Below are 56,985 nucleotides of genomic sequence, written 5' to 3'. Positions count from 1 at the left end.
TTCCCCGTCGCCCTCCAAGGACGACGAGTCCGAGGCGGCCTGAAGCACTCCCGCTGAGACAGGGGCCCGGAAAGTACCGGGTCTCGTGAAGTGAGAAAGAGCCCGGGCTCCGGGGAAGGAGACGCGAAATGTCCCTTCCCGGCCCGGGCTCGTTACATTTGCGGGGTGCCTACTTCCGGGAACCCCTGCATCCTCGCCATCGACCTCGGGACCTCGGCCGTGAAGCTGGCGGCCGTCACCCTCCGCGGCTCCATCGTCGGCGGAGAGGTAGAGCCCCAGGCGGTCCAGCTGCTGCCCGACGGGGGCGCCGAGCAGGACCCCGAGGCATGGTGGTCCGCCATCGTCCGCGCCACCCGCCGCCTGCTCGGCAAGGGAGTCGTCTCCGCGGACGACATCGTCGGCATCAACATCAGCTCCCAGTGGTCCGGCACCGTCGCCGTGGACGAGCGCGGCAAGCCCCTGCATCCCGCCATCATCTGGATGGACTCGCGTGGCGCTCCCCACGTGCGTCGCGCCGCCCACGGCTTCATGCCCGTCGAGGGCTTCGGCCTCGCCCGCCTGCTTACCTGGGTGCGGTTGACCGGCGGCGCGCCTACCCTCTCGGGGAAGGACCCGTTCGGCCACATCCTCTATCTGAAGAGCGAGCACCCCCAGCTCTACCGCGACACCTACAAGTTCCTGGAGCCCAAGGACTGGCTCAACCTGCGGTTGAGCGGCCGCTTCGCCTCCTCCTTCGACACCATCACCCTGCACTGGGTCACCGACAACCGGGACCTCCAGCGCATCCACTACGCCGAGCAGCTGCTCCAGCTCGCGGGCCTGCCGCGCGAGAAGCTGCCCGACCTGGTGCCCGCCGCCAGCGTGCTCGGCCCGCTGCAACCCGAGGCCGCCCGCGCCCTGGGATTGAGCGAGAAGGTCCAGGTCATCACCGGCGCTCCGGACATCCTCGCCGCCGCCGTGGGCTCGGGGGCGGTGCGCGATTTCGAGCCCCACCTGTGCGTCGGCACGTCCTCGTGGATCGCCGCCCACCTGCCCTTCAAGAAGACGGACGTCTTCCACCAGATGGGCACCCTGCCCTCGGCGCTCCCGGGCCGCTACATCCTCACCAACGAGCAGGAGTCCGCCGGCCTCTGTCTGTCCTTCCTCAAGGACAACATCCTCTTCGGCCACGAGGAGCTCGCCCGCCACGGCAACACTGGAGACCCGGGCCAGGCCCCGGCGGACCTCTACCAGGTGCTCGAGAAGGCGGCCGCGAGTGTCCCCGCGGGCAGCGACCAGCTCATCTTCATGCCCTGGCTCAACGGCGAGCGCAGCCCCGTGGATGACCAGTACCTGCGCGGCGGCTTCTTCAACCAGTCCCTCAAGACGACGCGCGGACACATGGTGCGCGCCGTGCTCGAGGGCGTGGCCTACAACTCGCGCTGGCTCTTCACCTACGTGGAGAAGTTCGTTGGCCGCAGGCTGGACTCGCTCCGCATCATTGGCGGCGGAGCGCGCTCCCGGCTGTGGTGTCAGATCATGGCCGACGTGCTGGACCGGCGCATCCAACAGGTGGACGAGCCCGTGCTCGCCAACGCGCGCGGCGCGGCCTTCCAGGCGGCCCTGGCGCTCGGACACCTCACGGTGGACGAGATTCCCTCGCTCGTTCCCGTGGCGAACACCTTCGAGCCCAACCCCCAGAATCGCGGGCTCTATGACGAGCTCTTCGGCGAATTCGTGAACCTCTACAAGTCCAACAAGGCCATCTTCGCGCGGCTCAACCGCGCCCGGAGCGCCTGAGTCGAACACGGGAGCACTGCAACCCATGGATCTACCCGAGCTCGGAACGAACCTCCTCAACCGCGTCCCTCCCCGCCTGCTGTCGGCGGCGGAGCGGTACCTCAAGAACATCCCCCTGCTGCGAGACCGGCTGGAGAAGGAGACGGACTCGATGCTGGCCGACCTGGAGGGCGGACTGAAGCCCTACCGCGGCCAGACGCCCACCTTCGAAGCGCTGCCCGCCAAGGGCCTCTCGCACGAGGAGGTGCTCGAGCAGATGGAGGAGATGCGCGCGAAGGAGGAGGACCGCTGGAAGGACGGCTACGTGTCGGGCGCCGTGTACCACGGGGACTCCAGCCACATCGACTTCCTCAACCGCGTGTATGCGATCAACTCGCAGGCCAACCCGCTGCACGCGGACCTGTGGCCGAGCGCCACCAAGTTCGAGGCCGAGGTGGTGGCCATGACGGCCCACATGCTCGGCGCCGCCGAGGCCAACGCGGGCCGGGCGCCGGACGAGCACATCTGCGGCGCGCTCTCCTCCGGTGGCACCGAGAGCATCATGCTCGCGATGAAGACGTACCGGGATTGGGCTCGCGACACGAAGGGCATCACCCATCCCGAGATGGTGGCGCCCTCGAGCGCGCACCCGGCCTTCGACAAGGCCGCGCACTACTTCGGCATCAAGATGGTGCGCGTGCCGGTGGGGCCGGACTACCGCGCGGACGTGAAGGCCACGCGCAAGGCCATCACCCGCAACACCATCGTGCTCATCGGCTCGGCGCCGGGGTTCCCGCATGGGGTGATCGATCCCATCGAGGAGCTGTCGGAGCTGGCGCGCAAGCGGGGCATCGGCTTCCACACCGACGCGTGCCTGGGCGGCTTCGTGCTGCCGTGGGCGCGCAAGCTGGGCTACCCGGTGCCGGAGTTCGACTTCCGGCTGCCCGGGGTGACGACCATGTCCGCGGACACGCACAAGTTCGGCTACGCGGCCAAGGGCACGTCCGTGGTGCTGTACCGGGGCACCGCGCTGCGCTCGTACCAGTACTTCACCGCCACCGAGTGGCCCGGCGGCATCTACTTCTCCCCCACCTTCTCCGGCAGCCGGCCCGGGGCGCTCATCGCGGCCGCCTGGGCCTCGCTCGTGGCCACCGGTGAGGAGGGCTACCTGGACGCCACCCGCCGCATCCTGGAGACGGCGGACACCCTCAAGCGGGGCATCCGCGCCATCCCGGGCCTGCACGTGCTCGGAGAGCCGCTCTTCGTCATCGCCTTCGGCTCGGACGACGTGAACATCTACAAGGTGATGGAGCACATGGGCGAGAAGGGCTGGAGCCTCAACGGGCTGCACAAGCCGGCCGCGGTGCACCTGTGCGTCACCCAGCGGCACACGCAGCCCGGCGTGGCCGAGCGCTTCCTCGAGGACCTGAAGGCCGGCGTCGAGCACGTGCGCGCCCACCCGGAGGAGAAGGGCACCATGGCGCCCGTCTACGGCATGGCGGGCACCGTGCCCTTCCGCGGGCTCTTGAGCGATCTGCTCAAGAAGTACATGGACCTCATCTACAAGGTCTGATCGCTCGCGGAGCCGCCGGACGCGGCGGCTCGGTGACCCGGGCGGCGAGTGCGGCTCCGCCCCAGGTGTCACAGAAGTGTCACGAGCGCGTGAACCGCGGGCACCTACAGTCCGCGCATGCCGCACATCCTGATCGTCGATGACGAGCCGGACCTGGCGGGGCTGTTGGCGTACAACCTCGGGCGGGCCGGCTTCACCACCACCCAGGCGCATACGGGAGCGGAAGCCCTGGCGCGGGTGCACGAGGCCCTCCCGGACCTGGTCCTGTTGGATCTGATGTTGCCCGACATGGATGGAGCGGAGCTGTACCGCCAGCTCCGGGCCGGCCCGGCCACGCGCCCCCTGCGCGTCCTGGTGATCTCCGCCCGTCCGGATGCCCACGCCCGCCTCCCGGGGGCGGAGGTCATCCTCAAGCCCTTCAAGGTTCAGGAGGTGGTGGCGCGTGTCACAGCGCTGCTACGAACTCCCTGAAGCTCCCACTCATCTTTCATGCTGGTACTTATGCGCAGGTGTTGTAGTCACGCCCTCGCAACGGATGGGTGACTGGACGCGTCGAGTCCGGCCCAGGAGAAGCGCGATGCTCGAGAAGCTGATGCCCAAGTCGGATGAGTTCTTCGACGACTTCGATGCCCAGTGTGCTGTCACGGTGGAAGGCGCCCGCATGCTGCACACCCTGCTGAGCGACTTCCGGGACGTGGGCGCCCGGGTGCAGGCCCTGAAGGACATTGAGCACAAGGGCGACGAGGTGACGCACACCGCCTTCAACCGGCTGCACAAGCAGTTCATCACCCCGTTCGACCGGGCGCAGATCCACACGCTGCTGGGGCGCATCGACGACGTGCTGGACCTGACCAACGCCGCGGCGGCGCGGATCCACTACTACGAGATCCAGACGACCCTGCCGGACGCCACCGAGCTGGCGCGGCTGCTGGTGCTCAGCGCCGAGAAGGTGCAGGAGGTGGTGGCGGCGCTGCGGCTCATCAAGAAGCCCGAGCAGATCCTCGCCGGCTGCAAGGAGATCAAGCGGCTGGAGACGCAGGCGGACGAGGTGCTGCGCGCGGGCCTGGGCCGGCTCTTCAAGAGCGGCGCGGACCCGCTGACGATCATCAAGTGGAAGGAGATCTACGACCTCATCGAGACGGCCACGGACAAGTGTCAGGGAGTGGCGAACGTCATCGAAGGCGTGGTCCTGGAGCACTCGTAATGCTGCTCACGGCGGTTGTCCTCATCGTCGCGGTCGCGCTCGTCTTCGACTTCATCAACGGCTTTCACGACGCGGCCAATTCCATCGCCACGGTGGTGTCCACGCGGGTGCTGTCGCCGAACCTGGCGGTGGCGTGGGCGGCCTTCTTCAACTTCATCGCGGCGTTTGGCGGCGGGGTGAAGGTGGCCAACACCATGGGCAAGGGCATCATCGACTTCGAGATGCTGCGGGCGGCGGGCCCGCAGGCGGTGCTGCTGGTCATCTTCTCCTCGCTGATGGGAGCCATCGCGTGGAACCTGCTGACGTGGTGGTGGGGCCTGCCGTCCTCGTCCTCGCACGCGCTGGCGGGAGGAATGATTGGAGCCACGCTGCCGGTGCTCGGGATGGCGGGGCTGGTGGGCTCGGGCATCGCGAAGATCGCGGCCTTCATCGTGCTCTCGCCGCTCATCGGCATGGTGCTGGGCACGGCGCTGATGGTGGCGAGCACGTGGACGGTGCACAAGCAGACGCCGCTGAAGGTGGACACGTGGTTCCGGCGGCTGCAGCTCGTGTCGTCGGCCATCTTCTCCTACAGCCACGGCACGAATGACGCGCAGAAGGTGATGGGCATCATCGCGGTGGTGCTGTTCGGCACCATCTGGAAGGACCGGCCCTTCCACATCGACTGGTGGATGATCATCTCGTGCCACGCGGCCATCGCGCTGGGCACCTTCTTCGGAGGGTGGCGCATCGTGAAGACGATGGGACACAGCCTCACGAAGCTGGCGCCCATTGGCGGCTTCGCGGCGGAGACGGGCGGAGGCGTCACCATCATCGCGCTGGCGAAGCTGGGCATCCCGGTGTCCACGACGCACACCATCACGGGCGCCATCACGGGCGTGGGCTCGACGAAGGGCTGGCGCGCGGTGAAGTGGGGCACGGCCGGCCGCATCATCTGGGCGTGGGTGTTCACCATCCCCGCCTCGGCGCTCATGGCCGTGCTCGTCTACGGACTGTCCCGGCTCGTCGTGATGGCGGTGGGGTGAGAGTGGTGTAGAAACGGGCGCCCCTCTCCCGTGCCGGGAGCAGGGCCGGAGAGGAAATCGACGATGAACCGACTCGCGCTCGTTCTGGGACTCGTGCTGCTCGCCGGCTGTGCCACCGTGAAGAGCAGCCGCGTCCGCCCCGACTACGAGACCGTGGACAAGACCCAGGTCAAGCGTCTGGCCGTGGTCACCCAGCCGCTCCCCGACGGCAAGCAGGAAGTCGGCGAGTTGTGGAGCCTCATCGCCCGCCGCTACGTCAACCAGAACCGCGACTTCATCGCCAAGGCCAACATCGCCCTCGCCGGCAACCCCGAGGACACCTCCCACAAGGGCCTGTGCGTCGAGGGCATCGAGGGCATCCTCTGGCTCTCCCCCGACGTGAAGCGCTCCACCAGCGGCGTGGAGGCCGCCGTGAAGGCCCAGCTGCTCCGCTGCCGCGACGGCCAGGAGGTCTGGGCCGCCGAGGCCGCCGGAAGCTGGCCCTCCGAGGACGAGCGCTACAAGGAACTCACCGTCCAGTACTCCAGCGAGCTCGGCTCCGAGGTCGCCCCCTACGTCGGCCCCACCTTCCGCCTCCTCAGCGCCACCCTCGACACCCTCCCCCGCCCCACCCTCAATGACGAGGACGTCGTCGAGAAGATCGAGCTCGGAGAATAACCGCCCATGGTGGACCAGAGCACCGCCCTCCTCCGGCTCGGCATCTCCTTCGGGCTCGGGTTCGCGCTCGGCTTCGAGCGCGAGCTGCGCGGGCAGGGCGCGGGGCTGCGCACGCACATCCTCGTCTGCCTCGGCTCCTGTCTCTTCACCCTCACCAGCCTCTTCGCCGAGCAGCCGCTCGGCGCCGAGACGCACCAGGAAGTCCGGGCCGACATCACCCGCATCGCCAGCCAGGTCGTCGTCGGCATCGGCTTCCTCGGCGGTGGCGCCATCCTCCGCCATGGCACCAGCGTCCGGGGCCTCACCACCGCCGCCAACCTGTGGCTCACCGCCTCCGTGGGCCTCGCCGTCGGGATGGGTGTCCCCCTGCTCGCCGTCGCCACCGTGGGGCTCGCCCTCTTCTGCCTCGTCGGCCTGCGCTTCCTCGAGCGCGCCATCCGCCGCTTCCGGAAGAAGTACGGGCTCGTCGCCGATCGCGACCTGTCCTCCCTGGAGCCCACGGAGGACACTCCGGACCCGGGCAAGCTCCTGAAGTAGGCAGACCCTCACCCCAGCCCTCTCCCAAAGGGAGAGGGGCCTCTCACGGGCTCACGGCTGCTCGCCCAGGCGCCGGTCCATCTCCGTGCGGATGAAGCGTTCGATCTCCTCCGCCGTCGTCAGCTCCATCGCCGTCTCGAGCAGCTGCTGCGCATCGGCGCGGCTGGACTCCCGGATGATGCCCTTCACCGTGGGAATCTGCCCCGCCGTCATCGACAGCTCGTCGAAGCCGAGCGCCAGCAGCACCAGCGCGTAGATGGGGTCGCCCGCCATCTCGCCGCACATGGCCACCGGGATGCCCGCGCCCTTGGCCGCCGACACGATGTTCTTCAGCGAGCGCAGCACCGACAGGTGCAGGGGCTTGTACAGGTACGCCACGTCCCGGTTCTGCCGGTCGATGGCCAGCGAGTACTGGATGAGGTCGTTCGTCCCCACCGAGAAGAAGTCCGCCTCCTGCGCCAGCCGGTCGGCGATGAGGGCCGCGCTCGGCGTCTCCACCATGATGCCCACCTGGAAGCGCTTGCCGAGCGGCACGCCCGCGCGCCCCAGCTCCGTGCGGCAGGCCTCCAGCTCGCTCCGGGCCTCGCGCAGCTCGCTCATCCCGCAGATGAGCGGGAACATCATCCGCATGTTCCCGTGCACGCTCGCCCGCAGCAGCGCGCGCAGCTGCACCCGGAACAGCTCCCGGTTGGCCAGGCAGTAGCGGATGGCCCGCAGCCCCATGGCCGGGTTGGGCTCCTTCTCGTGCTTCGTCTTCCCCGGCACCTTGTCCCCGCCCAGGTCCAGCGTGCGGATGGTGACGGGCCGGCCGCCCATCGCCTCCAGCACCTGCCGGTAGGCCCGGTACTGCTCCTCCTCCGTCGGCGGGCTCTTGCGGTCCAGGAACATGAACTCGGTGCGGTACAGGCCAATGCCCTCCGCCCCGTGCGCCAGCAGGGAGGAGATCTCCTCCGGGAACTCGATGTTGCCCACCAGCCGGATGCGGTAGCCATCCGTGCTCTGCGCCGGCAGGTCCTTGGCCTCCAGTGCCCGGGCCTCCATCTCCGCGTGGCGGCGCATCGTCTCGTGGAAGAGCGCCAGCTGTTCCTCCGTGGGGTTGACGAGGATGAGGCCGCGCGAGCCATCCAGCGCCACCAGGTCTCCCGGAGAGATCTGCTCGCTGGCCCTTCCCGCCCCCACCACCGCGGGCGTCGAGCGGGCGCGCGCCACAATCGCCGTGTGGCTCGTCTGGCCGCCCAGGTCCGTGACGAAGCCCGCCACCCTCCCGCTGCGCGCCATCATCGCCGTGTCCGCGGGCGACAGGTCGTGCGCCACCACCACCGCGTGGTCCGGCAGCGACACCTCCTCGTCCACCACCTGCCCCATCAGGTTGCGCACCACCCGGTCCGCCACGTACTCCACGTCCGAGCGCCGCTCCCGGAAGTACTCGTCCGGGATGTTGTCGAAGAGGTGCTTGAGCTTGCGCGCCACCCGCCGCACCGCCCACTCCGCGTTGATGCGGTCCTCGACAATCAGCCGGTTCACCTCGTCCACGAACATCGGGTCGTGGAGCATCAACCGGTGCGCCTCGATGATGAGGCCGTGCTCGGGACCCTCGGAGCGCGTTATCTGCTCCTTGAGCTCGGAGAGCTGGCGGTCGGACAGCTCCAGGGCCGTCTTCATGCGCATGCGCTCGGGGTCGACCTCGGCCTCGGCCAGCCGCAGCTTGGGGGTGCGCACCCGCTTGCGGTCCAGGATGTAGGCGTGGCCCACCGCCACGCCCGGAGAGGCGCCGATGCCCTTCAGACTCAACGTGGGGGTGGCCTGGCTGCTCACGGTCCCTTCTTCGTCTGCGGCGGCTCGCCGCGCGTGTGGCTTCACTGCGACTCGCCGAACCTGTTGGCGATGAGCTTCTGGATGTCCTGGAGACACGCCTCGGCGTCGTCTCCCTTGCACGTCACCGTCACTTCCATGCCCTGCGCCGCCGCCAGCATCAGCACGCCCATGATGGACTTGGCGTTGGCTTTCTGGCCCTCGCACAGGAGCGTCACCTCGCTCTTGTAGCGGTTGGCCACCTGGACCAGCTGCGCCGCCGCCCGGGCATGCAACCCCAGGGCGTTGATGATCTCGAATGTCCCTTCGGCCACGCTCGACATTGCCAGTCCCTGTTCTCCTCTTCTTCTACAAAAAAGCCCCCGCCACACAGGCCAGCCCGGCGGCGAGGTAGAGCACCACGTAGTTCGGAACCCGCCGGGCGACCAGCAGGTAGGACACCACCCCCAGGGCCAGGCAGCCCGCGGACAGCAGGGGCGCGAAGCGGCCCCCCGCGTTGGCCCCGAAGGTGACGGCCAGCCAGGCCGCCAGTCCGCCCGCGCACGCCGCCGCCACCGCCCGCAGCTTCGCTCCCCGGGTGGGGAGATTGGCCCTCGCCACCGCCTCCACCAGCCTGTCCCCCAACGACAATCCCAGCAAGTACAACCGGGCCCGGAGCGTCAGGTGGACGAGGTTGTAGAGGACGAGGAAGAGCACCGCCGCCCACGCCGCCAGGATGGGCACCAGCGCCGCGCACACCGCCCCGGTGGCCGGTTTGAGTGACAGCCAGAAGAAGCCATCCCCCAGCGCCGCCAGCGGGCCCATGAGGGCCGCCTTGAAGGCCACCACCCGGTCCGGCGGCTCCTCGCCCCGGGCGATGCGCTGCTCGTGGTAGAGCACGCCGCCCACGATGGCCGCCGCCACGTACGGGTGGGTGTTGAAGAAGACGAGGTGCCGGCGCACCGCCTCCTCGAGGGCCTGCTTCTCCGGGTAGAGCCGCTCCAGCGCCGGGTAGATGGCGTAGGCCAGCCCCAGGTTCTGCATGCCCTGGGGGTTCCACGAGGCCTGCAGGAAGAGCGAGCGCAGGAAGACGCGCAGCAGCACTCCGCGGGTGAGGGGCGGGCTGACGGCGCTCACGGGCCCCCCCGGAGCAGGACGAGGAGCACGGCCAGGGTGACGAGGCCGGCGCCCAGGCCCGCGAAGAGGGGCGCCCGCCGGGCATGGCTGCCCCGCGCGGCGATGGAGGCCGCCACCGAGGCCATGGCCGGGTAGGCCCACGCCAGGCCCCGCAGCAGCGGCAGCGGCAGCCGCTCCAGCAAGGGCCCGAGGAAGAAGCCCGCCAGCGCGCACGCGGCGGTAATGGCCCCGAAGAGGGCGAAGTGCGGCCACATGCCCCAGAGGTTCTGCTGCATGGCCCGGGTGAGCTGGCCGGCCTCGGCCGAGGCCATGGCCTTGCGCGCCAGGCGCGACGAGTAGCGCTCCAACACCCGGTCCACCAAGAGGCCCACCCGCGCCAGCCCGATGAAGAGGAGGATGGCGATGGACCAGAGGGCCGGCGTGGAGCCCGCGCCGGTGGCGGCGGCCATGGTGGCCGCGGCGGCGGAGGTGCCGGTGGCCGACAGCGTGTCGTTGTCCGGCAGCGAGGCGCCCAGGTTGGCCGTGCCCAGGTGGAAGAGCTCCAGCAGCATGCCGATGAAGAGCCCCGAGGGCACGTCGTTGAGCAGCAGCCCCATGGCGGTGGCCGCCACCAGCGGGCGGGAGAACATGGCCTGCAGGAAGGCCTTGCGCTCCACCGCGACGAGGCCGCCCCAGACGCCGGCGAGCGCGACCTGGGTCCAGCCCACGCTCACGGCCTCATCCCGCCTTTCCCCACCGCTCTTTGAGGTCCGCCAGCTCCACCGGCTTCTCCGCCGGCACCGCCCGCGCCTCCACCTTCACGCCCTCCTCCGCCAGCCGCTGCAGCGCCTGCAGCTCCGACTCGGCGAGGAAGACGGAGGGCGACACCTGCCGCCGGCCCGTCCCAAAGTGCACGTTGCCCAGGTTGAGCTGCTCCACCTTCAGCCCGTGCGCCAGGGCGAAGGGCACCGCCGCCACGTCCCGCAGCAGCACCAGCGTCTTGATGGAGTCCTTGGAGATGCCGGCGAAGTCCACCTGCGCCAGCGGGAAGATCTGCACCTCGATGGCGCTCTGTACCGCCAGGGCCATGGCGGCGCGCACCAACGGGCTGCTGGCCGCCTCGTCGTCAGCGACGACGACGCGCGAGACCTTCAAATGCGGGAGCCAGGCCTCGACGACCTGTCCATGAATGAGGCGGTTGTCGACGCGGACCAGGGAGATCACAGCAGTCTCGAATCGCCCACCCTCGGGGGGCCGTCAAGTTCGCGGCACGGCCGGTTGCGCCTGACGCTGCTGGGCCTCGCGCAACAGGGCTGAAGCACAGGTGATGTTGCGCTGTCCGTAGGACGCCAGCTGGCTGGCCATCTCCGCCAGCGGCAGGTCCTCGGAGCGCAGGGAGTTGGCCTTGAGGAGCATGGGGAGGTTCACGCCCGCGAGCACCTCCAGCTTGCCCGACTGGCAGCGCTCCGAGCACATCATCAGCGACTCCTTGCACGGAGTGCCGCCGAAAAGGTCGGCCATGACGATGACGCCATCGCCCTGGTCCAACTCGGCCACCGCCTGCCGCATCTTCGCCCGGAGATCCTCGACGGAGGTTCCAGGCTCGATGTTGCAGGTCGCCACCGCGGGCAGCTTGCCCACGATCTGCTCAGCGGTCGCTACCAGCTCGTCCGCCAGACGTCCGTGCGATGCCACTACGAGGCCGACCATGATCACCTCTCACCAGCCCCCCCAGGGCTGGACCTGACTACGCCTGAATGGTGCGATGCGCAACCCCCACCGAAAGTTTCCGTTGGCACCCAAGCCACCACCCCACTCCCGCCCACCTTCCCTTCCTGAAGGAAGGTAAGTCAGCTTCCGGTCCCCCGCCCGCAATTTCACCGTCTTTCGGACGAGCCCCTGTCGGCTGCCAGACGAGGAGGCAGGGACGCCCCCCCTCTAGAGGGAGATGCGTGGGAGGGCGTGTGAGCGCGCAGGGGGGCAACGCTCACCCGGCCCTCACCTGGCGGGAGAGGGAGGAGTCAGCCGGCGGGGAACCACCAGCTCAGCTTGAGGGCAAAGGTGTGCCCACCGGGTGAAGTGAGCGCATCACCGAGGAACCGGGGAGACAGCGGGTCGGTCCGGGCCGAGGGGGTGGAGCGGTCCTGCTGCCACACGAGGAAGAGCGTGCTGCCGAGCCGCCACTCCCAGCGCAGCACCACGTTGCTGCGGAAGGAGCGCAGGTTGAAGTCGGGGTCGTCCAGGCGGAGCGAGGCGTCGCCGTCCACCAGCTCCACGCCCCCGTCGGCCGAGCGCGAGAAGGAGCCGTAGCGGCGCAGGGTGCCCCCGGCCCGCTCCAGCTCGCCGAAGCCGCTGAAGGAGCCACTGGAGGCGAAGGGCTCGGCGTAGGCCTCGATGCTCAGGTCCGGGGAGAGGAAGAGGTTGGCGCGCAGCCGCAGCGCCACCTCGCGGCGCTGCACGGAGCCGAAGACGTAGCGCTTGCCGAACGTCCCGGGGCCGCCTCCCTCCAGCGTGTCCACGTACTGCATGCCGTCGGTGTAGAGGAAGACGGCGGGCTCGAGGCCCAGGCGCAGGCGCCGGTGGGGCTGCAGGGTGAGCCCGGCCGACACGAAGCCGCCGTGGCTGCCCTGCTCGAAGGACCAGAGCGCGCCGGTCACGTTCCAACGCGTGGTGTCATTGAAGCTGTTCTCGAGGGAGATCTCCCCGTCCACGCCCTGCGCCGTCCGCATGAGCGGCCCGCCCCGGGTGAGCGAGTCCGACAAGGCCCGCGGCAGGTACGTCACCCGGAACTCGCCCGCCCAGAAGTTGGGGAAGGTGGCCGCGCCGGTCAGCACCAGCTCGCTGGACTGGCGCGTGAGGCCATAGTTCCAGTTGGAGGCGGCGGCCAGGCCCAGCTGCCAGTTGCGCAGCAGGCGGCCCGGGTTCGTCTCGCGGTACGTCAGGCCCAGGCGGGCGTCGAGGTCGTCCGCGGTGTTGAGCCGGCCCACGTCATTGAGCTCGAAGCCCGGGGAGAGCGCGTTGGCGCTGGCGTTCCACAGCCAGTGCTCACCGCTCACCCGCTCCACCTTGGCGCCGAGCGTGTAGCCGGACAGCGCGGTGGCCTCGGGGTCCACGCGCACGTAGGACTGGTCCGGCCGCTGGAAGAAGCGGGCGCTGGACTCCTGGAGCCGGGTGATGGCGGCGGCGTCTCCGCGCACCAGGCTGCCGCCCGCGTAGCCGGAGACGAAGTACTCGCTGCCCACGCGCAGCCGGAAGTCCGCGCCTCCCGAGTACGCCTCGCGGGTCAGCAGCCACGTGAGGCCCTGCCCCCGGCCGATGTGCCGGTACATCGTGGTGGCGGTGGCCCCCACCACCGAGCCGCCGGGGCCCAGCTCCTGCTGCGCGCGCAGCACGCCGAAGCCGGTGCGCGAGTCCAGCTTCACCCGGTCCTGCACCCCGGAGGAGAAGTCATAGGTGTCCGCGAAGGCGTCGCCGGTGAAGGCCCCCAGGGCGCCCAGCGACAGGCCCGAGGACAGCCGCCCGGTGAGCTTCGCCGCGCCCCAGATGGTGCTGGCGCGGGGGGACTCGACGAAGTCCGCGGACGCGGAGAGCCGCGGCGAGCCTCCCACGCGGCGCGAGTAGAAGTAGGCGGGCCCGTAGCCGCTGCTGTTGTTGAGGAGCTGGCTGCCCTCGGTGAAGAAGGGGCGGCGCTCCTGGAGGAAGATCTCGAAGGCGGTGAGGTTCACCTGGGCCGGGTCCGCGTCCACCTGCCCGAAGTCCGGGTTCACCGTGGCGTCCAGGGTGAGGTTGGGCCCGAGGCCAATCTTCGCGTCCAGGCCCGCGCGGCCCGAGTACGGGGCGCGGCTCTCGAAGGGCGTGCCGACGCGCGGGTTGGCCCCCGAGAAGGCCTGGAGGTCCCCGGCGAGGTAGGGCACCACCTCGATGCGGCGCGAGGGCGCCACGCCGCGGATGCCGGTGAGCTCGCCGAAGTGGGAGGACCAGCCGGTGACGTCGCGCGGCACCACCACCCAGAAGGTGTCCTCGTTGCGGCGGGGCATGTAGCGGTTGATGTTGAGGCCCCACACCTGCTGCTCGGCGGCGTTGAAGCGCAGCTGCGAGAAGGGGATGCGCAGCTCTGCCACCCAGCCCTCGGACGTCTGCGTGGTGCGGGCCTCCCAGACGGGGCTGTAGGAGGAGTCGCGGACGTACTCGTGGTCCTGCGGGTGGTACCAGTCCACGCGCACCCCGGCGGCGGTGACGGCGAAGCTGTAGGCGGTGCGCCGGTCCCGGTACGTGTCCAGCGAGATGATGAGGCGCTCGGCCGAGCCGCTCTCGTCGCGCCGGGTCATCACCGTCTCGATGTCCTCGGGCTTGTCGCTGGCCATGCGCGCGCCCACGTAGAGGGCCTCGGCGTCGTAGACGAAGGCCACCTCGGTGCGCAGCGTGGACGGCTTGCCCTGCTCGGGCTCCTTCTGCGTGAAGTCGCTGGTGAAGGGGATGCGGCGCCAGATTTCGTCATCCAGCACGCCATCCACGCGCGGGCCCTGCTCCACGCGCACGGCTTCCAGGCGCCGCCCTTCCCCGGCCGTGGAGGGCTGGGCGTGGGCGGAGAGGCTTCCGAGAAGCAGGACGCTGAGTGCGGCGAGCACGAGGACGGAGCGCGACATGGCGGGGCGAAGAACCATACCCGCACTCCGGATGCGAGTCCGAACGAGATCGCCTGCCTGGGGAGCGCCCCTCGCCGGTTCGCGGGGCGAGCCGCCTCGGAACCCCCCGGAATAAAAGGGAGAGGAGCGCGCCTACTCCTTCTCGACGTCGCGGTCCCACAGCTGCACGCGCGGGTGGTCCCCCACGAGGCGCTTGCGCAGCTCCTCGGCGATGGCCACCGAGCGGTGCTTGCCCCCCGTGCACCCCAGCGCCACCGTGAGGTACGCCTTGCCCTCCTTCTGGTAGCGCGGGAAGAGGAAGCGGCAGAGGTCCACCACCTTCTCCACGAACTGCTGCGTCTCCTCGCGGTCCAGCACGTACGAGGCCACCCGGGGGTCCTTCCCCGTGAGCCCCTTGAGCTCCGGGACGAAGTACGGGTTGGGCAGGAAGCGCACGTCGAACACCAGGTCCGCCTGCGGCGGCACCCCGTGCCGGAAGCCGAAGGACATGACAGACAGCGACGGCCCGCTCGCCGGCTCCGGGTTGAAGCGCGCCTGCACCATGCGCTTCAGGTCGTGCACGTTGAGCACCGACGAGTCGATGACCTGATCGGCCAGCTCGCGCAGATCCTTGAGGGCCTCGCGCTCGGCTTGAATCCCCTCGGACACGCTGCCCGTGGGCGCCAGCGGGTGGCGGCGGCGCGTCTCGCTGAAGCGGCGGATGAGGCTCTCGTCACTGGCGTCCAGGAAGAGCACCTCCACGTGGTGCCCCGCCCGGCGCACCTCGTCGAGCACCCGCGGCGCCTCGTGCAGGAAGATGCCCTCGCGCGCGTCCACCACCAGCGCGAGGTGCTCGAACTGCCCGCCTCCGGCCAGCTCCGTCAGCTTGGGCAGGAGCAACACCGGCAGGTTGTCGATGCAGAAGAAGCCGACATCCTCCAGCGCGCGGATGGCGGTGGACTTGCCCGAGCCAGACATGCCCGAGATGATGACGACGTGCTTGGCCGGGGCCGTGTTCACTCGACTTCCTCACCCATGGAGCGGCGCATCGCCCCTTCGGCGATGGCGCGGTTGAGCCGCTCGGCGAACTCCCTCGCCGAGTGGTGACCCTGCTGCTTGAGCAACTGGTTGCGCGCGGCCACCTCGATGATGGTGGTCATGTTGCGGCCGGGGCGCACCGGCACCACCGACAAAGGGATGTCCACGCCCACGATGTTCATGAACCGGTCCTCCACGCCCAGCCGGTCGTACTCCTGCTGCGGATCCCACTCGTGCAGTTCGATGACGAGCTCGATCTTCTTGCGCTCGCGCACCGAGGCCACGCCGAACAGGTCCTTGATGTTGATGATGCCCAGGCCGCGGATCTCCATGTGGTGGCGGATGACGGGGTTGCCCGCGCCGTACACCACGCCGGGCCGCCGCCGCGTCACGTCCACGATGTCGTCCGCCACCAGCCGGTGGCCCCGCATCACCAGGTCCAGGGCGATCTCACTCTTGCCGATGCCACTCTTGCCCAGCAGCAGGATGCCCACGCCGAACACGTCCATCAACACGCCGTGCAGGCTGCTGGCCTCGGTGAGGGCCTCCTCCAGGAAGGCCTGCACCTGCTGGATGAACTGGCTGGAGAGCAGCGGGGTGCGCATCAGCGTCAGCCCGGCCTTCTCGCACGCCTCCAGCAGGGCCGGGGGCGGGGCGATGTCCTTCGTCACCACCACGCAGGCCAGCTCCTCCTGGAAGAGCGAGTCCAGCACCTCGCGCTGCCGCTCCTCGGGGAGCGTGCGCAGGTAGGACACCTCGGTGTTGCCGAACACCTGTACCCGGTGAGGGTGGAGGTGCTCGGTGAAGCCCGTGAGCGCCAGCCCCGGCTTCTGGATGCGCGAGGAGTTGATACGGCGTTGCACCCCGCGCTCGCCCGCTACCAGGGTGAGCCGGAGATCGTACTCGCGATCCTCGAGGAGTTGTGAGACCCGGATTGAGTTCATCGGCAAGGGTGGAATATCACCCCCGCCGGACTTTTTGCGTGGTGATCCCTCATGTCCGCCTCCCCTCCCTCCCCCGAAACGCCCGCCGAGCGGCTCCTCGCCCGGGCCGTCCTCGTCCTGCTCCTCGGGGTGGGAGCCACACTCCGAGTGTGGTTGGCGCTCACGGATGACGGCGTGGCGTGGCCGGATGAGATCTACCAGAGCCTGGAGCCGGCCCACCGGCTCGTCTTCGGCTACGGGATGCAGGCGTGGGAGTTCCTCGAGGGGGCCCGGAACTGGACCCTGCCCGGGCTGGTGGCCGCCCTGTTCAAGCTGTCGGCGCTGGTGGGCCTGGAGGAGCCGCGGGGGTACCTGGGCCTGACGAGGGCCTTCTTCGGGCTGGTGGGAGCCGCCACGGCCTGGGGGAGTTGGAGGCTGGCCCGGGCATACGGGGCCTCGCCGCTGGCGGCCAGCGCGGGGGCCTCGCTCTTCGCGGTGGCGGCCGTGCCGCTCTACTTCGCCCCCCGGGCCATGAGCGAGAACGCCTCCGCGCTGCCGGTGGTGCTAGGACTGGGACTGGCGCTCGCACCGGGGGCCTCGCGCCGGGCGGGGATGGTGGGGGCCTCGCTGCTGGGGCTCGCCGTGCTGCTGCGCCTGCAGAATGGCGTCTTCTGCGTGGGCCTGCTGGCGGTGCTGGCGGCACGGCGCGACTGGCGGGCCGTCCGCGACGCGCTGGCCGTGCTCGCCGGGTGGGCCTTCCTCTTCGGACTGCTCGACAAGCTCACCTGGGGCCGCTGGTTCCACTCGGCCCTGGTGTACCTGGACTTCAACGTCGTGAAGAACGGGGCCGCCACCTTCGGCGTCGAGCCCTTCAGCTTCTACAACCGCGTCCTGTTCCGGGCCATGGGCGGCGTCACGCTGGTGACGGTGGGGCTGGCGCTGCTCGCGGCGCGGAGGGCCCCGGGCCTGCTCGGAGTGGCCGCCGCCTTCTACCTGCTCCACGCGCTGCAGCCCCACAAGGAGCTGCGCTTCCTGCTGCCCGTGCTGCCCCTGTTCGCCGCGCTCGCCGGCGTGGGGTTGGACGCGGTGCTGCGCCGCCTGCCGCCCTCCCCCGTCCGGATCGCCCTGCCGCTGGCGGTGGTGGCGGTGGCGAGCCTCTCCGGCCTCCGCATGGGAGGGCTCACCTTCCGGGACCTCGGGCAGTACCCGGGGCCCAAGTCCCTGCAGAACGCCTGGGATGACTTCGGCCCCGTCAACCGCCTGCTCATCACCGCCGGCAAGCTCCCGGACGTGTGCGGCCTGAAGGTGGAGCGGCTCCACCTGGCCTGGACGGGCGGCTACAGCTACTTCCACCGCGACGTGCCCCTCTACGCGGACCATGGCCCGGGGCACGAGTCCCGCCTCTACAGCCACGTGCTCACCGTGGGCACCATGCCCGATGGCGAGGTGGTGGCCTCCGAGGGCCCCTTCGTGCTGATGCGCCTGCCGCACGGCCGCTGCACGCCGGATCCGGCCTGGTCCTCGCGCCTTCCGTGAGCCAACGTTTTCCCACCGGGAGCATTTCCCACCGGGCACGCCGCTGCTAAGCCGGGCCGCCTATGTCCGACTGCATCTTCTGCAAGATTCGCGACGGTCACATTCCCGCGAGGCTCGTCCACCGGGATGACCACTGCCTGGCCATCGAGGACATCAACCCCCAGGCCCCCACGCACCTGCTCGTCATCCCGCTCGAGCACATCCCCACGATGAATGATGTCACCGTGGAGCATCGCGAGCTGGTGGGCCACCTGCACCTCACCGCCGCGAAGCTGGCGCGCCAGCGGGGCCTCGCCGACAGCGGCTACCGGCTCGTCCTCAATACGCGCCGCGACGCCGGCCAGACGGTGTTCCACATCCACCTGCACCTGCTCGGTGGACGCCCCATGGAGTGGCCTCCGGGGTAGTGGCGCCGGGCTCGGGTGTCACCGCGGGACTCACATGTCCGGCTCGCACGTCCAGGGGTATTTCTCGGAGTAGCGGTGACACTTGTAATGAGAGCCGCAGGCGTTAGGGACGGCCGGGTCACAGGATTTCCTGCATGCCCCGATGCTGCAGACGAAGCCCTCGGGACAAGACGCGGGGTTCGCCTCGTCACAGGAGAGGATGCACGTCCCCCAGGCTTCGTGCGGGTGGCTGAAGGTGTTCCACATGGAGCACTTCTGCTCCTCGGGACAAGGCGTCTCCTGGCAGTTGTGGCCATGCACCTGCGCACACACCGACACGCCCTTCTCCATGTTGGGCTGGATGCAGACCTGTCCTTCGGGACACGATCGGCCCTCACACGTGGGCAGGCAGGAAGGACCATCGAGGCCCTCGCGGCAGAAGAAACCCTCGGGGCAACTCCCGGGCGCTTCCACCCGGCACGGCCGACCGCACCGGCGCTCCTGGCACAGCAGGCCCCGTTCACAGGCCGCTTCACGCAGGGACGACATGTCCGAGCAGGGCTCGCCCTCCTTGCGCACCCCCACCAGTGTGCACTGGCGGAGCCGGGGCCCCCCCTTCACCGTCTCCAACGTGCGGCACACCATGTCCTCCGCACATTGCTGGTCCGTCATGCACCGGCTGTCGGTGCAGTACCTCCATTTCGAGCGCGCATTGAAAAAACAGGCCAGCGGTGGGTCGCAATCCTTGCGGCCCGAGCAGGGGCGCTCATAGGACATCAGGCTCTGGCGCTCTCCGGGCGAGAGCATGGGAACGAGCGTCGCCGCAGGAACCGGCCGCAGACCTCCCAGCATGGCCGTATGGAGGGCCCAGGCCAGCGGTAGGAGCAGGAGAAGGCCCAGCAGTGAGGCCATGAGGGGGCGCCAACGCATCACGGGTTGGTCCTGGACTGACACTCATGAGGGCACCCTTTGCTCTCCCACAACTCAGGGGGAACTTCACATTTCTCCAACCACTCCTCCTCGCTCAAGGGGCAGTCGTGCCGGTGCATCTCCTCCGCGAGGTCCTTCGCCATCGCCCGATCGATGGTGCCGCCCTTCCCGCCAGGTCTCCGGGCACGCCGTCCCCACAGCCATCACCACCGTGAACGCGAACACCCGTCGCCAGCGCATGTGTCCTTCTCCTCGAAGAGGCAACACCCTGGTGTGTCCCGGCATCATATACCCCGCCCATCCCCACCTCACGACGAGGAAGCTCCGGCGCCAGGACTCCGTGGCCCGGTCTGCTCACAGGTCCGGCTCGCACGTCCAGGGCTCTTTCTCGGAGTAGCGGTGACACTTGTAATGGGGTCCGCAGGCATCGGGAACGGCCGGGTCACAGGACTTCCTGCAGTAACTCATCTGGCAGACGAAGCCCTCGGGGCAGGAAGCCGTGTCCTCCTCAACACACGGGATGAGACACGTGCCCCAGGCTTCGCGCGGGTGGTCGAAGGAGCTCTGGACGAAACACTCCTGACCTTCAGGACAGGGCGTCCGCTGGCAGCTCTGCCCATGCACCTGCGCACACACCGATACGCCCTCATCGAATCGGACGCAGTCCTGCCCCTCGGGACACGCGCGGCCCTCACACGTGGGTAGACAAGAAGGACCATCGAGGCCATCGCGACAGAAGAAGCCCACCGGACAGCTCCCGGGCTCTTCCACCCGGCACGGCCGTCCGCAGTGGTCCGCCTGACACAAGAGCCCCCGTTCACATGCCGCTTCGCGCGAAGTCATCATGTCCGCGCAGGGCTCGCCCTCCTTGCGCACCCCCACCAGCGTGCACTGACGAAGTCGGGGTCCGCCCTTCACCGTCTCCACCGTGCGGCACACCATGTCCTCCGTGCAATGCTGGTCCGTCATGCACCGGCTATCGGTGCAGTACATCCACATCGAGCGTGGGTTGAAGAAGCAGGCGAGCGGTGGCTCACAATCCTTGCGGCCCTTGCAGGGACGCTCGTAGCTCAGCAGGCTCTGGCGCTCTCCTGGAGAGAGCATCGGGACGGCCTTTGCTTCGGGTGCCGGACGCAATCCTCTCAGCATGGCCGTATGGAGGGCCCAGGCCAGCGGCAGAAGCAGGATGAGGCCCAGCAGCGGTGCCAGGAGCGCACGCCAACGCATCACGGCTCGGCCCTGAACTGACATGCATGGGGGCACCGTTGCTGCTCCCACTCAACGGGCTCTCGGCACTTGCGCACCCACTCCTCCTTGCTCAAGGGGCAGTCATGCTGGTGCAACTCCTCCTCGAGGTCCTTCGCCATCGCCCGGTCGATGGTGCCGCCTTCCCGCCAGGTCTCCGGGCACCCCGTCCCCACCGCCATCACCACCGTGAACGCGAACACCTGTCGCCAGCGCATGTGTCCTTCCCATGGAAGAGGCATCGGTCCCACGCGCTGGCAGCATAGCCTTTCGCTCCACCCCTAACGCGGAATCTCCGTCGCGGAGACCGCGGGCTCCACGTGCAGCTTGCGCTGCTCCCGCCGCAGGAAACGCTCGAGCCCCACGCGCGTCACCACCCCCACCTGCCCATCCCCCTGCACCGGCAGAGCGTCCACGAGCTGGATGTCCATGGCCGCGAGCGCCTCGCCCACCGTCGTATCCACTGACACCGCGGGCGCCTGGTCCGCCAGCGCCACCACCGTGGACCCGTCCCCCACCTGCCTCCAGCGCTCGCCCAGCGTGCTCGCCGTCACCACGCCCACCAACCGCCCGCCCTCGTCCTTCACCGGCAGGGCCGCCACCGGCGCCGTGAGCAGCCGCTCGCGCAACGCCGAGGCCGGCAGCTCCGGCCCCACCGGCTCCATCCACACCACCCACTCCCTCACCGGCGCGCGCCGCAGCGTGTGCGGATCCACTCCCGCCTTCCGCTCCACCAGCGTGTGGCACAGCGCCGAGGCCAATGTGCACGTCACCATCAGCGGCAGGATGATGGAGTAGTTGCCGCTCAGCTCGTACACCATCATCAACCCCGTGAGCGGCCCGCGCGTGAGCGCCGCCACCGCACCGCCCATGCCCACCATCGCGTAGGCCCCGCTCGGCGCGGTGATGCCCGGCATGGCCGCGTGCAGCACCTCCCCGAACGCGCCTCCCGCCAGCGCCCCCATCACCGTCATGGGGAAGAACGTCCCTCCCGAGCCTCCCGAGCCCAACGTCAACGCCGTGGCCACCAGCTTGAGCGCGAAGCCCGAGGCCAGCATCACCAGCGGCAGCGACCGCAGCGCCGCCTCGTTGATGGACTCGTGCCCCGTGCCCCACACCACCGGGTGCACCAGCGCCAGGCACCCCACCAGCAGTCCTCCCAGTCCCGCCCTCAGCGGCAGCGGCTGCCGTCCCAGCAAGGCACTCAGCCGTCCCCGCTTCCTCCCCTGGAAGAAGTCCTCCACCCCGTGCAGCAGCCGGATGAAGGCATACGCCAGCAGCCCCGTCACCAATCCCAACACCGCGTAGAAGACGATCTCCCAGCCACTCACCATGCTGTAGCCCACGCGCTGAATCATCGCCGCGTTGCCCATGACGCCCCGGCCCACCATGGTGGCCGTGACGCTGGCGAGGATGATGGGAGAGAAGACGCGCAGCTGGAACTCGCGCAGGATGATCTCCATCGCGAAGATGGCGCCAGCGATGGGCGCGTTGAAGGAGGCGGCAATGCCCGCGCCCGCGCCGCTCGCCAGGAGGATGGCCAGCTCGCGCCGGGTGAAGCCCAGCGTGCGCCCCACCGCCGATCCGAACGCCGCGCCTCCGAATACGATGGGCCCCTCGCGCCCCGCCGAGCCTCCCGTGCCGATGGTGATGGCGCTCGCCACCAGCTTCAGCACTCCATCCCTCCCGGACAGCCAGCCCTCGCGCTCCACCGCCCTCACCACCTCGGGCACGCCGTGGCCATGGGTCTCGGGCCGGTTGCGCAGCACGTGCCCCACCACCAGTCCGCCCACCATGGGCAGCAGTGGCACCAGCCAGGGCCGCAACTGCTGGATGCTCCGTCCCATGTCGTGCATGTGGCCCAGCACCGAGTTCACCGCCGCCAGCGCCACCAGCGGGTAGTAGAGCGACAGCGCCCCCAACACCAGCAACCCCAGCACCTGCAGCCGCCGCTTCACCTCGTCCCGGGGCCCCCCGGGCAGGATGAACCGCGCGAGCACCAGCGCGCCCATCCCCAGCGGCACGCCGGCGATGAGGTACTCGAAATGCCAGCGCGCCTCGGAGAAGGCCCGGGTCAGCGCCTCGTTCGTGCCGGACTCCGGCAGGAACGCGTTCAGCACCCGGGGGAAGCCCAGGGCCAGCCCGCTGACGAGCGCGATGAGGTTGGCGAACAGGCCCGCAGCCAGCCCGCTGTAGAGGCCCACCACCGCGCCCGCCACGGGCAACACCGAGGGCCCTGGCAAGCGGAGGCGGTTGGTGGCCGCCAACAGCTTCAACAGCTGGCGCTCCACCCCGCCGCGCACCGTCCTGCCCGATTGCGTAGAAGAGTCCATCTCCGCGACGCCCACCTTGGAGTCAACGCGCTCAGCGTCGCACGCCCCTCCACCCCCGACACCTGTTCCGGCATCCCGGTGTGGAGTCTCCGACTTCAGACAGAACGGGCAGGCGGGCGGGCCCTCCTCCCCGGTGTGCTCGCTCCCCGCTCCGTCCCTACCTTCGAGTCACAACAGGACACGCAGGTCCGTCAGGAGGGCGACGATGAAGCGCTGGATGGGATGGACGATCGTTCTGGGGCTGGGAGGGGCGCTCGCCACCGGTTGCGTCTCCCGTCAGGAGGAGAACGCGCAGCAGGCGAGCAAGCCCTACGAGCCCATCAACCAGAAGAACAAGAGCCCCTCGGCCTCGGAGGCGGAGAGCTCGGGCGGCACGGGTGGAGCGGGCGGCGCGGGAAGCACCGGCGAACGGGGCGTCGCCATGCCCGAGAACTGGAGGGATCACCCGGCCAGCATGGACCGCGAGGACCAGGGGCCCTACCTGTTCGGCGGGCCGCAGACCGTTCCCCGTGAGCGCCGGCCCGCCCCCTTCGGCGTGGGCGGTGGCCCGGACAACGCCCGGAAGCAGGCCGAGGAACAGCTCAAGACGGAATGAGGCGCTAACGCCCCTCGGCCGTCCACCGCGCACGCGGGGCGAACAGGCGCGCTCCCGAGGGCGCGCTCGCCATCTCCATGGGCACACCATAGAGGGCCTCGAGCCGCTCGCGCTGGAGCACCTCCGGCGCGGGCCCCCGGGCCAGCACGTGCCCGTCGCGCAGCAGCAACACGTGCGTGGCGAAGGCCGCCGCCAGGTTGACGTCGTGGAGCACCGCCACCGCGCCCAGGCCCGCGTCCACCCGCGCGCGCACCCGCTCCAACGCGCCCACCTGGTGCGCCACGTCCAGGAACGCCGTGGGCTCGTCCAGCAACAGCAGCCTCGGTTGCTGCACCAACCCGCGCGCCAGCAACAGCATCCGGCGCTCGCCTCCCGACATCGCCTCGCAGGAGCGCTCCGCCAGGTACGCCACCCCGAGCTCCTCCAACACCGCGCGCGCCACCGCCTCGTCGCTCGCCGAGGTGAGGCCCCACAGGCCCAGGTGCGGACTGCGGCCCATCAACACCAGCTCCAACCCGCTGAAGCCCTCGGCGGGCTCGAAGCTCTGCGGCACCCACGCCACGTTCCGGGCGAGCGCCCGCGCGTCCCACTCGCTCCGCTCGCGCTCCAACAGGCGGATGCGGCCCCGCGTCCACGGCATGGCCCCCAGCACGCTCTTCAGCAGCGTGCTCTTGCCGGTGCCATTGGGGCCGAGCACCACCCACAGCTCTCCGGCCCGCACCACGCAGTCCACGTCGCGCAGCACCGGAGCCGGCCCGTAACCGGCGCTCAGTCCCTGGATGTCGAGGAGCGTGTCCACGGCGCGTCGCGGGGGCCCCGCCTCAGGAGCCCTTCTTCCTTCTCTGGATTTCCCGCTGCAGCGCCCGCACCTTGCCGAGCAGCTCGGGGCTCTCGACGTCTCCCATGTCCATCACCTCGGACTCGAGGTCCTCGTAGCGGCTGCACAGCAGATCGAGGCTCTCGCACGCGTAGATGCGTGTGAGCGCCTTGTAGGCCGTGCGCGTGCGGACCCACTCCTTCTGCAGCATCGACTGGGTGCGCGAGGACGTGCGCTTGCGCTGGACCTGGCGCTTGCTCGCGGCGGAGGCCGTGGCGTTGGACGGAGCCGCGAGCGGGGCGAGCAGGGACTGATCCGCGGACAGCTCGCCCTCGGGAGAAGCCGTGTCGCCGGTGGGAGCCGCGCCAGGCGCGGCAGCAGGAGCAGCGCCCGGGACGGGAGCGGGCGCCACCGTGCCGGGGTTCTCCGTGTTCGCGGATGCCGTCTGCGCGGACTCGGCGGCGGTGGGGGGCTCACCAGCGGCGGGAGACTCCCCAGCGGCGGGAGCCGGAGCCTGGGCCGCCTTCTTGCCCTGGAGGATCGGACGCGCGGGCGGCGGCTCCGTTGGCGCCTCCTGGTGAGGCGCATCCAGGAAGACGGCGGCGCTCAGGCCACCGCCCACCAGCAGCAGGAGGACCACCACGGCGGCCCATCCCCACGGGAAGGGCCGTGCCGGCACGGACGTGAGGCGGGTGCTCTCCGGCCGGACCGGCGGCTCCGCTTCCTCCGCGTACCGGCTTTTCGGGGCCTCGCGCTCCTCGTGGCTCCGGACGGTGGCGGCCGACAGCCGCGGAGCGGAGGCCGTCGAGCGCGGGGACGCCACGGGAATGCCCGTCGACGTCACGCGGCGGCGGGGCCGCTTCGTCCTGCCTCCTTGAGACAGCTCCTCGTCCGAGTCGCGGGTCAGCGACTCATCGAGCACCACGCGCGGCTGCGTGTCCTGGCGATACACGTCCTGGAGGACCACGCGCGGCTGGGTGTCCTCGTGACCCGAGGGCACCTGCATGCGCGGATTCGTGTCCGCCAGGCCGATGTCCTCCTCGTTCCCGAGCGCCACTTCGCTCCCGGAGGCGGACACGCCCTCCTCGTCCTGCTGGGAGGACGCGTCCGGTTCCTGCCCGGAGACTTCCCACCCGGGCTGGGACTCCCACGCGCCCTCCCCCTGCTCGCCCGACTCGTAGGGCAAGGGAGGTGCCGGGCGGGAGTCCCGCGACGGCTCGATGGCGCTCAGGTCCTCGTCCGAGCGGAGCGGCTCGGACCACATGGGCGTGTCCTCGATGGGCACCGGCCCGAGAGGCTCCGGAGGCATCTGCTCCGCCATGGGCACGGCGTGCGGCGCGCCCGGTGCCGAGCCCGGCCCGGAGGACACCACCAGCTCGCGCGTCGGGGCCATGGAGCCGGAGACCGGCAGGGCCGGAGTGAGCGGAACACGCGGCGCGGACGGCATCGCCGCCGGCTGCGGGGCGGGACGGGAAGACGCGCCCGCGGCCCGGAGCGCACCCGAGCCCGGCTCCGGGGACAGTGCCGGAGAGGCCGCGGGAGCACGGGAAGGAACCGGAGCGGGCGCGGGACTCCGGGGCGCGACCGGGGCCGTGAGTCCCGAGATGTCCACCGTGGGCGAGCCTCCCGGTGGTGACAGCCGCTCCTTGCGCGACTCCTCGATGGCCTCCACGGCGACGGCGGGCCGGGTGGGCTCGTCCAGGGACGAGGAGGGCACGGCCGGGCGCGTCTCGCCGTCATCGCGCACGGGAGCCCCCTCGCGCGTGCGCGGCGTGGGCCGGAAGGAGAGCGGCTCGAAGGAGCCCTCCGGCGCGCCCCCGGACTCCGGCTCGGGCGGACGCGCCGCTTCCCGGAGGCTCGCCAGCAACCGCCGCTCCCCCTGGTACTCCGGGCCGAACAGCTCGTGCATGTACCGGCTGACGCGCTCCGGGCCCGAGGAGGGATCCAACTCCAGCAGGCACGCGTTCAGCTTGCCGCGCAGCTCCTCCGCCGTCTGGAAGCGCTGCGCGGGGTCCACCGCCAGCGCCTTCATCACCAGCTGCGTCACCGCGGGCGGCGCGGACGGCACCACCTCGCCCAGCGGCTGCACGGTGGGCTGGGCCACCGCCGACATCAGCTCGCCCGGGGGCAGCAGATCGAAGGGGTTCCTCCCGGAGATGAGCTCGTACAGACACAGGCCCACCGCGTACAGGTCGCTGCGGCGATCCACCGGCTGGTGCCGCGCCTGCTCCGGCGACATGTAGAGGAACTTGCCGAGGATGATGCTCGGGTTCGTCTTCGCCGCGCTCAGCCGGCTCTTGGCCAGGCCGAAGTCGATGACCTTCACCTCCCCCTCGTAGGAGATGAGGATGTTCTGCGGCGAGATGTCCCGGTGCACGAGGTTCAGCTCGCCCTCGTCATCGCCCTTCTTGCGGTGCGCGTAGGCGAGCGCGTCCAGCACCCGGCCCATCACGAACAGCACGAAGGTGAGCGGCAGCGGCTTCTGCCTGTCCCGCGCCCGCGCCGCCACCTTGCGCAGGTCCTTGCCGTCCACGTACTCGAGGGCCATGTACGCATCGCCCTCGTGCAGCCCCATGTCCAGCACCTGCGCGATGGAGCCGTGCGACAGCTTCACCAGCGTGCGCGCCTCGCCCACGAAGCGCTCGACGAACTCCGGATCCGCCGCCAGCTGCGGCAATATCTTCTTGATGACGCACAGCTTCTCGAAGCCCTGCGCGCCCTCCAGCCGTGCGAGGAAGATTTCGCCCATGCCGCCGGTGGCGAGCTGGGACAGCAGCGTGTAGCGGCCGAACGGCACGGGCCGGAACGGACGCAGTCGAGCGGTCGAGGACGACGGATTCATGCCGGACGCTGGGCGCTCATGCTCGCGAGGGGGGCGCCCATGCTCGCATTGTTCCGGGGCCGAGTGCGAGCCTCCGCCCCACCTTTTTCAGCACAGCATCCCACCTCAGCGCACACCGGGATGGGTGAGCTGGGGGATGTCCTCGTCCATGACCTCGAAGGCGGCGACCTTGTCGCGAGGGGCGCGGATGAGGCGCTCGCCGAGGGGGACGACGTCGAAGCGGGCGCCGATCACCGCGAGCGTCTTGCCGGTGATGAGCACCTGGCCGGGCATGCCGGTGGCGGCGAGCCACGAGGCGATGTTGACGCCCTCGCCCACGGCGGAGAAGGAGGGGCGGGACTCGGGGCCCACGAAGCCGGCCAGGACGCGGGCGGTGTTGATGCCGATGCGCAGCTCGCAGCGCTCCTCCACGGGGCGGCGGGCCATGTGGCGATCCCAATCCTCGCGCAGGGCGAGCGCGGCCCGCACGGCGCGCACGGCATCGTCCGGCTTGGAGGCGGAAGTGCCGAAATGGGCGCGCAGCGACTCGCCGAAGAAGGTCTCCAGGACGCCCTCGAAGCTGAAGACGAGCCCGCCCAGACGCGCGTGGAAGTCGTTGAGCAGCTCGTTGGCGCGCGCGGCGCCGAGCTTCGTGCTCAGCGCGCCGAAGCCGACGAGCTCGGCGTGGACGATGGTGAGGTTGCGCTCCTCCAACCCGGGCAGCTTGCCGCCGGTGCGCTGGGCCTCGGCCGCGCGCCGCTCGGCCACCTCGGGCCCGAGGAAGCGCTCCAGGTGGTGGCGCAGCGGAGGCGCGCCGCTGCCCGAGGCGGCGGAGAACTTCTGCACGCCGGAGGCCACCAGGTGCGCCACGGCGGTGCAGGTGTCGAGCATGATCTCCAGCTCGGTGTCGTTCTTCGCGGAGGTGTTGACGTAGAGGACGCCGGAGAAGGGGGGCTCGAGCCCGATGGGGATGCAGAGCACCCGGTCCACGCCATAGAGGATGACGCTCTCGCGGCCGGCGAAGCGGCGGTCGTCGCGCACGTCACCCACCACGAGCGCGCGGCCCTCGCCGAGGGCCTGCTCGATGATGCCATCGGAGACGGGCACCTCGCCCTTGGCGAGCTTGCCGCGGTGGCGCACGGCGGCGGGCACGAAGACGCCGGTGGGGTGGCGCAACAGCACCACGGCGGTGGTGGCGTCGATGCGCTCGAGCACCCGGTCCATGGTGGCCTCGAGGAAGGCCGTCAGGGTGGCGGAGGTGGCGAGCGCCTCGGCGGTGTGGAAGAGGAGGAGGAGCGTCTCGTAGGCGCCGCGGGGAGCCTGGGGAGCCACGGGCGCGATGGGGGCGGCGGTGGCGGGAGCGCCGTCGAAGGGGCTGGAGAAGTTGTCGAGCGCCCGCAGCAGGTCCACGTTCTTGATGTTCTTGGCGAGGATGACGGAGGGCCCCACGTCCTCGCCGTGGCCGAAGCGGCGCACCCCACCGGCGCCCAGGTCCACCATCTCGGTGGCGGCGTTCTCCACCTGGTTGGGCTGCCGCACCGAGAGTGTGTTCTCCCCCAGGGAGATGGTGTCGCCGGGGTGCAGGTCGATGCTGCCCTGCAGGGGCGTACCATTGACGCGGCTGCCGTTGCGGCTGCCGAGATCCTCGATGCGCAGGCTGTCCCCATCGGCCACGAGCCGGGCATGCCGGCGCGAGACGAGATCACCGCCGAGGACGATGTCGTTCTCATCCGCGCGGCCGAGGTGCGTGACGCCCTCGGGAAGCTCGTAGGCAGTGTCGAAGTAACCCGGGCCGTTGATGATGATCTGCCACATCGCGGCGGGGAGATTACACGACCCGGCCGATCCATTCGCCTGGAGGCGGCGATTGATACCCGGAGTCAAATCCGCCCCAGGGTGGGGTCACGCCGTCAGCGGGGCCGGTGGATCCACACCGAGTCATCCACCCGCGCCACCCGGAAGCTCTGCAAGGGACGGGTGGCGGGACCGAGCAGGACCCGGCCATCCTCGCCGAAGCGCGAGCCGTGGCAGGGGCACTCCAGGAGAGCCTGCCCGGGCACGTGGGTGACGTGGCAGTCACCATGGGTGCAGATGTGCCAGACGGCGGAGAAGCAGCCCGACGCGGTGTGGATGACCACCACGTCGAGCAGGGCCTCGGGGACGCGCACCACCGCCGAGCCCCCCAGCTTCCTCAGCGCCGGGTACTCGGTGAGCTTCACCTCCACCCAGCCCTCCTCGGGACGGCCGGGGGTGACGCCGCAGTCCTCGGCGTCGGAGAACGAGAGCACGGTGGCCTCCCGCCACTCGGGACCACAGCCGGTACAGAGCGCGGCGAGGGCACAGGTGCCGTGCAGCAGCGAGCCGAGCACGGTGCGCCGGTCCATTCCGGGGGTCTCGGGAGGCGGGGGCGTGGGCATCACTTCCACTCGCAGAGGGGAGAGCCGTTCACCACCGCGACGGCGTCCAGGTCGAAACCGCCGGAGGTGAAGCCGTAGCCATTCAGCCCGCTGTCCCGGATGCGGATGAAGCGGGCCCGGGCCACACCGAGCGTGGACAGGTCGAAGCCGTCGCCCCCCGCCACGGACGGGTCCGTGGGGCTGATGCCGTTGTCCGGCGTGGAGAACACGTGCTTCACGCCCGCGCAGCCGGGGTAGCCGTGGGCCGCATCCGCGGGGTCACAGGAGAACTCCCGCCACGTCTGGCCGTCCTCGCTCACCGCCACGAAGGCCGTCTCCGCGTAGCCGCCGAAGGGGTTCTCGAAGACGAGCAGGTCCACGCCGGGACCGTCCACCACGCCGAGGTCGGTGAGCTCGAGGACGATCTCCCCCCGCTCGCCGAGCGAGAGCACGTCCAGCGAGCCCATGCCGGAACCGCCGCCGCGGGGCGGTCCGAGCACGATGGTGGGGTAGCCGTCCTGGCCGAAGCCGGCGGAGTCGCCGGGCGTGAAGGAGACCACCTTGTCGGCGAACGGGTTGTTCTCACTCGCGCAGGCCACCGGGGCCACGGGGTCCTCCTTCTCCTCCTCGGAGGGAGCCCCGCAGCCCGCGGCGAGCAGGCACATGACGAGACAGGCGCGCCAGCGCGCCAGGGTGCCGTGCATCCTCATGGCGCTCAGCGCTGCTGCAGACGGACGAGCCGGCGGCCGCTCTTGTCCTTCACGCCGACGAGCAGATCCTCACCCATGGGAGCCATCACCACCACGTTGGTGCAGGTGTTGCTGGTGGTGAGCACCGGCGTGAGGTCACCCGCGGTCACGGTGCTGGGGGTGATGCCACCCAGCGTGAGCTCGATGCGCGAGACCTCCTTCGTGGCCGTGAAGGTACCGCGGTGCAGGGCCACGCCCTTGCCGAAGCCCGCGACGCCCTGGAGATCGTTCTTCCCGTAGATCTCGATCGCGTTGGGGTTGGTGAGCGAGAAGGCCGTCCCGCCCGTGATGGCCGGCGAGTAGACCGCGGGAGCCACGGCGGTCAGGTAGTTGAGGGTGTCCCACGGATCCGGGGTCGAGGTATCGGAGGTCGCGTATCCGAGCACGGCCACGTTGTCGCTCGTGACGGCCGAGTAGCCGCTGAAGGCACCCGAGACCGGGAAGGTCGCCAGCTTCGAGCCCTGGAAGGGCCTGGTGTCCGTCCGCAACGCGTAGATGGCGGTGTCACTCCCGGTCACGCCCTCGATGCCCACGCCGTTGATGAGGAAGGCGCCGGGGACGGCCGCGGCGGAGAAGTTGCCGGCGGCGGAGACGTAGCGGGTGTCGGCCGGAGTGACCGTGTCGTAGAGGAGAACCTTGCCGGGGAAGCCGGCCTCGCCCTTGGTGTAGCCGGTCAGCAGCCGGGTGCCGTCGTTGGCGAGGAACCCGCTCGGGAACGCGCCCATGTCCGCCTCGGGGATGATGGCCTGGAGGGGCGTCGTGCTGGAGGCGATGGCCGGCCAGGTACCGAGCGCGTAGAGGCTGTCGTCGGCGCCATTGAAGCCGTACAGCTTGAAGTCGCTGCCACTGCGCACGGCCGTCACCGCGCCGATGCCATCGGGGAGCGTCACGGACTCGGCGGCGACGAAGCCCGTCTGGAGTTGCAGCGTGCCGAGCTTCGCGTCATGCGGCAGGTCCGCGCACGTGACGCCCGCGTCGGTGCCGGCATCCGTGCCAGCATCCGTACCCGCGTCGGTGCCCGCGTCCGTCCCGGCATCATTGCCGGCATCGGTGCCCGCGTCGGCGATGTCCCGCTGCACGCAGCGGTTGTCCACGCACTCGTAGCGCTTGCCCTCGGCGGGAGCGCCCTGCTTGTTCGCGCAGTCGGTCTGGTCGACGCACTCCTCTTCGCAGCCCGTGACCAGCAACCCCAGCGACAACGCACCCATCACCACCACGAAGCGGCCGAACCGCCCCGAGCCCATCGTTCCCGTCTTCATTCGCGTCCTGCTCCTCGCCCCCTCGGGCGGAATGCCTGCGCGAGGAGCGGAAGCGGGATGCGGACCGGACACGGCCTGACGAGGACGCACACGGCGGCGCACCCGCTGCCTCCCCTCGGAGGCCTCGGTGTTGTCCGTGCCACCGGCACGGGTCCTCGGCAGGTTTTCGGACTTACGGGCAGTGTGGCCTCGCGCGGAGGACACCTCGCCTACTGGCCGTCGCTTCCCAGCCCTCGGGAGAGGACCAGTGCATCCTGACGGTTTTCGTTCCCGTTCACCGCTGCGGGGCAGTCCCGGACTCGCACCGGATTCCCTCGAGTCCCCACCGGCAGGTGGAGGAACCGAAGACGGTGGGCGGGATATGGCGGCGGGGCATCCCTTGTCAACTGCGAGTACCGCGGGCGCGATTGACAAAACCGCCTGCCCCCAATACCGCTCGCGCAGGGAGGTCCCTTGCCGCAGCGTCCGCCGCTCTTCGTCCTTCGTGCTTCTCCAACGTGGATTACCCTGCTCGTCACGTGGTCGCTCCTCGGTGACGAGGTCCGGGCGCAGGCCCCCGTCGCGCAGACCACCGTCGTGCAGGCGCCCATCGGAGGCCAGCTCCTGCTCCTTCCCAACCGGGTCGTCTGCGGCCCGGCGTCGGAGGGCTGGACGGTGGGCGAGGATTCACGCTCCGTCCGCCCGCCCCGGGCTGGCAGTGGACGCGTGGGCCAGCCGGTGACGCTCCAGGTGGCACCCGCCGCGAGCGGCTGCACGGGCCCGCAGGAGACACTCACGCTCGTGGCGACAGGCGCCTTCCCCGAGGTCGAGCCGGCGAGCGTGCTGCTGGCCGCGGACGAGGGGCGGCTCGAGCTGCGCGGGCGGGGACTGGCGGGAGCGCAGGTGTTCTGGCCGGGCCCCAATCGCGACGAGCGGATGGAGCACGAGGCCTGTCTCGACACCGGGCCCTCGGAGACTCCGCAACCGTGCGTGTTGCCGGTGCGCCGTGGTGTGCCGGCGAACGTGCCGCTCTTCCTGCTGCCAGCGGGGGCGCGCTTCGGAGAGGGCGTCCTCACGTTCAACGCCTCGGGCCGGCGGCTCGAGTCCTCGGAGCTGCAGTTGAGCCCGAGCCGCGTCCTCCTGTCCTCGGTGCTGCCGGGAGTGCCCGCCCTGGATCTCTCCACGGGAGAAGGGCGTCTGGCGCTGCCGCACCCCGAGGCCATCGCGTCCGTCGACTGTGGCCCCGCCCGCTGCGAGCTGAACGAGGGCGGAATCTCCGTGCGCGCCGTACCGGGCCTCGTCTCGAGTCTGGGCCTCCGGGTGCGCCTGGTGCCCCGGGTGTTCGTCTCGAAAGGAGAAGCACTCGAGACCACCGCCTCCGCGGTGCTGCAGCTGCTGCACTGTCCGGTGGAGCTCGTGTCGGGGCCGCCGCTGAGGAGCGCGGAGGACATGCGGGTGGTGGTGCGGGTGGACCCGCGCTGCGCGGCCGAGGCGCGCTCCTTCTACTGGCGCGCCAACGGCGAGCCCGTCGACGTGGCCCAGGTGGTCCGGGAGGAAGAGGCGGCCTTCGTGCTGCTGCGGGTGGGACGCCTGGGCGCGGACCGGCTGACCCTCACGGCCACCCGCTCCGAGGTGGACCCGACCGTGATCGCCACCACCGCGGCGGACACCGTCACGGCCCCCTACCCTCGCGCGAGCCTCCAGCTTCCCGGTTTCGGCAAGATCGACTTCATCCCCACCAACCGGGAGGCGGAGCTCTCGGTGGCGTCTCCGGGGGAGCGCACGAGGCTCGTGCCGCTGCCCGTCGAGGGGGCCTACTCGGTGCGGACCGAGCAGGGACGCTTCCGGGTGCGCGGCGATGAGAACAACAGCGGCTTCGTCCCGCTGCGCTTCGGCTACCGCTTCGAGGGGTTGCCACAGGCCCTGCGCGCGGTGGACCTCGCCGTCGTGTACGAGCGGACCCAGCGGGCGCTCCGGGAGGCCTCGGTGCCCGCGCCGCTCGGCGCGTCGGCCGAGTCCGAGGAGCCGATCATCGAGTTCCTGTGCGCCGACAAGGAGGGGAACCCCCAGCGCATCCAGCCCGGCAAGCCGGCACGCATCCCCTTCGAGGCGCGCGACAGCTGCCGGATCATCATCCACCGGGAGCGGCTGCGGCCCGAGGATGGCCTGCAGGAGATCATCCTCGAGGTGGACGTCACCACCGCCGGTGGCACCTCGCGAGAAGCCGCGCGGGTGAACGAGCGCATGGTGCTCCAGCCCGGCGGCGAGCCCCGGACGTTCTGGCTCAAGAACGTGCTGGAGCAGTTCGATCGCATCGTCGTGCGCGTCAGCCACGTGGTGGACGAGTCGCGCTACCTGCTGGCGGCTCCATCGTCCCGGGCCAGCCTGCCCTCGGTGCAGTGGTCGGCGACCGTCGAGGGCTCGCGGCTGCGCCTGTACGCCACCGCCACCATCCCCAGCGGCCTCTACCGGCTGAATCAGCCGACGGGGCAGCTCACGCTGAACTTCGGCCTGCTGTCCCGGCTCACGTTGTTGGATGAGCAGGGCAAGGAGGGGCTGTTCGGACTGGAGCTGGGGTTGATGGGCGTGGGGCTCGTGCAGACGGGAGGCCTGCTGAACGACTATCCCCCCACGCTGGCCGCCGTCGCGGGACTGGGCATCCGCGTTCCCCTGGGTGGGGGCACCGCGGGCGGACAGGCCGCCTTGAGCATCCACGTCTGGGGAGCCTACGAGTTCCGCGAGGCCTACTTCACCAGGCCCACGGATGGCACACCGGGCAAGGAAGTGGGCCGCTGGGCGCTCATCTTCGGGCCCAGCATCTCGCTGGGAAACATCGGCATGAATCTCTGAGTACCGCGGGCGGGAGTCGAACCCGCAACCTCTGCGTTCTGAATGCAGCGCCTCTACCAGGTTGGGCTACCGCGGCATGTGCTTCCACTGCTGGGACTGCGAAGAGCGGCCGGCGGGATTCGAACCCGCGTACACCTGAGTGGCGCTCAGGGGCCTCGTGCCTCTCGGCCACGGCCGCGTGTGTTGCTGGAGCGCTCCTGCAGGGAATCGAACCCTGTTCACACGGTAGACGGCCGTGCTGCGATCCAATCGCATCCAAGAGCTTGTGTTGCGTGTACCCCGTACGGGAGTCGAACCCGTCTTTCCGCATTGAGAGCGCGGTGTCCTCGCCGATAGACGAACAGGGCAGGAGAACGGGACCCGGAAAGACAAGAGGCCGGGTCCCTTTCTGGGAGCCCGGCCTCCGAGTCCCACGCCTCGTCTGGGACGAGGTCGCGGAAGCTTCAGAGTCCGGGCGATAGACCCCGCTCCAACTCCAGGCCGGGGAGGTCCAGGGCGGCATCCAGACCGGGACGCGTCAGCGCGTCGATGCCAGCGTCAGTGTCGTTGAGGTGCTTGAGGTTCATCGGGCTGTTCGTCGTCACCGTCGTCATGGTCACCGCTCCTTTCATCGAGAAAAGACGCGGCGGAAATCCGTTCCTGACAACGCCCATGCACGCGGGGACATGGCGGAGCCCGCCTGCCCCTCAGCCCGCGGTGAGCCGTCCGCTGCGGTACAGGAGCGCCAGGAACAACGGTCCGCCGAGCAGCGCGGTGACGGCGCCCACGGGAATGCCCTGGTTGAACACGGGGTAGAGCAGCCGCGCCAGCAGGTCCGCGAGCGTGAGGAACACCGCGCCCCCGATGGCCGAGAGCGGAACGAGGAGGCGCTGGTCGGGCCCGAGGATGAGCCGGAGCAGGTGGGGCACGACGAGCCCCACGAAGCCGACGAGCCCCGCGAGCGTCACGACCCCCGCCACGCTGGCGCTCGCCGCGAGGAGCAACCACCGCCGCGTCCGGGCCACGGGCACGCCGAGCGAGGCCGCGTCCTCATCCCCCAGGGTCAGCAGGTTGAGCCGCCCCGAGAGCGCGATCATCACCCCGATGGCCACGGCCTGGAGCAGCGCGGACAGGACGATGGTCCCGGGCTGCTCCGTGCCGAGGTCCCCGGCGAGCCAGGAGAGGATCGCATCCAGCCTGTCACGGCCGGCGAGGGTCTTGATGAGGGTGATGGCCGCGGCGGCGAAGGTGTTGAAGATGACGCCCGTGAGGAGCACGGCATGGGGCGCACGGCCCCCGTGCCCACGGCTGATGGCGAGCACGAGGACCATGGACGCCACGGCACCGAGAAAGGCGAACAGGGCGGGCGCGGAGAGGCGCGCCAGTCCGCCCGTGAGCCCCGGGGCCACCTCCTCCACGTGAGCCAGACCCAGGGCGAGGGCCAGGGTGGCTCCGAGCGCCGCGCCTCCCGAGACACCGAGGATGAAGGGATCCGCCAGGGGATTGCGCAGCACGCCCTGGAGCGTGGAGCCGGAGGCGGCGAGCCCCGCCCCCACGATGGACGCCAGCAGCACATGGGGCAGCCGGACGGACCAGACGACATGGCTGTCCGTGGAACCGGGGTGGAGGAAGGCCTTCAAGAGGGACGCGGGCCATTCCCCGTAGGTGACGGCCGGCATGTACGAGACGAGCAGCAGGACGAGGAACGCACCGCACAGCCCGAGCACCCGGGCGGGAGTGAACCCCTTTCTCGCGATGTGACGGTGGCCCATGCCTCGTCCTCCACGCTCAGCGCGGGGTGCCCGCATCCGGCTTCGCCGCTGGATGCAGCAGCTCGAACAGCTCATCCAGCCCGCGCCCCAGCGAGGGCCCCGGCTGTAGCAGCGCCATGGACGGTACCTCGACCCACCGGGCCTGGGAGATCAACGGGAGCGAGGCCACCTTGTCCTTGCCCACGTCCACATCCGCGGCATCCACCACCACGTCCGGCCGCGAGCCCACCGCATGCTCGAGCGAATAGGTGGCGTACGCCGAGCCCGCATGGGCGGCGACGTTGATGGCTCCCGCATCGCGCAACAGCTCGTCCGCGAAGGAGCCCGGCCCGGCGACGACGAGCGGCTCGAAGCCGTAGACGAACAGGACGCGAGGCGCCTTGAAGCCCTTGGCCCGCTCACGGATGCGGGCCCGGGTGGACTCGATGCCCTGGACGAGAGCCTCGGCCTCCTTCTGCTTCCCCAGCGCCTTGCCCACCGCACGCATCGCCGCCAGGGTGTCCGCGACGGTATGGAGCGGCAGCAGCAGGATGGGCACCCCCACCCGGGCCATCGTCTCCACCGCGCGCTGATTGCCAGGTCCCGGCTGGACGAGCACGAGGTCCGGCTCGAGGCCCACCACCCGCTCGATGGAGGGGTTCACGAACCCTCCCACGCGGGGAAGGCCGGCCACCTCCTTCGCCTCATCGAAGCTCGAGACGCCCACCAGCGTGCTCCCGGCGCCCAGGGCAATCACCGTCTCCGTGAGCGAGGGAACGAGCGTCACCACGCGCTTCACCTTCTCGGGAGGCTTGGGGCCCAGGAAGCGGGGCCCTCCCTGGGGAGGAGCCGCGTGCACGGCGGTGACGAGGCACAGCGCGGCGAGCAGGACGAAGGGAGCGAGTCGGGTCTTCATGGGGAGGCTCAAGGAATCGCGACGACATCACCGACGAGGGAGGGCCCACGGCTGCGCGGGCAGGCGAGGATGGGGGGCTCGGCACCGGGGCCCAGCCCGCGCCGCTCCACGAGCGAGTCGTCCACCACCTCGACGACGAAGACGCGGCCCGCGTTGTTGTCGCCCACGTAGGCGCGGCTGCCCACCACGGAGAAACGGCCGGCGGAGGGCAGCGGGCACGACGTCGCCTCCGGGCACCGCAGCGCGAGTGAGGCCACCACGCGGCCGTCCGTGCCGAGCAACACCAGGCCCGTGCCCTGCACGTCGATGAGGTTGAAGTTGCGGTCATAGGTCGCCGCGCCGCCGCAGCTCACGAGCAGCCGCTCGCCCACGGGAGCGAGCCAGAACGGGTTGAGGCAGCCCGTGCCGAGCTCGACGAGCTCCACCGCGCCGCTGCCGGGGTCGATGCGGGCCAGAAACCCGGGGCCTCCGACGGAGTAGTCCCGGGGATCCAGGTTGCCGAGCGCGGCATACACCCGGCCCTGGTGCACGGCGATGCCCGCGGGCGTGGGCACGGTGGTGCGGCCCGGGAAGGGCTTCAGGGCCTCGCCCGTGGGCAATTGGAAGGTGCCCGTAATGGTGGGCGCGGTGGGATCCGCCACCGAGACCCGGACCACCTTGCCGCCCGCGGATGCGTCCGTCTGCAGGTTGCCCAGCAGCGTGACGTACGCGTCCGAGCCCTCCAGCACGAAGCCATACGGGTTGGTGTTCGCGCCGAAGTTCACACTGCCCACGTCGGTGAGCGGGATGCCATCGGGGGAGCGAGGGCCGCGCCGGAGCACCTGCAGCGTGTTGCTCGTGGAGTTGAGGACGAAGACGTAGGGCTCGCGCACGAGGAGGTGGTTGGGAACCAGACCGGTGGCGTTCCAGGCGGGCAGCTCGCCGTAGTCGGAGAGCCGGGCCTGACGCAGCCGCATGGACGCATCCAGCACCAGCAGCACGTCCTGCATGCGCGCGACGGTCTGGGGACTGGTCCCCACCGCCACCGAGGGCCCCTTCACGTCCGGCCCGGCCTGGATGCCCACCACCTGCCCGGTGTTGAAGCACGCGGCGATGACGTCATAGGTGCAGGTGCCGCCCCGGCAGCTCCGCGAGTCCGCGCACACGGTGCCGCAAGCGCCGCAGTGGAAGGCATCCGTGTCCAGGTCCACGCACGAGCGGTCACAGCGCTCCGAGGACGCCAGGGTGCAGGCGGCCTTGCACTGCCCCTGCTCGCACACATGGTCCGGAGCGCAGGCCGTGCCGCCCTCGCCCGCGCAACCGCCACAGTGGGCCGGGTCCGACGTGGTGACGACGCACTCGCCTCCGCACAACGTGGCGCCCGAGCGGCACTGACAGCCCCCCTCGACACACACCTCGGTGGAGGAGCAGACCACGCCACAGGCCCCACAATGGGCCGCGGTGCCGGAAAGGTCCACGCACGTCTCACCGCAGCGGGTCTGTCCCTCGGGGCACAGAGCCCCTTCGTCCGGGCACCCCATCAGACACAGGGACAGTGTCACCAGGAGCAGCGCCGTGTATGCCCCCTCTCCCCCTGGGAGAGGGCTGGGGTGAGGGTCGTTCCTGATCATGGGATCTCCGTCCCGGAGAAAGCCCCGGACACCGACAGGTAGACAGCGCGTCCGGGGAGCGGATAGCCAACGAAGTCCTCGGCACGCGCGTCGAAGAGGTTCTTCACCTCGCACGAAACCGTGAGCTCCGGACGCGAGCCGAGGGTGCTGGACACTCCCGCATGCACGAAGGCGCGCCCCGGCAGCGACATCGAGCCATCCCGGGTGAGGGCATGGGCCGACTGCGCCACCACCTCCACGCGCCCGGTGAGCCACCGGGGTCCCCCCATCACCCGCGCCGCCAGCTTGTGCCGGGGCCGGTAGGGCAGCTCGCGCAGGTAGAAGCGCTCGTCCCGCCGCAGGTCGCTCGACACGGTGAGCGTGTAGCTGAAGGTACCGGAGAGCAGCGGATGCGGACGCCACTCGCCCTCGGCCTCGAGCCCCAGCACCCGCGCGTTGGCGAAGTTGTACGGCCGGGCCGCGCCGGGCGGATAGGCCTCGTAGGAGATGAGGTCCTCGTAGAGGCTCGCGAAGCCGCCCACCGAGGCGAAGGACTCGTCCGAGCGGTGCACCACCGCCGCGTCCGCGTACAGGGCGCTCTCGGGGCGCAGGTCCGGGTTGGGCAGCAGCGTGCCCTGGCGCACGTACAGCTCCAGGAAGGAGGGCGCGCGATGGGCCCGGCCGGCGTTGGCGCGCAGCTCGAAGTCCGCGGGCAGCTCCACGGTGACGCCCACCTTCGGAGACAGCAGCGTGTACGGGCCCGCGCGATCCACGCGCAGCGAGGGCGCGACGGTGAGCTGCCCATCCCACAGCAGCACCTCGTCCATGGCCATCACGCTCGCGCGCAGCCACGCCGGGTCTCCCCCAGCGGCCTCGTTCGTGTCCGCGGCGGTCACGGACTCACCGCCCACGCTCACCAGCGCGGACAGCGCGTGCCACCCGCCCAGCCGCACCTGTCCCTCCAGCTCCACCCCACCCAACTGCTGCACCTGCGGCTCCGGCTGGCTCCAGAGTCCTCCCGCCAGCGAGATCCGGTCCCGGCGGTAGTACGCGCGCGCGTTCGTCCGCACGCCGCCCGGCAGCGAGCCCATCACCCGCAGGCTCGCCGAGCCGCGTCCTCCCGACTGCCGCGCGTCCGTGCTCGGGTTCTGCGCGGTGCCCGCGAGGCCCCGCTCGTCGAAGGACAGCTCCCCCAACAGGTCCGCGGAGAAACCCCCGCCCAGCTCGCGCCGCAACCGCAGCAGGCCCCCTGCCCCATGCGCGTCATTGTTGGTGCGCCGCTGCTCCACGAGCGCATCACCGGGCAGCGTGGGGCTTGGATCAAAGAGGTACGGGAAGCGCCCGCTGGAGGTGCCTCCGTGGACGAGCACCAGCGCCTCGCCGCCCGCGAGCGGCCCCGAGGCCGACAGCCACCCGAGCGCCGTGTCCCAGCTCCCGTACGAGAGCTCACCCGCCACGCGCGCGTCCTTGCCGGGACGGCGGGTGATGATGTTGACGACACCGCCCAGTCCTCCCGAGCCGTAGCGTGCGCCCGCGCCACCGCGCAGCACCTCGAAGCGCTCGGCCATCGCCGCGGGCACGCGCGACAGGTCCGCGATGCCACCGGGCCCATTGAGGGGAATCCCATCGAGCAGCACCAGCGTCGCGTTGGAGGACGCGCCCCGCACCACGAGGCTCTTGCTCTGCCCGTAGCCGCCCACGTCCTGCAGCGTGACGCCCGGCGCCGTGGACAGCATCGCCGCGGTGTCCCGGGCCGCGCCGCCGAACTCGTCCACGCGGATGACGGTGAGGGCACCGCTCGGATCCCTCCGCGACGCGGAGTCCGGGGGCGCGGGGGCCTCGGCCGTCTCCACCACCTGCACGGTGGGCACGCGGAAGGGCTCGCCCTCGGGCGCATCCGGGGCCGGTGCGGCCGGAGTCTCCTGGGGAGGCGGCGCCTGCTGCGCGAGCGCGGTACCACTCGTGATGAGCGCCAGGCAGAGCCACCGCCCGGCGAGGTGCGACCGCCGCATGTCCCCGCCTTCCGCTCTCTCCGTCGAAGAGAGAAGGCCAACGCGGGCAGCTCGCGCCCACACCCCTGGGCAGGTCTCCTGGCTGTCGGACTCTGGCCGAGACGCACGCCGCGTCTCCCAGAAGGGCTCCTCCACCGAGGACCCCTGCCCTGACCTCAGGGCTGCCCGATCACAGTGGCGGGACCGCGCCGGACTCGCACCGGCTTCCCTCTTGAAGGCCCGGCATGGGCACCCAAGGGCAGGCCCTTCCTAGGGGCTCAACCCCCGCGCGTCAAGCCACCGTCGGTGACGTGCGCCGCCGCCCGGGCCCCGCGCGAGTGGCGCGCCAGCCAGTCGAGGATGAACTGATTGAAGGCCGAGAAGTCGACGAAGGTGGCCAGCACGTCCCCGAAGCGCAGCGAGGCCCGGTCGAACAGCGGCGTGGGCCGCCCGGGAATCAACAGCGTGCCGTTGTGCCACGTGCCGTTGTGGCTGCCGTCATCGGCGACGTACCAGACGCCCGTGTGCTTCTCCTCGCTGAAGGTGGCGTGCACCCGCGAGACCGTGGGGTCCTCGACGATGATGTCGTTGTCCGGTGTACGCCCCAACGTGATGCCCGGCACCGGCGTGGTGATGCCCTGTGGGCGCTTGCGCACCTCGAGCACGAGCGGCTCGGCCAGCGTGGGCCGGCGCAACGAGAGGCCCGTCAGGGTGCTTCGGGTGAAGAGGGGACGCACTCCCGCGGGAGGCGCCTCCCACACGAGCACCGGCCAGCGCACGGCGTGTCGCACCGAGTGCGGGTCATCGAGGAACTGAGAAGCGAGGGCGGAGAACTTCAGATGCACGGGACTGCCCTCCAGCACACGAGGGGGTAGTGCAGAGGGTGTGCATGGAGGGTGAGCCAGGCCAGTCCCCCCGGGGGTGGTGAGGGTGGGGAGGACAGTGGCGTTGGAGGTGCTCAGCGGGAGGAGTCGAGCAGTTCACGCACCCGCTTCGCGAGGAAGCCGCGAGAGCGGGGCCCACTGGCAGCGGCGACGAGGTGGCCCCGTGCGTCGATAAAGACGGTGGAAGGCACCTCGCGCACGGAGAGCGGTCCGAGCACCTCACCCGTGGCGAGGGCGACCTGGCCCTGGAGGTTCCACTCGGAGAGGGCGCGGCGCACGAGCGCCTCGTCCTGCTCGAGCGAGAGCAGGAGGAAGCCGACACCCTGGGGCTCGAATTCGTTCCGGACGGCTTCCAGCTCGGGAAACTCCCGAGCACAGGAGTGTCACCTGGGGACCCAGAGGTGGATGACCCAGGGCTTGCCGAGGAGCTGCTCGGAGCCGAGCAGTGGACCGCCGAGCAACCGCACCTGGAAGTCCGCGGGCAGGGGCCGGCGAGGCTTGTCGTAGGGCTCGCACGCGCCCGCGAGGAACGCGAGGGCCACGATGACGAGGAAGAACGAGCGAGGCACGGGGTGAGGATAACACGCGCCCCGGGCGGCCCCTCACCCGCCGGGCCCGTGCCCATCCCCCGTGCCGGACACCTCGCGCGGAAATGAACGCCCCCGTGGCTCACCCTCCGAGGGAAGCCCCGCTGGCACGGCAGCTGCTCTGCGCAGCGGACAACCGCGCCTGGCGAGGCGGCCTCGCTTTGCCGGGGACCGGGCCAGGGCGAAAGTGCCCGAGCACACGTCATTCATCCCGGAACCACGTTGCCGAGATGCCTAGTGCCGCCAGAATCCGCTCTGGCGTTCGCTCTCCCTTGATTTCGGTGACTCTCGGCAGAGACGAAGAGTCACGGGGGGGTTGCGCATATTGCCCAATGCACTCGCCTCCTCGGAGAATGTTGACAACGAACATATCCAGGCTTGGAGAGGCAATCACTCCATACGCGGTCGCAATGGGAATCCGTTCAGACACGGTAACATCAGCGAACCCTATATCGCCGGTTCCGCTAGCAATGAGGAGCCCTCGCGGCGTGTCTTCAAACCGGTACTCCTCTGGAGCGAGTGGCTCGCCCGCATCCTCTTCGAGCACTCGGTGGGCCTCCTGTGCTCGGACGCCTTCGACCAATGCGACATGCCGCAACGGTTGCTGCGGGGGCAAGTCCGAACGCACCTCGCTCTCTGGCAGCGGACAGCCGAGAGACGCCGCCAGGGCCTCCGGAGCGACGTCCTCCACCTCTCCCGCACCGTTTCGAAAAGACATGACCAGCCACGGATCGGTGGCCCGATTGATTGAGTACACGGGCTCATCGAATTGGAGAGACAGATCCTCGGCGATCTGCAACTCGGCGCCCACGTCGCTGGGGTCTGCACCCACAATGGCATGGTAACGACCACTGCCCGAAATGACCTCGAAGGACGGCTCGTCTTCGTCCGCATCCACCATCAAGGCGTCGAGGACGTGGCTCTCAAGCCGTGCGGGCTCGCCTGGAGTCAGGACGGCCCAGAGAGGCCACTTGCTCATGGCGCACCTCCGAACAATCTTTCTGGCAGCTTGAGTGCCGCCCGCAGCTGCTTCGTCTTCTCCAGCATGAGCGCTTCCTCGATGTGTATGAGCGTCGTGCCTCGTGCGTTTTTAACCAGGAAGGCCTCCAACTTCGCCCGGGTTGGTCCGCTCAACCCATCTGTGCTGACGAGGAATGGCGTCCCTCTAGGAGCCTTCGCTGCGTCCTTGAGTTGGTCGAGTAGGCGCTGGAGTTGGTCGCTCAGCGCCTGCTGCCCTTTGTTGAGCGTCTTCGCACGCTGCTTGGACGTCCAGGCGTCGAGCGCCGTTCGCCACCGCTTGTCGTTCCAGCCTTTGACTTCTACCCCGTGTTGACGTCGCAGGCGGTCCATCGAAGTCAACTCTCGATCGATGATGTGCCCCCCGTCCAAAGGCACCTGCCGCCCGGTCAACCGGAAGCCCGGGAAAAGCTTCTGCGCATTGCGCTCCGTCAATAGTTCAGCAGCGATGCCTCGGAGTTGCTCACGTGCCTGCAGTTGCTTCACCCAGTTCCCCGGCTCCGCCGCTGCCTGTTGAAAAAGCCGCCACGGCGTCCTCGTGTCCCTGGCCATGCCGTTGAGATCCTCCAAGGCCAACCCCGCCGAGCGCAGCCAACCCAGGTCCACGCTGCGCCTGCGCGCTTTTCTCGCCAGCTCAAGCACTGCCTCGGCTTCGAGTTCCGAGTGCCCGACAAGCCACTCGGCCTCCTTCAGAAAGGCAAGCGGCGCCTGGAGGCTCCGCGCTCCCGAGCACCTCAGCAATTCCGCCAGGGCCGGTTTCGCCGCACCGCGCGTGGAGGTGCGTAGCGAGTCCACAGCAATGAGGTATGCCTTGGCCTTATCGGCCGGCAGGGCCGCAGCGCGCCGTACCACGGCGCTGTAGGCGCTTGCCATCTCCTGGCTTTCCGACGCCAGCAGGCGCAACGCTTCCAGCGTTTTCTCCGCCTCCTCGGCTGCCAGCCCCGCGCTGCGAATGCCGCCGAGGGCCCGTGCGGCGTCCATCTCCCCACGTATGGCGAAGAAGGCCTGTTTGAAGGCCTCGGCGCCGCCTGGAAGGGAAAACCGCAGTCCGTCGGGTGTCGCAACGGCCTTGCCCTCGGCGAGCATCCGCTCCAGCGTCTTCACCAGGGCCTTGATGGACTCCACCGACTCGCGCAGTCCGGACGAGGCCGGGGCGCCAGCCGCGCTCAACGCCAGTCCTCCCCGGTGTACCAACTCGCGACCTATGCCCGAGGTGGCCAGCTTGTAGATGTCCCTGCCCGCTAGCGCCACCATGGCCAGGTCATGCACCGCGAGGAAGGCCCGTCCCTCTGGCGTGCGCGACAGCTCGTCCCGGTACGTGTCCACCACCGCCAGGGCCGCCACCAGCGAGAGCCGCCTCGCGAACAGGCGCACCGCCGCTCCGCGTGCAGCCGTCAGCGTGCCGCCTTGCGCAGCAGTGGCTGGCGCTCCTGTCAACAGCGGCGCCCGCGAGAGCGCCGACAAGGCGCCGTACACCATCCGCATCTCGATGATACGGCCAATCGCCGACCAGATGACCGAATCGTCTGGTGTGGCGGCGACCAGGGCCAGTTCCACGGCCGTCATCAAGTGCGTGCGCGGTCGTGGCCCATGAACTTCCACCCGTACCCACTCCAGCGGGTGCAGGGCTCGGCTGCGCGGCGCCTCGTCCACCGAGGACAGGTAGCGGGCCTGGAATTGCTGCCGCACCGGCTGGAAGTACAGGGCCATGCGCCTCGAGGGCCCCACCGCTTCTCCAGGCAGAGCAGGTTCGGCTCCCAGCCGCACTCCCTGCTGCACCTCCCACGCTTCCGGCGCCACCAACACCGTGGACACCAGCCCATGGGGGACGTTGAGCAGGTGCGTCGTCTCGCCGTCTCGCCCCAGGTGGAAGGTGGGCAGGGACTCGAGGAGGTCCAGCACGAGGGGAAACGAGGCGAGCGCCTTCTGGGTGAATGCCTGTCCCAGCAGCACCTTGCTGCCCGGCGCGTTACTGCCGAGCAGCGTCTCCAGCGCCCCACTCGAAGTCAGCTTGCGCTCCAGAGGGGGGAATTCCCCGTCAGGCGTGGACAGCAGCACACGCGTCAGCAGGTGCACTGCGTCCTCCCTCATGTCCGAGGTAAGCGCAGGGCCCCCGAGGAGGGTGGTGAAGACGCCCAGGCGCTCGTCCGGGGTGAGCAGGGAGAGCACGTCATGGTCGAGTGCGAGGAGAGGTTGGGGCTCCTGAGAGGTCGCCGTGGCGATGGCCGTCTGGAGAATCTCCCGACGCAGAGCCGCCAACTCGCCCGTACCGGGTAGCCCCGGCCGCCACTCTTCCGGACGGATGAGAAGCGTCCCCGGGTAGTACCAATAGGCGTTGCCCTCGGGATGCTCGAGCGGCTGGGCGGCTTCGGCGGTAGTGTTGAATTCGGCGCCGTAACCCCGCCAGCGTCCATCCTCCCCGAGGACGATGACGCGCGGGCTTCCACGAGGAGCGTTGCGCACGCGCAGTTCCGCACGCTCCAAGGACGTCTCTTCGGTGAGCAGCAGCAGGGTGCGCACCTGGACACTGGAGCCATCGGCGAAATAGAAGCGGCCCACCACGCTGCCCGGGGCGAGAACGGGAGAGCCATCCGTGACGCTGTAGCTCGCCTTGAAGCGTCTGGAGCGCAGCGCGATGGCCTTCTGCAAGGGCTCAGCAGCCTCTCCAAGGATGTGCTCGCGCTGCGACTCGTCCCTCAGAAGTTCCAGCGCCTGGAGGTAGCGATCGAAGTAGCTCTGCCCGGTCCCGTCTGGAATGTCCGAGCGTTGAGCCCAGCGCAGGCCGCGTTCCACCAGCGCGGTGGCCCCAGCCCTGTCTAGAGGGGCCGCGGAGAGCTGGGAGCGGCTCCACGCGACATCCGCCTCCCACTGCGCATCCAGCGCACGGCGCATGGTGGCGAGCAACTCCGGCACGAGCGCTGGCGGGTGGCGCACGCGCACGCAGACCTGGAGGCCATCCACAGCGCTGGACGGAGGCTCACGGGGCTCGATGTCGAAAGCACCCGCCGCTGCGGCATCCCCGAAGAGGCGCGAGGCTATTTCCTCACGCGAGGCGTACCCGGGAACCCAGAGCAGCTCGGGCCGAGCCAGGTCCGCCTGAACGGGGAAGGGGGCCTCCTGTTGCGAGAGAAGAGCTGTCGCGCCGTCTTCCCCGTCCTCCGGCGCCGTCTCAACCTGCTCGTCCTCCAGCCACTCGAGCGGGATTTCCTCCAGGGGTGGAAGGCGCCAGGTGCGCACCAGCGCGGGCTTGCCGGTGTACTTCCAGTCCCACTCATAAGTGAGTGTGAGCAGTTCTCCGGCACCCACTCCCTCTGGAACGTCAACCGCCACCTCCTGCCGCCCGCTCTCGCGGTTGATTACCCTTGGCAAATAGCCGGACGGGTAGGTGTCGAGCGGCTCCACTTGCAGCACGAGTTCCTCGTCAAGACGAAGTGTGGCGGCGGCGATGACCTCAGCGCCCGCCACCACCACCAAACGGCCCGGGTCCACCACACGCAGGGAGAGAGAGTCCCCCTGCCACTCTTCCAGACGGGGGCTGAGCGCTGCCACTTGCAGATGCGCCTTGGCAGAGAGTGTCAACCTCACGCGTCTTGAGTCGTCGGCCAACGCGCTCGTGCTGGCCGCAAGGCAGCTCGCGAGCAGGAGTGCCTGGAAGCTTCGCCCGCCCAGGCATGAGCGCACCATATTCGCAGGACCAGCAGACACGTCGCACCTCCTGTGTTTTCCAGGTCCCTGGCGGATATCCGGGCTTTCAGGAAACCACGACAGGGGTGCCTGGTCCACAGCGAGCGTTCACCGCCTCGGAGAGTCCGGGCGGTGGTCGCCAGTCAAGCGGGAGGCAGAAGAGAGGGAGCAGTTTGTCCATGCAGGTGCGCGCGCATGGCATCGGTCAGGGAATCGAGCACGTTGCGCTGCTGCTGTTTGAGTTGTGGTGACGACCGTCAGCATCCGCTCGATGTAGCGGCTGCCCTGGGGGCCGTGCGTGCCGAAACTGCCCTTGCGCTTGCAGACGGCGGGGCGCAGCGCACGCTCGGCCCGGTTGTTGGTGGGCTCCACCTGCTCGGTGACGCGCGGCTTCACCTCGGGCAGCTCTCCTTCAAGCTGGGCGATACGCGCATCTCTGGGGTCTACCTCGCTCACGCCACGGCTGGTACACCACGTCAGCCGTCACTCGATCCAGCAGGTCATCTCCCTCCTGCTCACCCCTCAACCAAGCCAGACGCGTGAATGGTTACGGAAGTCCATGGGGTACGCAGCGGCCGCTCCGGGGTCGGCCTGGTCGCGAGCGACTCAGACACCTGGCTCCCGGTGGAGGCGCGAGCTGGGACGCTTCAGCCCGGATGGGACGAAGCTCGTGACCGCCCACTTCGACGGCACGGCGTACATCTGGCCGGAGGCGCTCTGGGCGCCCCTCCCAGTCCAGCTCGCGAGTCTGGACGCGGGCCGGAGCCTGACCCCCGAGGAGTGCCAGAGGTATCTCCACACCCGGAGAGCGACCTGCTCCGCCGGGCCCGTGCCCATCCCCCGTGCCGGACACCTCGCGCGGAAATGAACGCCCCCGTGGCTCACCCTCCGAGGGAAGCCCCGCTGGCACGGCAGCTGCTCTGTGCAGCGGACAAGCGCGCCATGGAGGCGCGAAGGAGAAGGACAAAGGTGGTCGAGATGCTGACGGCGGGGAAGCGGTTGGCGGTGTTCTCCATCCGCGAGGGCAAGGGCGGGAGCATCTGGGTGCGGGCGGGGAGCGCGTTCGTGAACAAGGACGGCTCGCTCAACGTGCTGCTGGATGTGCTGCCGCTGGACGGGAAGCTGCACGTGCGCGAGGCGGGGGACAAGAAGGACACGGTGCAGGCGGGGGGGGGTGGGCGCTACGGGCTGGACGGCGGGCTGGACTCGCTGCCGGTGGGAGGCCACTCGTGAGCGCACGGGTGATGCAGGTGGCCGCGGTGCTGGGGCTGTTGTGGCTGCTGGGCTCCGGCGGCGCGCACGCCGCTCAGGCGAAGACGCGCACGCAGTACACGGGGGTGGTGAACCTCAACGAGGCGACGGTGGCGCAGTTGGATCTGCTGCCGGGCGTGGGCGGGAAGGCCGCGCAGCGCATCGTCACCTGGCGGGAGAAGCGGGCCTTCAAGCGCATCGAGGAGCTGGTGCGGGTGAAGGGCTTCGGCAAGAAGCAGTTCCTGAAGCTCAAGCCGTACCTGACGCTGCAGGGCCCCACGACGCTGAAGGTGGAGAAGGTGCCGGTGCGGGCCGACGAGGTCCGCGTCACCGGCTCCGTGGCGAAACGCTGAGCACCCGGGGAGGGAGGGTGCCCATCCCGTGGGCATCCTCTCTCCGCCGTGTGTTCCTCACCGGCCGGAGGCGCGGGGCGGCAGCGAGATGGCGTCGGCCCGCTCGGTGAGGGCCATGTCGGGCGTGAGCTGGAGGGGCTGGACGGGCGCGGAGGTCAGGGTGGTGGCCTCGCGCATGGCCTCGATGAGCTGCTGACGGCCATGGGGATAGGGGGCCTCCGCGCCGGTGAGCGACAGGAGCTGGCGCTGCAGGGCCTCGCCCGAGGGCGTGCGCTGCTCGGGGTCGTGCTGGAGCAGACCCATGATGATGGCGTCCAGCGTGGGCGAGATGCCGGGCACGGACTGGGAGGGCGGCAGCAGCTGCTGCCGGGTGGCGGCGACCATCAGCTCCGCCTCGTTCTCTCCCCGCAGGACGCGCTGGCTGGTGAGGGCCTCGTGGAGGGTGAGGCCGAGGGCGAAGAGGTCCGCCCGCCCATCCAGGGGCTTGCCGTAGGCCTGCTCCGGCGCCATGTAGCCCGCCTTGCCGCGCACCGTCTGGGCCTGGGTGAGGGCGAGCTGGTTGGCCGCGCGCGCGATGCCGAAGTCCGACACCTTCACCTCGCCGATGCGCGAGAGGAGGATGTTGGGCGGGTTGAGGTCGCGGTGCACCAGGCCCAGGGGCTCGCCCTTGGGGCCGGTGCGGCCGTGCATGTACGTCAGCGCGGCGGCGACCTCCACGCCGATATAGGCCACCGCCGCCGGAGACAGCCGCTTCCAGTACACGCGCCACAGCAGCGAGCTGAGCGGCATGCCGTCCACGAACTCCATGGCCAGGAAGACGGTGCCCTGGTGCCGTCCCAGGTCGAGCACCTGGACGATGTTGGGGTGGATGAGCAGCGAGCCCAGCTCGGCCTCGCGACGGAAGAGGCCGAGGAACTCCTCGTTGTCCGCGTACGCCGGGAGGATGCGCTTGATGGCGACCTGCTTCTCGAAGCCGCCCTCGGGGCTGTAGGTGGCGCGGAACACCTCGGCCATGCCGCCGACGCCCAGGCGCTCGTGGAGGAAGTACTTCCCCATGACGTCCTTCTCACGGATGGCGCGCAGCGCGTCCTCGGCCTTGCCCACGATGACGCTGGCCAGCGTCGCCGCCAGCGGCCCGTAGCAGAAGAGGAACACGCAGCGCAGCAGCACCATGGGGAACGTCAGGGTGCTCAGGGCCTCGGGCGGGAGCCGGGGCTGGGCCACCAGCAGGTACAGCGCCATGTACTCCAGTGCCACCAGCGCCGCCGCCGCGTAGGCCAGCTTCCGTCCCGCGCGGAGCGCACACACCACGATGAGCGCGCCCCAGGCCACCAGCGGCGGCGCGGTGAGCGCGTACACGGCGCCATGGGAGTACATGTCCATGACGAACACCGCCGCCGGAATGGAGACGGTGATGGCGCTGTCCACCCACTGCATGGCCGGGTGGAAGCCGCCGCGCCGCAACTCCCGGAGCATGAACGTGTAGTAGAGGCTCAATCCGCCCGTCAGGCCCGCGATGCCCAGCGCCAGCCGCCAGCCAATCACTCCGCCGAGCAGCACCGCGGCCACGCAGCTCAGCAGGGTCATCCCCCGCATGAAACGCGCGATGGACATCTCGCGAGGGACGACGTCCTGATCCAGGTACTCCTGCAGCAGGCGTGCGGAGTGCGATGCGCGGGGGGCGGCGGCGGCTTCCATGAAAGGCCAGTCTATCCGACTTCCTGGCCCGTCATCGACCGTGCCCCCGGAACCAGCCCGTGACTCAGCCGAACGTCACGTTCATCAGCTTCACGATGGGCTCGTCCCCATAGAAGTCGATGATGTTCACCGACGCGTACCCCTGCTCCATCCGGAACAGGTTGGCGTCCGGCATGCCCAGCGCCTCGGCCAGCAGCGTCCGGTTCACCCCGCCGTGCGACACCAGCACGAACGTCTCGCCCGCGTGCCGCGTCCGCAGCTCCCGGCCCGCCGTCAGCACCCGCTCGCGCATCTCCGGGTAGCTCTCGCCCTCCGGGAAACGCACCCGCGTCGGATGCGCCATCCACTCCGCGTACACCTCGGGATAGCGCTGCTCCGCCTCCTCGTAGCTGAGCCCCTCGAAGAGTCCGAAGTCGATCTCCCGGAACGCCGCCTCCGTGTCCACCGACATCGCCTTCAGCTCCGCCAGCGGCGCCGCGCTCTCCCGCGCCCGCTGACGCGGACTCGTGTAGATGCGCAAGAGCGGCGCCTCGGCCAGGAAGCGCGCGGCGCGCTCGGCCTGCAACCGGCCCGCGGACGACAACCCCACGTCCAGCCGCCCGTAGCACCGGCCCCGCATCTCCTCCACGGGCTGCCCGTGGCGCACCAGCACCATCCGCGTCACACCCTTCGGAAGCCGCCAGTCCATCACCCCTCCCCCAGCCCGAGCAGCACCACGAACACCAACGTCTCACATACTTCCGTGTTCGCTCCCATCGTGTCTCCCGTAATCCCCCCAATCCTTTGCATGCACCAGGCGCCCTGGATCGCCGACACCACCGTCACCCCACCGAATATCACTCCTCCCCGCCATCCGAGCACACCCACCGCCAGTGCGAGCACCAGCAGCGTCGCCCCCACCCACTCCGTCCACCCCACGTAATCCGTGATGGCCGACCCCAGCCCGCCCGAGCGGCGCGCGTACGGCAGGAACCGCCCCAACAACACCGAGGCCCACCGCCCCAGCGCCGGGGCCACCACCAGCGCCACGTCCGCCTGTCCCCGCTCGAGCAGCGACGCCAGGGCGCTCGCCTTCAGCCCCACCCCCAGCAGCAGCGCCACCGCCCCGTACGCCCCGATGAGGTGGTCGCGCATGATGCGCAGCACGTCCTCCTTCGTGTGCCCGCCTCCAAACCCATCCGCCATGTCCGCCAGGCCATCCAGGTGCAGCGCCCCCGTCAGCAGCGCCCCCAGGGCCAGCAGCAGGAAGGCGGCCACGAAGGGCGGCAGCGCCGGGTAGAAGGCATGGCGCGCGAGCACCAGCACCCCCCCGAGCAGCGCTCCCACCACGGGGAACAGCAACGTCGCGCGGCCCACGTCCGCCGCGTCGAACGTGGCCGCCCCGGGCACGGGGATGCGGCTGAGGAATGCGATGCCGGCGAACAGGCGCCTCATGGGGAGCGCGCCTCTTGCCACGTTTTCAAGCGGATGGCACCCCCGCTCGACAGCTCAGGGGCCTGCACCTACCCGCGCCGACACGTCCGTCCACGCGGCGACGGCGCCCCGCACCACGGCCACCAGCGCCGAGTCCACCCCTCCCCAGGGCACCAGCCGCCCCGCCACCAGCCCCAGCACGAACGTCAGCGCCAGCATGCGGCTCCCCCACGCCCGGCGCCTCCGGGCCTTCGCCGCCGGACCGCCCCCCTCCACCGCCCGCGCCTGCTTCAGCGCGACTCCCTCCTCGTCCAGCACGAGCACGCGGACCTTGATGCCGCCGGAGAGCAGCGTCTCCACCAGCGTCTCCAGGAAGCGCTCGTAGTGCTCCGGCGAGAGGTCCAGCTCCAGGCCGTGGTGGGACTCGTAGCGCAGGGCCACCGACTCGTAGCAGCGCAGCTGCGCCTCCTCCTTCGCGGTGTCCACCCAGCCGCAGACGATGGAGGGCGCCGACCCCTCCCGGGCCACGAGCGAGATGGATTGCCGGGCCAGGAGGCCTCCCGCCGTGCTGGGGCCCTCGGGCTCGTCCACCCGGAGGACGCGGTAGGGCGCGCGGCCGAAGAACCTCCGGGCGAACGTGTCCCGCAGCAGGTCCGCGATGAGCACCGCCTTCGTGGAGAACGCCGTGCGCAGCTCCGGCTCCTCGTCGAGCGGGGCGAGCAGCTTGCCCGTCGTGTCCTCGTCCGGCACCGGCGGCGCCGTGCGCGTGGCCCCCGTCAGCTCCAGCTCCGGGTAGTGCCAGGACGCGTCCTCACGCTCCTCCAGGGTGGAGAAGTCGAGCTTCCGCTCACTTCCGAGGTTCGTCTTCCTGCTCGCCATGCGCTGCTCCCTTCCAGTCCCTGGAGTCCGGGCGCGGCAGGATACGGTGTCAGACACACCTTTGGGTACCCGCGGGGGTTCCATCCGCTATAACGGATACACTGCTTGACAAACGGAGGGGCGGCGGGCACCTTGAGAATCGTTCAAGCCCGCCCCCCGGCCGCGAACTCGTGAAGAGCCCACCACCCCACGAGGGACGGTGGGCTTTTGAATTTCATGGGGTACCTCTGATGAAGCCGCCGTCCACCCGCAAGCTCACCGCCGCCCTGCTGTCGCTGCTGCTGTCCGCCGTGCCCGCGCTGGGTGGCTGCTCGAAGCCGGGGGCCGCGCAGGGCGAGCCCCTCACCCTGCTCAACGTCTCGTATGACCCCACGCGCGAGCTCTACACGGAGCTCAACGCCGCCTTCGCGAAGCAGTGGGAGGCGAAGAATGGGACGAAGCTCGTCATCAAGCAGTCCCACGGCGGCTCCGGCAAGCAGGCGCGCGCCGTCATCGACGGGCTGGACGCGGACGTGGTGACGCTGGCGCTCGCCTACGACATCGACATGCTCCACGACAAGGGGCAGCTCATCCCCGCGGACTGGCAGAAGCGGCTGCCGAGCAACAGCTCGCCGTACACGTCCACCATCGTGTTCGTGGTGCGCAAGGGCAACCCCAAGGCCATCCGGGACTGGGAGGACTTGCTGCGCGAGGGCGTGAGCGTCATCACCCCCAACCCGAAGACGTCGGGCGGGGCGCGCTGGAACTACCTGGCCGCGTGGGGCTACGCGCAGCGCAAAGCTGGGGGTGACGAGGCGAAGGCGCGGGAGTTCATCTCGAAGCTCTTCAAGAACGTGCCGGTGCTGGACTCGGGGGCGCGCGGGGCCACCACCACCTTCGCCGAGCGCGGGCTCGGGGACGTGCTCATCGCCTGGGAGAACGAGGCGTTCCTGCTCACCGAGGAGGTGGGCAAGGACCAGTTCGAGATCATCGTCCCCTCGGTGAGCATCCTCGCCGAGCCGCCGGTGGCGCTGGTGGACCGGAACGTGGACCGCAAGGGCACGCGCGCCGCGGCCGAGGCCTGGCTGCAGTACCTCTACACGGAGGAGGGCCAGGAGCTGGCGGCGAAGCACCACTTCCGGCCGCGCTCGCAGGCGGTGGCCGCGAAGTACGCCAGCCGCTTCCCCGCCGTGAGCCTCTTCACCCTCGACGAGGTGTCCGGCGGCTGGAAGCAGGCGCAGAAGCAGCACTTCGATGACGGCGGGGCGTTCGACCAGCTCTACGACCCCCAGGCGAAGTAGTCCGGAGCCACCATGCACAGCAGCGCACGACGCCGCGTCCTGCCGGGCTTCGGGCTGACCCTGGGGCTCAGCTGGTCGTACCTGGGCCTCATCGTCCTCCTTCCCCTGTCCGGACTCTTCCTCAAGACGTTCTCCCTCTCCTGGGCGCAGTTCTGGGACACGGTGGCCTCGCCCCGCGTGCTGGCCGCGTACCGGCTCAGCTTCGGGGCGGCCTTCCTCGCCGCGCTGCTCAACGCCGTCTTCGGCCTGCTGGTGGCCTGGGTGCTGGTGCGCTACCGCTTCCCGGGCAAGGCGCTCGTGGACGCGCTGGTGGACCTGCCCTTCGCCCTGCCCACCGCCGTGGCCGGGCTGACGCTCACCACCCTGTACTCGCGCAACGGCTGGTACGGGCAGCACCTGGAGGCGCTCGGCTTCCAGGTGGCCTTCACGCCCGTGGGCATCGTCATCGCGCTCACCTTCATCGGGCTGCCCTTCGTGGTGCGCACCGTGCAACCGGTGCTGGAGGACATCGAGGCGGATGTGGAGGAGGCCGCCGCCACGCTCGGCGCCACGCCCTGGCAGGTGTTCACCCGCGTCCTCTTCCCCAGCGTGATGCCCGCCCTGCTCAGCGGCTTCACCCTCGCCTTCGCCCGGGCCATCGGCGAGTACGGCTCCGTCGTCTTCATCTCCGGCAACATGCCCATGAAGACGGAAATCGCGCCGCTGCTCATCATCACCCGGCTCGAGCAGTACGACTACGCGGGCGCCACGGCCATCGCCGGGGTGATGCTCGCGGCGTCGTTCGCGCTGCTGCTCGCCGTCAACCTGCTGCAACGCTGGACCCAACGCCGGTTCGAAACCCGGCCGGGGACTGGATAGGACGCGCGCCCCATGCACCCCCCCTCGCACGCTCCCCGCCGCGACCGGCGCCTCGTCTCGGGGCCCGCCGCCGTGCGCTGGCTGCTCATCTCCGTGGCGCTCGCGTTCCTCGGCTTCTTCCTCGTCGTGCCGCTGGTGGCCGTCTTCACCTACGCCCTACAGAAGGGCGTGGGCGCCTACTTCGCCGCCATCCTGGAGCCCGAGGCCTGGAGCGCCATCCGCCTCACGCTGCTGGCCGCCGCCATCGCCGTGCCGCTCAACCTGGTGTTCGGCCTGGCCGCCGCGTGGCTCATCTCCCGCTTCCGCTTCCCCGGACGGGACGTGCTGCTCACGCTCATCGACCTGCCCTTCAGCGTCTCGCCCGTCATCGCGGGGCTCATCTTCGTGCTGCTCTTCGGCAGGCAGGGGTGGCTGGGGCCGTGGCTGGCCGAGCACGACATCCACATCATCTTCGCGGTGCCGGGCATCGTGCTGGCCACGGTGTTCGTGACGTTCCCCTTCGTGGTGCGCGAGGTGCTGCCCATCATGCAGGCGCAGGGGCATGACGAGGAGGAGGCGGCCCTGTCACTGGGCGCGAGCGGCTGGCGCACCTTCCTGCACGTGACGCTGCCCAAGGTGAAGTGGGGCGTGCTGTACGGCGTGCTGCTGTGCAACGCGCGGGCGATGGGCGAGTTCGGCGCCGTGTCCGTGGTGTCCGGGCACGTGCGCGGGGTGACCAACACCCTGCCGCTGCACGCGGAGATTCTCTACAACGAGTACAACCTCGCCGGTGCCTTCGCCGTGGCCTCGCTGCTCACGGTGCTCGCGCTGGTGACCCTGGCCGTCAAGAAGTACGTCGAGTGGAAGGCGGAGGCCCCATGAGCGTCATCGTCGAGCAACTCACCAAGCGCTTCACCGCCGGGGGCACGCCCGCCGTCTCGGACGTGTCCTTCCACGCTCCGTCCGCGGCCATCACCACCCTGCTGGGGCCCTCGGGCGCGGGCAAGTCCACCCTGCTGCGCCTCATCGCCGGGCTGGAGCTGCCGGACTCCGGCTCCGTGCGCATCGAGGGCGTGGAGTGTACGCACCTGCCCGTGCAGAAGCGCGGCATCGGCGTGGTCTTCCAGAGCTACGCGCTCTTCAAGCACATGACGGTGCGGCAGAACATCGCCTTCGGGTTGGAGACGCGCAAGCTGCCGCGCGGGGAGATCGAAGCGCGCGTGGACGAGATGCTGAAGCTCGTGCAGTTGGAGGAGCTGGGCAAGCGCTACCCGGGGCAGCTCTCGGGCGGACAGCGGCAGCGCGTGGCCTTCGCGCGGGCGCTCGCCATCCGGCCCAAGCTGCTGCTGCTGGACGAGCCCTTCGGCGCGCTCGACAGCCGCGTGCGCATCGAGCTGCGCGAGTGGCTCCAGTCCCTGCACGAGCAGACGGGCGTCACCACCCTGCTCGTCACGCATGACCAGGAGGAGGCGCTGGAGATTTCACAGCACGTGGTGGTGCTCTCGGACGGGCGCGTGGCCCAGGCGGGGCCGCCGGAGGAGATCTACGACCGGCCCGCGACGCCGTTCGTGGCTTCGTTCGTGGGGGGCACCAGCATCCTGCGCGGGCGCGTGCGCTCGGGCCGGGCCGAGGTGGGCACACTCGTGGTGGCGGCGCCCCAGAGCGCTCGCGAGGGCGAGGCGGTCCAGGCCTTCGTCCGGCCGCATGACATCAAGCTCGCCAGGCCCGCGAACGGGAGCAACGAGCTCACCACGAGCCGGGTGGAGCGGCTGAAGTCGGTGGGCGGCTACGTGAAGGTGCTGCTCAAGCTGCCCTCGGGAGAGACGGTCACCGTCGAGGTGCCCCGCGCCGAGTTCGAGGACCTGGGTGTCGTCGAGGGCGACCATGTGCACGCGGACGTGCGCATGGCCCAGGTGTTCCTCGGCGACTTCGCCATCTGAGCTGTTGCATCCACCCGTCACCTGCTGGCTGTCCGGATTCGTCAGAGATGCCCCCCAGAATGGAGTTCCCCATCGGAGGCGCTGATGATGTGCACGCTGTGGGTGATGCCGCTGCGCACCCAGACACAAGGGCCTGTGAATCCATGGGCGAGGCTGCTGCTCACCCTGGCCCTGCTGTGCAACGCCTGTGCGTCACTGCCGCCTCGCGGCCAGGGGACACACCTGCGCTACACGCCGCATGAGACCGCCGCCCCCTCTTGGGCACAAGGGCCAGGTGAACCACCCACGCCCGAGCCCGAGGGGACACAGCGGCTGCACCGCCGCCAGCAGGCACGGCAGGCGGTGACGGCCGTGGGCCCGGGCGATGCGGACACCCCGGCGCGGGGCAGCGCCCTGGCGGCCCACCTGGCGCTCCTGGAGGCCGTGGACGAGGTGTCCGCCTCCACCCGCCGCCTTTCCCGTGAGCTGCCCAGACTCCGGGCCAGTCACCAGGGCATCGCTCGTGCGGGCAACGGCATCTTCGTCCGCTACATCGAATATGGGGAACGTCAGCTGCGGTGGATGGACGCCGAGCTGGCCGCCGCCACGCGCCTGGCAACCGCCGCCTCCCAGGTGGAGGACCCGGACATGCAGCTGGCCCTGCTGCGCCTGGCGGGCCCCCGGCTGGAGGCCGCCATGCTCGGCTCCCTGCTGCTGGCCGTCTGGTTCGACTTCCTCCTCCTCACCGACGACGCGCTCTCCCGCCGCCTCTACAGCGTGGAGTGGTTGTACGTGGACATGGAGCGCTTCCAGA

50 protein-coding genes, 3 tRNA genes, 2 pseudogenes and 2 riboswitches (1 of these 57 only partly in view) are annotated in these 56,985 nt (G+C 70.1%); of the genes and pseudogenes, 19 read left to right on the top strand and 36 right to left on the bottom strand.

Annotation, left to right across the window (positions count from 1 at the left end):
- The 8 genes from AC16DP_RS33130 to AC16DP_RS33095 form a co-directional block, all read left to right on the top strand.
- Positions 1-43, top strand: partial view of an efflux RND transporter permease subunit gene (locus AC16DP_RS33130; RefSeq protein ID WP_329734319.1) — the end only. 2,615 nt of this gene lie to the left of the window's left edge; only the last 43 of its 2,658 coding nucleotides appear in the window; its start codon lies beyond the left edge, outside the window; the stop codon is at positions 41-43.
- A 122-nt stretch (positions 44-165) separates the two neighbouring features.
- Positions 166-1,779 (top strand): xylulokinase, encoded by a 1,614-nt coding sequence (locus AC16DP_RS33125; RefSeq protein WP_329734320.1) that lies wholly within the window; start codon positions 166-168, stop codon positions 1,777-1,779.
- A 25-nt stretch (positions 1,780-1,804) separates the two neighbouring features.
- Entirely contained in the window at positions 1,805-3,331 is a 1,527-nt protein-coding gene (locus tag AC16DP_RS33120; protein ID WP_329734321.1) for a pyridoxal phosphate-dependent decarboxylase family protein, read from the top strand.
- Positions 3,332-3,448: 117 nt separating this feature from the next.
- Positions 3,449-3,802 carry a response regulator transcription factor gene (locus AC16DP_RS33115; RefSeq protein WP_329734322.1) on the top strand — a complete coding sequence of 118 codons (354 nt, stop codon included), beginning with the start codon at positions 3,449-3,451 and terminating at the stop codon, positions 3,800-3,802.
- Between the two features lie 106 nt (positions 3,803-3,908).
- Positions 3,909-4,535, top strand: a complete 627-nt coding sequence (locus AC16DP_RS33110; protein WP_329734323.1) for a DUF47 domain-containing protein — start codon at positions 3,909-3,911, stop codon at positions 4,533-4,535.
- Entirely contained in the window at positions 4,535-5,560 is a 1,026-nt protein-coding gene (locus tag AC16DP_RS33105) for an inorganic phosphate transporter (protein WP_329734324.1), read from the top strand. Before AC16DP_RS33110 ends, AC16DP_RS33105 begins: the two co-directional genes overlap by 1 nt.
- 63 nt (positions 5,561-5,623) lie before the next feature.
- Positions 5,624-6,217: an MXAN_6521/LA_1396 family lipoprotein gene (locus tag AC16DP_RS33100; RefSeq protein WP_329734325.1), complete on the top strand. Its 594-nt coding sequence runs from the start codon at positions 5,624-5,626 to the stop codon at positions 6,215-6,217.
- A gap of 6 nt (positions 6,218-6,223) precedes the next feature.
- Positions 6,224-6,754: an MgtC/SapB family protein gene (locus tag AC16DP_RS33095; RefSeq protein ID WP_329734326.1), complete on the top strand. Its 531-nt coding sequence runs from the start codon at positions 6,224-6,226 to the stop codon at positions 6,752-6,754.
- 51 nt (positions 6,755-6,805) lie between these two features.
- Here AC16DP_RS33095 and ptsP read toward each other — a convergent pair whose 3' ends face one another.
- The 9 genes from ptsP to hprK form a co-directional block, all read right to left on the bottom strand.
- On the bottom strand, positions 6,806-8,569 hold the full coding sequence (ptsP, locus tag AC16DP_RS33090; RefSeq protein WP_329734327.1) for a phosphoenolpyruvate--protein phosphotransferase: 1,764 nt from the start codon (positions 8,567-8,569) through the stop codon (positions 6,806-6,808).
- Between the two features lie 41 nt (positions 8,570-8,610).
- Positions 8,611-8,889 carry an HPr family phosphocarrier protein gene (locus AC16DP_RS33085; RefSeq protein WP_073565448.1) on the bottom strand — a complete coding sequence of 93 codons (279 nt, stop codon included), beginning with the start codon at positions 8,887-8,889 and terminating at the stop codon, positions 8,611-8,613.
- A gap of 25 nt (positions 8,890-8,914) precedes the next feature.
- Positions 8,915-9,682, bottom strand: a complete 768-nt coding sequence (locus AC16DP_RS33080) for a PTS system mannose/fructose/sorbose family transporter subunit IID (RefSeq protein WP_329734328.1) — start codon at positions 9,680-9,682, stop codon at positions 8,915-8,917.
- Positions 9,679-10,395, bottom strand: coding sequence for a PTS sugar transporter subunit IIC (locus AC16DP_RS33075; protein ID WP_329734329.1), 717 nt, complete (start codon positions 10,393-10,395; stop codon positions 9,679-9,681). Before AC16DP_RS33075 ends, AC16DP_RS33080 begins: the two co-directional genes overlap by 4 nt.
- 4 nt (positions 10,396-10,399) lie before the next feature.
- Entirely contained in the window at positions 10,400-10,885 is a 486-nt protein-coding gene (locus AC16DP_RS33070) for a PTS sugar transporter subunit IIB (protein WP_329734330.1), read from the bottom strand.
- 33 nt (positions 10,886-10,918) lie between these two features.
- A complete protein-coding gene (locus AC16DP_RS33065; RefSeq protein ID WP_329734331.1) occupies positions 10,919-11,371 on the bottom strand; it encodes a PTS sugar transporter subunit IIA in 453 nt (150 codons plus the stop codon).
- A 311-nt stretch (positions 11,372-11,682) separates the two neighbouring features.
- Positions 11,683-14,325 carry a DUF5916 domain-containing protein gene (locus AC16DP_RS33060; RefSeq protein ID WP_329734332.1) on the bottom strand — a complete coding sequence of 881 codons (2,643 nt, stop codon included), beginning with the start codon at positions 14,323-14,325 and terminating at the stop codon, positions 11,683-11,685.
- A gap of 114 nt (positions 14,326-14,439) precedes the next feature.
- Complete coding sequence (gene rapZ, locus AC16DP_RS33055; protein WP_329734333.1) at positions 14,440-15,306, bottom strand: RNase adapter RapZ; 867 nt, start codon at positions 15,304-15,306, stop codon at positions 14,440-14,442.
- Positions 15,303-16,268, bottom strand: a complete 966-nt coding sequence (gene hprK, locus AC16DP_RS33050) for an HPr(Ser) kinase/phosphatase (protein WP_329734334.1) — start codon at positions 16,266-16,268, stop codon at positions 15,303-15,305. Before hprK ends, rapZ begins: the two co-directional genes overlap by 4 nt.
- 51 nt (positions 16,269-16,319) lie before the next feature.
- Here hprK and AC16DP_RS33045 point away from each other — a divergent pair, with 51 nt between their 5' ends.
- Both AC16DP_RS33045 and AC16DP_RS33040 read left to right on the top strand, forming a co-directional pair.
- Positions 16,320-17,783 carry a glycosyltransferase family protein gene (locus AC16DP_RS33045; RefSeq protein WP_329734335.1) on the top strand — a complete coding sequence of 488 codons (1,464 nt, stop codon included), beginning with the start codon at positions 16,320-16,322 and terminating at the stop codon, positions 17,781-17,783.
- 62 nt (positions 17,784-17,845) lie between these two features.
- On the top strand, positions 17,846-18,190 hold the full coding sequence (locus AC16DP_RS33040) for a histidine triad nucleotide-binding protein (protein WP_329734336.1): 345 nt from the start codon (positions 17,846-17,848) through the stop codon (positions 18,188-18,190).
- Positions 18,191-18,220: 30 nt separating this feature from the next.
- Here AC16DP_RS33040 and AC16DP_RS33035 read toward each other — a convergent pair whose 3' ends face one another.
- The 3 genes from AC16DP_RS33035 to AC16DP_RS33025 form a co-directional block, all read right to left on the bottom strand.
- Positions 18,221-19,099: a hypothetical protein gene (locus tag AC16DP_RS33035; protein WP_329734337.1), complete on the bottom strand. Its 879-nt coding sequence runs from the start codon at positions 19,097-19,099 to the stop codon at positions 18,221-18,223.
- Positions 19,100-20,325: 1,226 nt separating this feature from the next.
- On the bottom strand, positions 20,326-20,562 hold the full coding sequence (locus tag AC16DP_RS33030) for a hypothetical protein (RefSeq protein ID WP_329734338.1): 237 nt from the start codon (positions 20,560-20,562) through the stop codon (positions 20,326-20,328).
- Positions 20,563-20,625: 63 nt separating this feature from the next.
- Positions 20,626-22,677 carry a chloride channel protein gene (locus AC16DP_RS33025; protein ID WP_329734339.1) on the bottom strand — a complete coding sequence of 684 codons (2,052 nt, stop codon included), beginning with the start codon at positions 22,675-22,677 and terminating at the stop codon, positions 20,626-20,628.
- Positions 22,678-22,882: 205 nt separating this feature from the next.
- On the opposite strand from AC16DP_RS33025, the gene AC16DP_RS33020 reads away from it, so the two are divergent.
- Entirely contained in the window at positions 22,883-23,272 is a 390-nt protein-coding gene (locus AC16DP_RS33020; RefSeq protein WP_329734340.1) for a hypothetical protein, read from the top strand.
- A 4-nt stretch (positions 23,273-23,276) separates the two neighbouring features.
- Here AC16DP_RS33020 and AC16DP_RS33015 read toward each other — a convergent pair whose 3' ends face one another.
- From AC16DP_RS33015 to AC16DP_RS32990, 6 genes are all read right to left on the bottom strand, one after another.
- Positions 23,277-24,071, bottom strand: coding sequence for an ABC transporter ATP-binding protein (locus AC16DP_RS33015; protein WP_329734341.1), 795 nt, complete (start codon positions 24,069-24,071; stop codon positions 23,277-23,279).
- A gap of 22 nt (positions 24,072-24,093) precedes the next feature.
- Positions 24,094-26,931 carry a protein kinase domain-containing protein gene (locus AC16DP_RS33010; RefSeq protein ID WP_329734342.1) on the bottom strand — a complete coding sequence of 946 codons (2,838 nt, stop codon included), beginning with the start codon at positions 26,929-26,931 and terminating at the stop codon, positions 24,094-24,096.
- Positions 26,932-27,036: 105 nt separating this feature from the next.
- Positions 27,037-28,725 carry an adenylate/guanylate cyclase domain-containing protein gene (locus AC16DP_RS33005; protein ID WP_329734343.1) on the bottom strand — a complete coding sequence of 563 codons (1,689 nt, stop codon included), beginning with the start codon at positions 28,723-28,725 and terminating at the stop codon, positions 27,037-27,039.
- A 95-nt stretch (positions 28,726-28,820) separates the two neighbouring features.
- Positions 28,821-29,294, bottom strand: a complete 474-nt coding sequence (locus AC16DP_RS33000) for a QcrA and Rieske domain-containing protein (protein WP_329734344.1) — start codon at positions 29,292-29,294, stop codon at positions 28,821-28,823.
- Between the two features lie 32 nt (positions 29,295-29,326).
- On the bottom strand, positions 29,327-30,016 hold the full coding sequence (locus AC16DP_RS32995; RefSeq protein ID WP_329734345.1) for a cell surface protein: 690 nt from the start codon (positions 30,014-30,016) through the stop codon (positions 29,327-29,329).
- A gap of 5 nt (positions 30,017-30,021) precedes the next feature.
- Positions 30,022-31,314: a hypothetical protein gene (locus AC16DP_RS32990; protein ID WP_329734346.1), complete on the bottom strand. Its 1,293-nt coding sequence runs from the start codon at positions 31,312-31,314 to the stop codon at positions 30,022-30,024.
- 140 nt (positions 31,315-31,454) lie between these two features.
- Positions 31,455-31,675, bottom strand: a riboswitch (cobalamin riboswitch).
- A 92-nt stretch (positions 31,676-31,767) separates the two neighbouring features.
- Between AC16DP_RS32990 and AC16DP_RS32985 the strand changes: the two genes are divergently transcribed.
- Positions 31,768-34,143, top strand: a complete 2,376-nt coding sequence (locus AC16DP_RS32985) for a hypothetical protein (protein WP_329734347.1) — start codon at positions 31,768-31,770, stop codon at positions 34,141-34,143.
- A gap of 1 nt (position 34,144) precedes the next feature.
- Here AC16DP_RS32985 and AC16DP_RS32980 read toward each other — a convergent pair.
- The 14 genes and pseudogenes from AC16DP_RS32980 to AC16DP_RS32915 form a co-directional block, all read right to left on the bottom strand.
- A tRNA-Leu gene (locus AC16DP_RS32980) sits at positions 34,145-34,219 on the bottom strand.
- 28 nt (positions 34,220-34,247) lie between these two features.
- Positions 34,248-34,321: transfer RNA gene (locus tag AC16DP_RS32975), tRNA-Gly, on the bottom strand.
- Between the two features lie 97 nt (positions 34,322-34,418).
- Positions 34,419-34,490 (bottom strand) — tRNA-Glu (locus AC16DP_RS32970).
- 96 nt (positions 34,491-34,586) lie between these two features.
- Positions 34,587-34,736, bottom strand: coding sequence for a hypothetical protein (locus AC16DP_RS32965; protein ID WP_329734348.1), 150 nt, complete (start codon positions 34,734-34,736; stop codon positions 34,587-34,589).
- Between the two features lie 93 nt (positions 34,737-34,829).
- Positions 34,830-35,894, bottom strand: a complete 1,065-nt coding sequence (locus AC16DP_RS32960; RefSeq protein ID WP_329734349.1) for a FecCD family ABC transporter permease — start codon at positions 35,892-35,894, stop codon at positions 34,830-34,832.
- A gap of 16 nt (positions 35,895-35,910) precedes the next feature.
- Entirely contained in the window at positions 35,911-36,789 is an 879-nt protein-coding gene (locus AC16DP_RS32955; RefSeq protein WP_329734350.1) for an ABC transporter substrate-binding protein, read from the bottom strand.
- Positions 36,790-36,797: 8 nt separating this feature from the next.
- Entirely contained in the window at positions 36,798-38,399 is a 1,602-nt protein-coding gene (locus AC16DP_RS32950; protein WP_329734351.1) for an MXAN_6577-like cysteine-rich protein, read from the bottom strand.
- Positions 38,396-40,390, bottom strand: coding sequence for a TonB-dependent receptor plug domain-containing protein (locus AC16DP_RS32945; RefSeq protein ID WP_329734352.1), 1,995 nt, complete (start codon positions 40,388-40,390; stop codon positions 38,396-38,398). Before AC16DP_RS32945 ends, AC16DP_RS32950 begins: the two co-directional genes overlap by 4 nt.
- 51 nt (positions 40,391-40,441) lie before the next feature.
- A riboswitch (cobalamin riboswitch) is annotated at positions 40,442-40,641 on the bottom strand.
- 6 nt (positions 40,642-40,647) lie between these two features.
- Positions 40,648-41,214, bottom strand: a complete 567-nt coding sequence (locus AC16DP_RS32940; RefSeq protein WP_329734353.1) for an FHA domain-containing protein — start codon at positions 41,212-41,214, stop codon at positions 40,648-40,650.
- Positions 41,215-41,327: 113 nt separating this feature from the next.
- Complete coding sequence (locus AC16DP_RS32935; protein WP_329734354.1) at positions 41,328-41,531, bottom strand: TlpA family protein disulfide reductase; 204 nt, start codon at positions 41,529-41,531, stop codon at positions 41,328-41,330.
- A 105-nt stretch (positions 41,532-41,636) separates the two neighbouring features.
- Positions 41,637-41,822: a hypothetical protein gene (locus AC16DP_RS32930; RefSeq protein WP_329734355.1), complete on the bottom strand. Its 186-nt coding sequence runs from the start codon at positions 41,820-41,822 to the stop codon at positions 41,637-41,639.
- A 220-nt stretch (positions 41,823-42,042) separates the two neighbouring features.
- On the bottom strand, positions 42,043-42,819 hold the full coding sequence (locus tag AC16DP_RS32925; protein WP_329734356.1) for a hypothetical protein: 777 nt from the start codon (positions 42,817-42,819) through the stop codon (positions 42,043-42,045).
- A complete protein-coding gene (locus AC16DP_RS32920) occupies positions 42,816-46,640 on the bottom strand; it encodes a hypothetical protein (RefSeq protein ID WP_329734357.1) in 3,825 nt (1,274 codons plus the stop codon). The genes AC16DP_RS32925 and AC16DP_RS32920 overlap by 4 nt, the downstream gene beginning before the upstream one ends.
- Before the next feature lie 44 nt (positions 46,641-46,684).
- Positions 46,685-46,913: pseudogene (locus tag AC16DP_RS32915) on the bottom strand (IS66 family transposase); the annotation flags it as partial.
- A gap of 606 nt (positions 46,914-47,519) precedes the next feature.
- Here AC16DP_RS32915 and AC16DP_RS32910 point away from each other — a divergent pair.
- Both AC16DP_RS32910 and AC16DP_RS32905 read left to right on the top strand, forming a co-directional pair.
- Positions 47,520-47,774 (top strand): hypothetical protein, encoded by a 255-nt coding sequence (locus tag AC16DP_RS32910; protein WP_047863136.1) that lies wholly within the window; start codon positions 47,520-47,522, stop codon positions 47,772-47,774.
- Positions 47,771-48,145, top strand: a complete 375-nt coding sequence (locus tag AC16DP_RS32905; protein WP_329734358.1) for a ComEA family DNA-binding protein — start codon at positions 47,771-47,773, stop codon at positions 48,143-48,145. The genes AC16DP_RS32910 and AC16DP_RS32905 overlap by 4 nt, the downstream gene beginning before the upstream one ends.
- A gap of 57 nt (positions 48,146-48,202) precedes the next feature.
- Here AC16DP_RS32905 and AC16DP_RS32900 read toward each other — a convergent pair whose 3' ends face one another.
- From AC16DP_RS32900 to AC16DP_RS32885, 4 genes are all read right to left on the bottom strand, one after another.
- Positions 48,203-49,843: a serine/threonine-protein kinase gene (locus tag AC16DP_RS32900; protein WP_329734359.1), complete on the bottom strand. Its 1,641-nt coding sequence runs from the start codon at positions 49,841-49,843 to the stop codon at positions 48,203-48,205.
- Between the two features lie 64 nt (positions 49,844-49,907).
- A complete protein-coding gene (locus AC16DP_RS32895; protein WP_329734360.1) occupies positions 49,908-50,531 on the bottom strand; it encodes a histidine phosphatase family protein in 624 nt (207 codons plus the stop codon).
- Positions 50,531-51,277, bottom strand: a complete 747-nt coding sequence (gene cobS, locus AC16DP_RS32890; protein ID WP_329734361.1) for an adenosylcobinamide-GDP ribazoletransferase — start codon at positions 51,275-51,277, stop codon at positions 50,531-50,533. The genes AC16DP_RS32895 and cobS overlap by 1 nt, the downstream gene beginning before the upstream one ends.
- Positions 51,278-51,331: 54 nt before the next feature.
- Positions 51,332-52,135 (bottom strand): hypothetical protein, encoded by an 804-nt coding sequence (locus AC16DP_RS32885; RefSeq protein WP_329734362.1) that lies wholly within the window; start codon positions 52,133-52,135, stop codon positions 51,332-51,334.
- 230 nt (positions 52,136-52,365) lie between these two features.
- On the opposite strand from AC16DP_RS32885, the gene AC16DP_RS32880 reads away from it, so the two are divergent.
- From AC16DP_RS32880 to AC16DP_RS32860, 5 genes and pseudogenes are all read left to right on the top strand, one after another.
- Positions 52,366-53,415 (top strand): sulfate ABC transporter substrate-binding protein, encoded by a 1,050-nt coding sequence (locus AC16DP_RS32880; protein WP_329734363.1) that lies wholly within the window; start codon positions 52,366-52,368, stop codon positions 53,413-53,415.
- A gap of 12 nt (positions 53,416-53,427) precedes the next feature.
- A complete protein-coding gene (gene cysT, locus AC16DP_RS32875; RefSeq protein WP_329734364.1) occupies positions 53,428-54,273 on the top strand; it encodes a sulfate ABC transporter permease subunit CysT in 846 nt (281 codons plus the stop codon).
- A gap of 12 nt (positions 54,274-54,285) precedes the next feature.
- The gene (cysW, locus tag AC16DP_RS32870; protein WP_329734365.1) at positions 54,286-55,134 is read left to right on the top strand and encodes a sulfate ABC transporter permease subunit CysW; all 849 of its coding nucleotides are present in this window, start codon (positions 54,286-54,288) and stop codon (positions 55,132-55,134) included.
- A complete protein-coding gene (locus tag AC16DP_RS32865; protein ID WP_329734366.1) occupies positions 55,131-56,192 on the top strand; it encodes a sulfate/molybdate ABC transporter ATP-binding protein in 1,062 nt (353 codons plus the stop codon). The genes cysW and AC16DP_RS32865 overlap by 4 nt, the downstream gene beginning before the upstream one ends.
- 84 nt (positions 56,193-56,276) lie before the next feature.
- Positions 56,277-56,985: pseudogene (locus AC16DP_RS32860) on the top strand (DUF2380 domain-containing protein); the annotation flags it as partial.

It is taken from the genome of Archangium sp., from assembly GCF_057119385.1.
Note: the sequence above shows the minus strand (reverse complement) of the source record. Positions and strands in the feature narration are given on the sequence as shown.

Coding starts and splice junctions, on each gene's coding strand:
- AC16DP_RS33120 (WP_329734321.1), top strand. CDS start 1,805: ATGGATCTACCCGAGCTCGGAACGAACCTCCTCAACCGCGTCCCTCCC.
- AC16DP_RS33115 (WP_329734322.1), top strand. CDS start 3,449: ATGCCGCACATCCTGATCGTCGATGACGAGCCGGACCTGGCGGGGCTG.
- AC16DP_RS33110 (WP_329734323.1), top strand. CDS start 3,909: ATGCTCGAGAAGCTGATGCCCAAGTCGGATGAGTTCTTCGACGACTTC.
- AC16DP_RS33105 (WP_329734324.1), top strand. CDS start 4,535: ATGCTGCTCACGGCGGTTGTCCTCATCGTCGCGGTCGCGCTCGTCTTC.
- AC16DP_RS33100 (WP_329734325.1), top strand. CDS start 5,624: ATGAACCGACTCGCGCTCGTTCTGGGACTCGTGCTGCTCGCCGGCTGT.
- AC16DP_RS33095 (WP_329734326.1), top strand. CDS start 6,224: ATGGTGGACCAGAGCACCGCCCTCCTCCGGCTCGGCATCTCCTTCGGG.
- AC16DP_RS33085 (WP_073565448.1), bottom strand. CDS start 8,889: ATGTCGAGCGTGGCCGAAGGGACATTCGAGATCATCAACGCCCTGGGG.
- AC16DP_RS33065 (WP_329734331.1), bottom strand. CDS start 11,371: ATGGTCGGCCTCGTAGTGGCATCGCACGGACGTCTGGCGGACGAGCTG.
- AC16DP_RS33060 (WP_329734332.1), bottom strand. CDS start 14,325: ATGGTTCTTCGCCCCGCCATGTCGCGCTCCGTCCTCGTGCTCGCCGCA.
- hprK (WP_329734334.1), bottom strand. CDS start 16,268: ATGAACTCAATCCGGGTCTCACAACTCCTCGAGGATCGCGAGTACGAT.
- AC16DP_RS33045 (WP_329734335.1), top strand. CDS start 16,320: ATGTCCGCCTCCCCTCCCTCCCCCGAAACGCCCGCCGAGCGGCTCCTC.
- AC16DP_RS33040 (WP_329734336.1), top strand. CDS start 17,846: ATGTCCGACTGCATCTTCTGCAAGATTCGCGACGGTCACATTCCCGCG.
- AC16DP_RS33035 (WP_329734337.1), bottom strand. CDS start 19,099: ATGCGTTGGCGCCCCCTCATGGCCTCACTGCTGGGCCTTCTCCTGCTC.
- AC16DP_RS33030 (WP_329734338.1), bottom strand. CDS start 20,562: ATGCGCTGGCGACAGGTGTTCGCGTTCACGGTGGTGATGGCGGTGGGG.
- AC16DP_RS33025 (WP_329734339.1), bottom strand. CDS start 22,677: ATGGACTCTTCTACGCAATCGGGCAGGACGGTGCGCGGCGGGGTGGAG.
- AC16DP_RS33020 (WP_329734340.1), top strand. CDS start 22,883: ATGAAGCGCTGGATGGGATGGACGATCGTTCTGGGGCTGGGAGGGGCG.
- AC16DP_RS33010 (WP_329734342.1), bottom strand. CDS start 26,931: ATGAATCCGTCGTCCTCGACCGCTCGACTGCGTCCGTTCCGGCCCGTG.
- AC16DP_RS33005 (WP_329734343.1), bottom strand. CDS start 28,725: ATGTGGCAGATCATCATCAACGGCCCGGGTTACTTCGACACTGCCTAC.
- AC16DP_RS33000 (WP_329734344.1), bottom strand. CDS start 29,294: ATGGACCGGCGCACCGTGCTCGGCTCGCTGCTGCACGGCACCTGTGCC.
- AC16DP_RS32995 (WP_329734345.1), bottom strand. CDS start 30,016: ATGAGGATGCACGGCACCCTGGCGCGCTGGCGCGCCTGTCTCGTCATG.
- AC16DP_RS32990 (WP_329734346.1), bottom strand. CDS start 31,314: ATGAAGACGGGAACGATGGGCTCGGGGCGGTTCGGCCGCTTCGTGGTG.
- AC16DP_RS32965 (WP_329734348.1), bottom strand. CDS start 34,736: ATGACGACGGTGACGACGAACAGCCCGATGAACCTCAAGCACCTCAAC.
- AC16DP_RS32960 (WP_329734349.1), bottom strand. CDS start 35,894: ATGGGCCACCGTCACATCGCGAGAAAGGGGTTCACTCCCGCCCGGGTG.
- AC16DP_RS32955 (WP_329734350.1), bottom strand. CDS start 36,789: ATGAAGACCCGACTCGCTCCCTTCGTCCTGCTCGCCGCGCTGTGCCTC.
- AC16DP_RS32950 (WP_329734351.1), bottom strand. CDS start 38,399: ATGATCAGGAACGACCCTCACCCCAGCCCTCTCCCAGGGGGAGAGGGG.
- AC16DP_RS32945 (WP_329734352.1), bottom strand. CDS start 40,390: ATGCGGCGGTCGCACCTCGCCGGGCGGTGGCTCTGCCTGGCGCTCATC.
- AC16DP_RS32925 (WP_329734356.1), bottom strand. CDS start 42,819: ATGAGCAAGTGGCCTCTCTGGGCCGTCCTGACTCCAGGCGAGCCCGCA.
- AC16DP_RS32910 (WP_047863136.1), top strand. CDS start 47,520: ATGCTGACGGCGGGGAAGCGGTTGGCGGTGTTCTCCATCCGCGAGGGC.
- AC16DP_RS32900 (WP_329734359.1), bottom strand. CDS start 49,843: ATGGAAGCCGCCGCCGCCCCCCGCGCATCGCACTCCGCACGCCTGCTG.
- AC16DP_RS32895 (WP_329734360.1), bottom strand. CDS start 50,531: ATGGACTGGCGGCTTCCGAAGGGTGTGACGCGGATGGTGCTGGTGCGC.
- cobS (WP_329734361.1), bottom strand. CDS start 51,277: ATGAGGCGCCTGTTCGCCGGCATCGCATTCCTCAGCCGCATCCCCGTG.
- AC16DP_RS32885 (WP_329734362.1), bottom strand. CDS start 52,135: ATGGCGAGCAGGAAGACGAACCTCGGAAGTGAGCGGAAGCTCGACTTC.
- AC16DP_RS32880 (WP_329734363.1), top strand. CDS start 52,366: ATGAAGCCGCCGTCCACCCGCAAGCTCACCGCCGCCCTGCTGTCGCTG.
- cysT (WP_329734364.1), top strand. CDS start 53,428: ATGCACAGCAGCGCACGACGCCGCGTCCTGCCGGGCTTCGGGCTGACC.
- cysW (WP_329734365.1), top strand. CDS start 54,286: ATGCACCCCCCCTCGCACGCTCCCCGCCGCGACCGGCGCCTCGTCTCG.
- AC16DP_RS32865 (WP_329734366.1), top strand. CDS start 55,131: ATGAGCGTCATCGTCGAGCAACTCACCAAGCGCTTCACCGCCGGGGGC.